Source organism: Lentisphaerota bacterium (genome assembly GCA_016873675.1).
Lineage (GTDB): Bacteria > Verrucomicrobiota > Kiritimatiellia > RFP12 > JAAYNR01 > VGWG01.
In genome coordinates this window covers 1-57,671 of sequence record VGWG01000005.1, presented here as the reverse complement: position 1 = coordinate 57,671, position 57,671 = coordinate 1, and the positions used below count along the sequence as shown (strand labels likewise).

The 57,671-nt window shown below is 63.0% G+C and carries 44 protein-coding genes, 1 tRNA gene and 2 pseudogenes (1 of these 47 running past the window's edge); 20 read left to right on the top strand and 27 right to left on the bottom strand.

All coding sequences use genetic code 11. The annotated features are described in order from the left end of the window. Positions 1-833 carry the 3' portion of a M28 family peptidase gene (locus FJ222_01565; GenBank protein MBM4163121.1) on the top strand. It extends 346 nt beyond the left edge of the window, so only the last 833 of its 1,179 coding nucleotides appear in the window; the start codon falls outside the window, past its left edge; the stop codon is at positions 831-833. Between the two features lie 25 nt (positions 834-858). Here the strand turns inward: FJ222_01565 and FJ222_01560 are convergent, their stop codons facing one another. Further along, on the bottom strand, positions 859-3,078 hold the full coding sequence (locus FJ222_01560) for a response regulator (protein MBM4163120.1): 2,220 nt from the start codon (positions 3,076-3,078) through the stop codon (positions 859-861). A gap of 87 nt (positions 3,079-3,165) precedes the next feature. Further along, positions 3,166-4,335 (bottom strand): methionine biosynthesis PLP-dependent protein, encoded by a 1,170-nt coding sequence (locus FJ222_01555; GenBank protein MBM4163119.1) that lies wholly within the window; start codon positions 4,333-4,335, stop codon positions 3,166-3,168. A 227-nt stretch (positions 4,336-4,562) separates the two neighbouring features. Between FJ222_01555 and FJ222_01550 the strand changes: the two genes are divergently transcribed. The 3 genes from FJ222_01550 to FJ222_01540 are packed head-to-tail and all read left to right on the top strand — an operon-like array spanning position 4,563 to position 8,421. Further along, complete coding sequence (locus tag FJ222_01550) at positions 4,563-5,645, top strand: sugar kinase (protein ID MBM4163118.1); 1,083 nt, start codon at positions 4,563-4,565, stop codon at positions 5,643-5,645. 24 nt (positions 5,646-5,669) lie between these two features. Beyond that, on the top strand, positions 5,670-7,121 hold the full coding sequence (gene gnd / locus FJ222_01545) for a decarboxylating NADP(+)-dependent phosphogluconate dehydrogenase (GenBank protein MBM4163117.1): 1,452 nt from the start codon (positions 5,670-5,672) through the stop codon (positions 7,119-7,121). Between the two features lie 16 nt (positions 7,122-7,137). After that, positions 7,138-8,421, top strand: a complete 1,284-nt coding sequence (locus tag FJ222_01540) for a DUF2088 domain-containing protein (GenBank protein MBM4163116.1) — start codon at positions 7,138-7,140, stop codon at positions 8,419-8,421. A 10-nt stretch (positions 8,422-8,431) separates the two neighbouring features. On the opposite strand, the gene FJ222_01535 is transcribed toward FJ222_01540, so the two are convergent. The 7 genes from FJ222_01535 to FJ222_01505 form a co-directional block, all read right to left on the bottom strand. Continuing rightward, a complete protein-coding gene (locus FJ222_01535) occupies positions 8,432-9,160 on the bottom strand; it encodes a hypothetical protein (GenBank protein ID MBM4163115.1) in 729 nt (242 codons plus the stop codon). Positions 9,161-9,171: 11 nt separating this feature from the next. Then, the gene (gene recO, locus FJ222_01530; protein MBM4163114.1) at positions 9,172-9,951 is read right to left on the bottom strand and encodes a DNA repair protein RecO; all 780 of its coding nucleotides are present in this window, start codon (positions 9,949-9,951) and stop codon (positions 9,172-9,174) included. Between the two features lie 309 nt (positions 9,952-10,260). After that, positions 10,261-10,941, bottom strand: a complete 681-nt coding sequence (locus tag FJ222_01525; GenBank protein MBM4163113.1) for an ABC transporter ATP-binding protein — start codon at positions 10,939-10,941, stop codon at positions 10,261-10,263. Positions 10,942-10,951: 10 nt separating this feature from the next. Then, a complete protein-coding gene (locus FJ222_01520; protein ID MBM4163112.1) occupies positions 10,952-12,199 on the bottom strand; it encodes an ABC transporter permease in 1,248 nt (415 codons plus the stop codon). Beyond that, the gene (locus FJ222_01515; protein ID MBM4163111.1) at positions 12,196-12,603 is read right to left on the bottom strand and encodes a DUF4920 domain-containing protein; all 408 of its coding nucleotides are present in this window, start codon (positions 12,601-12,603) and stop codon (positions 12,196-12,198) included. Before FJ222_01515 ends, FJ222_01520 begins: the two co-directional genes overlap by 4 nt. Beyond that, entirely contained in the window at positions 12,600-13,298 is a 699-nt protein-coding gene (locus FJ222_01510; GenBank protein MBM4163110.1) for a hypothetical protein, read from the bottom strand. The genes FJ222_01515 and FJ222_01510 overlap by 4 nt, the downstream gene beginning before the upstream one ends. Positions 13,299-13,303: 5 nt before the next feature. After that, positions 13,304-14,485: a hypothetical protein gene (locus tag FJ222_01505; protein MBM4163109.1), complete on the bottom strand. Its 1,182-nt coding sequence runs from the start codon at positions 14,483-14,485 to the stop codon at positions 13,304-13,306. A gap of 516 nt (positions 14,486-15,001) precedes the next feature. On the opposite strand from FJ222_01505, the pseudogene FJ222_01500 reads away from it, so the two are divergent. The 9 genes and pseudogenes from FJ222_01500 (at position 15,002) to FJ222_01460 (ending at position 29,874) form a co-directional block, all read left to right on the top strand. Then, positions 15,002-15,154, top strand: a pseudogene (locus FJ222_01500) (CsbD family protein). Between the two features lie 231 nt (positions 15,155-15,385). Beyond that, positions 15,386-15,673: a hypothetical protein gene (locus tag FJ222_01495; GenBank protein MBM4163108.1), complete on the top strand. Its 288-nt coding sequence runs from the start codon at positions 15,386-15,388 to the stop codon at positions 15,671-15,673. 29 nt (positions 15,674-15,702) lie between these two features. Next, positions 15,703-16,842, top strand: a complete 1,140-nt coding sequence (tal, locus tag FJ222_01490; protein ID MBM4163107.1) for a transaldolase — start codon at positions 15,703-15,705, stop codon at positions 16,840-16,842. Next, a pseudogene (locus FJ222_01485) lies at positions 16,839-17,147 on the top strand (hypothetical protein). The gene tal and the pseudogene FJ222_01485 overlap by 4 nt, the downstream one beginning before the upstream one ends. Before the next feature lie 40 nt (positions 17,148-17,187). After that, positions 17,188-17,373: a hypothetical protein gene (locus tag FJ222_01480; protein MBM4163106.1), complete on the top strand. Its 186-nt coding sequence runs from the start codon at positions 17,188-17,190 to the stop codon at positions 17,371-17,373. Between the two features lie 32 nt (positions 17,374-17,405). Further along, positions 17,406-19,775: a phosphoketolase family protein gene (locus tag FJ222_01475; protein MBM4163105.1), complete on the top strand. Its 2,370-nt coding sequence runs from the start codon at positions 17,406-17,408 to the stop codon at positions 19,773-19,775. A 56-nt stretch (positions 19,776-19,831) separates the two neighbouring features. Continuing rightward, positions 19,832-20,503: a histidine phosphatase family protein gene (locus FJ222_01470; protein ID MBM4163104.1), complete on the top strand. Its 672-nt coding sequence runs from the start codon at positions 19,832-19,834 to the stop codon at positions 20,501-20,503. A gap of 98 nt (positions 20,504-20,601) precedes the next feature. Continuing rightward, positions 20,602-21,282, top strand: a complete 681-nt coding sequence (locus FJ222_01465; protein MBM4163103.1) for a superoxide dismutase — start codon at positions 20,602-20,604, stop codon at positions 21,280-21,282. Between the two features lie 72 nt (positions 21,283-21,354). After that, positions 21,355-29,874: a cyclic beta 1-2 glucan synthetase gene (locus FJ222_01460; protein ID MBM4163102.1), complete on the top strand. Its 8,520-nt coding sequence runs from the start codon at positions 21,355-21,357 to the stop codon at positions 29,872-29,874. A gap of 108 nt (positions 29,875-29,982) precedes the next feature. Here the strand turns inward: FJ222_01460 and FJ222_01455 are convergent, their stop codons facing one another. The 15 genes from FJ222_01455 to murA form a co-directional block, all read right to left on the bottom strand. Next, the gene (locus FJ222_01455) at positions 29,983-31,035 is read right to left on the bottom strand and encodes a lipid A deacylase LpxR family protein (protein MBM4163101.1); all 1,053 of its coding nucleotides are present in this window, start codon (positions 31,033-31,035) and stop codon (positions 29,983-29,985) included. Between the two features lie 343 nt (positions 31,036-31,378). After that, positions 31,379-33,871, bottom strand: coding sequence for a restriction endonuclease subunit R (locus tag FJ222_01450; protein ID MBM4163100.1), 2,493 nt, complete (start codon positions 33,869-33,871; stop codon positions 31,379-31,381). Beyond that, positions 33,868-34,908, bottom strand: a complete 1,041-nt coding sequence (locus FJ222_01445; GenBank protein MBM4163099.1) for a virulence RhuM family protein — start codon at positions 34,906-34,908, stop codon at positions 33,868-33,870. Before FJ222_01445 ends, FJ222_01450 begins: the two co-directional genes overlap by 4 nt. A gap of 117 nt (positions 34,909-35,025) precedes the next feature. Beyond that, positions 35,026-35,700: a DUF429 domain-containing protein gene (locus FJ222_01440; GenBank protein MBM4163098.1), complete on the bottom strand. Its 675-nt coding sequence runs from the start codon at positions 35,698-35,700 to the stop codon at positions 35,026-35,028. Between the two features lie 2 nt (positions 35,701-35,702). Continuing rightward, positions 35,703-36,866, bottom strand: coding sequence for a restriction endonuclease subunit S (locus tag FJ222_01435; GenBank protein ID MBM4163097.1), 1,164 nt, complete (start codon positions 36,864-36,866; stop codon positions 35,703-35,705). Next, the gene (locus FJ222_01430) at positions 36,863-37,930 is read right to left on the bottom strand and encodes a DUF1016 domain-containing protein (protein MBM4163096.1); all 1,068 of its coding nucleotides are present in this window, start codon (positions 37,928-37,930) and stop codon (positions 36,863-36,865) included. The genes FJ222_01435 and FJ222_01430 overlap by 4 nt, the downstream gene beginning before the upstream one ends. Beyond that, entirely contained in the window at positions 37,927-39,384 is a 1,458-nt protein-coding gene (locus FJ222_01425) for an SAM-dependent DNA methyltransferase (GenBank protein MBM4163095.1), read from the bottom strand. Before FJ222_01425 ends, FJ222_01430 begins: the two co-directional genes overlap by 4 nt. Before the next feature lie 276 nt (positions 39,385-39,660). Beyond that, a tRNA-Met gene (locus FJ222_01420) sits at positions 39,661-39,736 on the bottom strand. A 72-nt stretch (positions 39,737-39,808) separates the two neighbouring features. Then, positions 39,809-40,570, bottom strand: a complete 762-nt coding sequence (locus FJ222_01415) for a phosphoribosylanthranilate isomerase (protein MBM4163094.1) — start codon at positions 40,568-40,570, stop codon at positions 39,809-39,811. After that, the gene (gene trpC, locus FJ222_01410) at positions 40,467-41,255 is read right to left on the bottom strand and encodes an indole-3-glycerol phosphate synthase TrpC (protein ID MBM4163093.1); all 789 of its coding nucleotides are present in this window, start codon (positions 41,253-41,255) and stop codon (positions 40,467-40,469) included. The genes FJ222_01415 and trpC overlap by 104 nt, the downstream gene beginning before the upstream one ends. Then, on the bottom strand, positions 41,252-42,271 hold the full coding sequence (trpD, locus tag FJ222_01405; GenBank protein MBM4163092.1) for an anthranilate phosphoribosyltransferase: 1,020 nt from the start codon (positions 42,269-42,271) through the stop codon (positions 41,252-41,254). Before trpD ends, trpC begins: the two co-directional genes overlap by 4 nt. 38 nt (positions 42,272-42,309) lie before the next feature. Beyond that, on the bottom strand, positions 42,310-44,367 hold the full coding sequence (metG, locus tag FJ222_01400; protein ID MBM4163091.1) for a methionine--tRNA ligase: 2,058 nt from the start codon (positions 44,365-44,367) through the stop codon (positions 42,310-42,312). 61 nt (positions 44,368-44,428) lie between these two features. Next, a complete protein-coding gene (locus FJ222_01395) occupies positions 44,429-44,668 on the bottom strand; it encodes an NUDIX hydrolase (GenBank protein ID MBM4163090.1) in 240 nt (79 codons plus the stop codon). A 3-nt stretch (positions 44,669-44,671) separates the two neighbouring features. Continuing rightward, the gene (locus FJ222_01390; GenBank protein MBM4163089.1) at positions 44,672-45,619 is read right to left on the bottom strand and encodes a hypothetical protein; all 948 of its coding nucleotides are present in this window, start codon (positions 45,617-45,619) and stop codon (positions 44,672-44,674) included. A 9-nt stretch (positions 45,620-45,628) separates the two neighbouring features. After that, positions 45,629-46,915, bottom strand: a complete 1,287-nt coding sequence (gene murA, locus FJ222_01385) for a UDP-N-acetylglucosamine 1-carboxyvinyltransferase (protein MBM4163088.1) — start codon at positions 46,913-46,915, stop codon at positions 45,629-45,631. A gap of 138 nt (positions 46,916-47,053) precedes the next feature. On the opposite strand from murA, the gene ispH reads away from it, so the two are divergent. From ispH to FJ222_01365, 4 genes are all read left to right on the top strand, one after another. Next, complete coding sequence (ispH, locus tag FJ222_01380; GenBank protein MBM4163087.1) at positions 47,054-48,043, top strand: 4-hydroxy-3-methylbut-2-enyl diphosphate reductase; 990 nt, start codon at positions 47,054-47,056, stop codon at positions 48,041-48,043. Between the two features lie 82 nt (positions 48,044-48,125). After that, on the top strand, positions 48,126-48,416 hold the full coding sequence (locus tag FJ222_01375) for a hypothetical protein (protein MBM4163086.1): 291 nt from the start codon (positions 48,126-48,128) through the stop codon (positions 48,414-48,416). Positions 48,417-48,456: 40 nt separating this feature from the next. Further along, the gene (locus FJ222_01370) at positions 48,457-49,398 is read left to right on the top strand and encodes a lysophospholipid acyltransferase family protein (protein MBM4163085.1); all 942 of its coding nucleotides are present in this window, start codon (positions 48,457-48,459) and stop codon (positions 49,396-49,398) included. 147 nt (positions 49,399-49,545) lie between these two features. Continuing rightward, positions 49,546-50,664: a hypothetical protein gene (locus tag FJ222_01365; protein MBM4163084.1), complete on the top strand. Its 1,119-nt coding sequence runs from the start codon at positions 49,546-49,548 to the stop codon at positions 50,662-50,664. Between the two features lie 35 nt (positions 50,665-50,699). On the opposite strand, the gene FJ222_01360 is transcribed toward FJ222_01365, so the two are convergent. Together FJ222_01360 and FJ222_01355 are read right to left on the bottom strand one after the other, a co-directional pair. After that, positions 50,700-51,089 (bottom strand): type II toxin-antitoxin system VapC family toxin, encoded by a 390-nt coding sequence (locus FJ222_01360; GenBank protein MBM4163083.1) that lies wholly within the window; start codon positions 51,087-51,089, stop codon positions 50,700-50,702. Further along, positions 51,086-51,343: a hypothetical protein gene (locus FJ222_01355; GenBank protein ID MBM4163082.1), complete on the bottom strand. Its 258-nt coding sequence runs from the start codon at positions 51,341-51,343 to the stop codon at positions 51,086-51,088. The genes FJ222_01360 and FJ222_01355 overlap by 4 nt, the downstream gene beginning before the upstream one ends. A gap of 177 nt (positions 51,344-51,520) precedes the next feature. On the opposite strand from FJ222_01355, the gene FJ222_01350 reads away from it, so the two are divergent. From FJ222_01350 to FJ222_01340, 3 genes are all read left to right on the top strand, one after another. Next, positions 51,521-53,827, top strand: coding sequence for a VWA domain-containing protein (locus tag FJ222_01350; protein MBM4163081.1), 2,307 nt, complete (start codon positions 51,521-51,523; stop codon positions 53,825-53,827). 342 nt (positions 53,828-54,169) lie between these two features. Continuing rightward, complete coding sequence (gene melA, locus FJ222_01345) at positions 54,170-55,720, top strand: alpha-galactosidase (protein MBM4163080.1); 1,551 nt, start codon at positions 54,170-54,172, stop codon at positions 55,718-55,720. A gap of 5 nt (positions 55,721-55,725) precedes the next feature. Next, a complete protein-coding gene (locus tag FJ222_01340) occupies positions 55,726-56,841 on the top strand; it encodes an aldo/keto reductase (GenBank protein MBM4163079.1) in 1,116 nt (371 codons plus the stop codon). On the opposite strand, the gene efp is transcribed toward FJ222_01340, so the two are convergent. Continuing rightward, positions 56,838-57,401 carry an elongation factor P gene (gene efp / locus FJ222_01335; protein ID MBM4163078.1) on the bottom strand — a complete coding sequence of 188 codons (564 nt, stop codon included), beginning with the start codon at positions 57,399-57,401 and terminating at the stop codon, positions 56,838-56,840. The two genes, FJ222_01340 and efp, sit on opposite strands and share 4 nt — an antisense overlap. Between the last annotated feature and the right edge of the window lie 270 nt (positions 57,402-57,671).

Sequence of the window (57,671 nt, the reverse complement as noted above, 5' to 3'; positions counted from 1 at the left end):
TTGATCAGACGGCCCGGTTTGTCGCCCTCGGTCCGCGCGCCGCCGGCACGCCGGGGGGGCGCCGCGCTGCCGACTATCTGGAGCGCGTGCTGCGGACGGCGGGTGCCTCCACGGCCCGGATCGCGTCATTTGAGGACGCCACCCCGTCCGGCGTCCGCACCTTTCACAACGTGCTGGCGACCTTTCCGGCCGCGAACCCGCAAGCCCCCTGGATCGTTCTGCTCTCGCACTTCGACACCAAGCGCGATGTCCCCGGCGACACAGACGAGACCCCCTTTGTCGGCGCCAACGACAGCGGCTCATCCACCGGGCTGCTGCTGGCACTCGCCGCCCGTTTTGCTCGCCAGTTCCCGACCCAGCCCCCGCCGTGCAACATCATGATCGCCTTTCTCGACGGCGAGGAATGCGCGGTCGCGTACAGCGACCGTGACGGTCTCCATGGCAGCCGCCGTCTCGCCCGCGACCTCCGGCGCGAGGGCCTGCCCGTGCGCGCGGTCATCCTCGCCGACATGATCGGCGACCGTGACCTGCTGCTGGAGATCCCCCGGAACGGAACACCGGATTTGCGCCTGCTCGCCCTCGCGTGCGCCGAACGCCTCGGTATCCGCCAGCACGTCACGCTCGGCAGCAGCATCATCCTCGACGACCACCAGCCCTTCCTCGACCAGGGATTCCCGGCGATCAATCTGATCGATTTCGCCTTTGGCAGCGCCCCGGGCCTGAACGACTACTGGCACACGCTCCAGGACACGATGGACAAGCTCGACCCCAAAAGCTTCCAGATCACCGGAAGCCTCATCATCGCGATGATGAACGCCCTCTGCGGGCTGTGACCGGCGGATACGCCTTCATCGACTTTCATCCGGCCAATGAGTCCGTGAGGCGAACGCCCAGCACCCTTTCAATCGTGTCGCGCAGTTCCCGCATGTTGTACGGCTTGCCGATGAAGGCTTGGGGGCTTTCCGGATGATCGCCCGCCAGAGCCCGCGCCTCGTCATAACCGCTGGCCAGTATGACAGGCACATCGGGACGCAGCGCCCGGAGCGCGGTCAGCGTCGCCCAGCCATCCATGTGCGGCATGGTCAGGTCGCAGAGGACGCAGCCAATTTCGGATCGATGTTGCTGGAACAGCTCCACCGCCGCCGCGCCGTTGTCCGCAAGCAGGACCGTCAGCCCGAGATTCTGGAGCATGATCGCGACCACATCGCGTATGGCCGGGACGTCCTCGATCACCAGCACCGGGCCGGTTTTCGCGCTACGAGCCGCCAGCTCGCCCGGGGCCTGTTGCGGGGGCGGGATCGTGCGCTCGGGCCGGTTGAGGCCGGCTGAGGCCAACGCCATATAGACGCGGAACGTACTGCCCTTCCGTATCGCGCTCATAACCGTGATGCCCGCGTCGTTGCCGCGGAGCATGCCGATCACCACGGGCAGGCCCAGACCCCGGCCAGTGAACTTGGTGGAGAAGAACGGATCAAACAGCTTTTCCTTGTCGGAGTCGGCAATGCCGCAGCCCGAATCCTCGATTTCCAGGCAAGCGTACCGGCCGGCCTGCGGCTCCCATTCCAAGGGGAACCGGTCGGTGTCCGGAATGTCCACCCGTGAAACCGTCTTGACGGCCAGACGGATGGTCCCCGCCTGGGTGCCGATGGCCTCCTGGGCGTTGGCAATCAGGTTGATCAGGATTTGCCGGATCTGGCGCGAGTCCCCCAGAACGATGGGGCCCGGATCGGGCAGATCGGTTCTGAAATGAATGTGGGTGGGCAGATCGCGCCGGATTTCCGGCAGGCGTTGCCGGCAGAGTCCGGCCAGATCCATCGGCTCATGAACGCCGTTCATCTGGCCGAGGTAAGTCATCATCAACGTGCTGATATCCGCCGCTTGGCGGGCGCCCTGCATGGCCTGGATCAGATACGATCCCGGTTCCGAATCCTCGGGCATCGCACGCATGGCGAGCTCCAGGTTGCCCATCACCACCATCAACTTGTTGTTGAAGTGGTGGGCAACGGCGCCGGCCATGCGATTCAGCCCTTCAGCTTTCAACAGTTTGGACCTCTGAACAGCGTACAGGGTCTTCTCCTCATCCGTCTGTCTGCGCATCAGCCCGGCACCGATGTACGCCGCTGCCTCTTCCAGGAGTTCCACGGTCTCGATCGTGAATCGTCCCGGACGGCGGTCGTTGAGCTGGATCAAACCCATGATCTGGTCCTTGTTGCGGATGGGCACCAGCGCCATGGAGGCGAAGCCCTGATGAATGCAGACATTGCGCGGGTGCAGGCGCGGATCCTGCTCGGCTGGAAGATCCAGCAACGACCGCGCATCGTCGGTCCAGAAGCTGCCCCAGGGCGTGAAGAGCGGATGGGCCGGGTTGGTCTTTCCGGTCAGGACCAGACCGCAGGCGCATTCCAGTTGGACGCGGCCCTCCCGATCACAGCATGCCGTGACTTCCGCGTCACGCGCGATCAGCGAGTTCTCCGTGCGCAGAAAATCATCGGAGAATCCCTCCTGGGCGAAATAGGGAAAGTCCTCCCCGTCATGCAGGCGAATGCCCACGGCATCGACTCCGGCACGGCGCTTCACTTCGGCGACGACGAGCGGGATGGTCTCCTGCAGCGTGCCGGTCTGGTTGAGGAGTTGCAGGATCCTGCTGCCGATGCCGCGATAGGTCTCGGCCCGCTTGCGCGCGGTGACATCCAGAACGGATGACTGGTAACCGATCACGCGACCATCTCTCTCGTGCACGACCGTGGCCAGCCCATTGGCCAGGAAGGTCGTACCGTCGCCACGCCTCGCGGTATAGTCCCCCTCCCAGCAGCCGGTCTCATTGAGAGACGCCAGAATGATCGCGCACTCACTCGGATCGTCGAGAAAATGGGAGATAGGCTTGCCGATCACGTCATCCCGGTCTGCATACCGCCAGAGGCGCAGGAACGCCACATTGACATCCATGAGCAGGCCGTCCAGATTGGCGATGCTGATGGCAGTGATGGAATCATTGAAGACCAGGTTCTTGATCCGCAGCAGATCCTTGGCCTGTTGCTCCTCACCGCGCGCCTCTTGCGATTCTTCTATCGCTTTCATAGACCCCCACGATCTCCTGTCGGCAGGCAGACGCACCCGTGTCGATCATTTTCAAAGGAGTCACCGCGAGAAGCTAGCAGATCTTCGTCAAACGCGCAAATCCGTCTTTCGCTCGAATGCGGCGGAAAAGTCAGCGGTCAGGTCTTCGACGGTTTCGAGGCCTGCGGAGAAGCGGATGAGGCCGTCGGAAATGCCGCGCGCCAGACGTTCGGCGGATGGCATGGCGGCGTGCGACATCGTTGCGGGATAGGAGAGGATGCTCTCGACACCGCCGAGGCTGACCGCCACCAGCGGCAGCCGCACGCGCTTCAGGAAGTCGACGGCGGCGGCGCGGTCGGCCAGTTCGAACGACACCACGGCACCAGGACCCGATGCCTGGCCGGCGTGAATCGCGCAGCCCGGGTGGTCGGCCAGTCCGGGGTAAAAGATGCGCCGCACCTGGGGGCGCTGCCGTAGCCAGGCGGCCACGGCAGTGGCGGTGCGCTGCTGCGCCTCGAGGCGAACGGCGAGGGTCTTGATGCCGCGGAGGAGGAGCCAGGCGTCCTGCGGACCGAGGATCGCGCCAAAGGCGTTTTGGATGGTGCGCAGGCGGCGGCCCAGTTCGGCCTCGCGCGTTATGGCCAAACCGGCGATCAGGTCGCTGTGGCCGCCGAGGAATTTGGTGGCGCTGTGCAGGACGATGTCGAAACCCAGGTCGAGCGGCCGCTGCAGCAAGGGGGTCATGAAGGTGTTGTCGGTAATGGCCAGCAGGCCGTGTTCGCGGGCGATGGCGGCCATGGCCCGCAGGTCGGTGATTTGCAGGAGCGGATTGGCGGGAGACTCGACGAAAAGGGCGCGTGTGGCGGGGGTGACTGCGCGGCGGACCTGCTCCGGGTCGGTGGTGTCAATAAACGTGACATCCAACTTCCACCGCCTGAAGAGGGTGGTCAGAATGCGGTAGGTGCCACCATAAATGTCACGCCCCACGATCAGATGGTCGCCGGGAGCAAAGAGGAGCAGGGTGGAGGAGATGGCGGCCATGCCCGAAGCGAAAGCGAGTCCCTGCGCGCCGTTCTCAAGGCTGGCGACCGTCTCCTCCAGCGCGGCGCGGGTCGGGTTGCTGCTGCGGGCGTAGTCGTAGCGTCCGAGGTGCTCCGGATCCTCCTGGTGGAAGGTTGACACCTGATAGATGGGAACGCTCGATGCACCGGCCACCAGATCGTGGCGTGAACCCGCATGGGCGAGCCGGGTGGACAGGTGTGCGGAAAGTGGAATCATAATCATGTTTGATTGTAGCCCTTGTGCGTTTTGGATTCAAGTGAATTCTTGGGCATACTGAGTGCAGAACCGACGAAGGAGGTTTTGCACGCGCCTCTTGGGATAGAAAAACCCGTTGACTGTTGATTTGTTCCCCCGCATAATACCCCCCGCCTGCAGAGCGGGGCGCAGACCCCATGACGTTTGTTTTCGTATATTCTTAAGTATTTAATAATAAGGAGCTTACAATGGATTATGGAATGGCCATCAAGCCGGTTGGCGCGCTGGATTTTGTTTCCCTTGGCGCGCTGGTGCATCGGCTCGATTCGGGTGTGGTTCCGTTTCGCAAGGCGACGGAATGCCGGATTCATGTCAGCGGCGGCGAATTCAATGTCGCGGCCAATTTGTCGGACTGCTTCCGGCTTAAGACCGGCATCACGGCGGCGATGGTGGATTATCCCGTCGGCGATCTGATTGCCGAGCGCGTGCGCGCCATGGGCGTCCGTCCGTTCTACAAGCGCTTCGAGCACGATGGCGTGAACGGTCCGAACATGGCGACGGTTTTCAGCGACCGAGGCTGCGGCGCGCGGGCGCCGGTGGTGTTTTACAACCGCTGCAACGAGGCCGCCGCCCGGCTCCAACCCGGCGACTTCGACTGGAGGGCCATCTTTGCCGACGGCGTGCGCTGGTTTCACAGCGGCGGCATCTTTGCCGCGCTCTCCGCCACGACGCCTGCGGTGATCGTGGAGGGGATGAAGGCGGCCAAAGCCGCCGGCGCGGTGGTTTCCTTTGATCTGAACTATCGCGCAAAGCTGTGGAATATCCTCGGCGGGAACCAGCGGGCCGTGAGCGTGCTCGACCCGATCCTCCGCCACGTGGATGTGCTGGTCGGCAACGAGGAGGACCTGCAGCTTGGGCTCGGCATCCCCGGACCGGAAGCGAGCGCCCGGACGGGTCTCGACTCCGCTGCGTTCATCGGCATGATCGACACGGTTGTCCGGAAGCACCCGAACATCAAAGTCGTCGCGACGACCCTGCGCGAGGTGCACTCGACGAATCGCCACCGGTGGAGCGCCGTGGCCTGGATCAACGGGACCGTCGCTCAGGCACCGGTGCTCGATCTGGATGTGTACGACCGGGTCGGCGGCGGCGACGGCTTTGCGGCCGGCCTGTTCTATGGCCTGCTGAACGGCGTGTCGGCTGACGACGCGGTGCGTCTCGGCTGGGCACACGGCGCGCTGCTCACCACCTACCCCGGCGACACCACGATGGCGACGCTGGACCAGGTGAAGGCGTTGGCCGCAGGCGGCTCGGCTCGGATCCAACGGTAATTTCAATTAACACGGGAGAATCACATGAAGGCAGACATCGGCTTGATTGGCTTGGCGGTAATGGGCGAGAACCTGGTGCTCAACATGGAGAGCAAGGGGTTTACGGTGGCGGTGTTCAACCGCACGGTTGAGAAGGTGGATGCGTTTATCGGCGGACGCGGGGCCGGCAAGAAGTTCATCGGGTGCCACAGCATCGCGGCGTTGTGCGCCAGCTTGGAGCGTCCGCGCAAGGTGATGATGCTGGTCAAGGCGGGCCGGGCCGTGGACGAATTCATCGAGCAGATCATTCCCCATCTCGAGCCCGGCGACATTATCATTGACGGCGGCAACAGTCATTTTCCCGACACCATTCGCCGCGCGCAATACGTGGAAAGCCGGGGGCTGCTGTATGTCGGCACGGGCGTCTCGGGTGGCGAGGAGGGCGCGCTGCTTGGCCCGTCGATCATGCCCGGCGGTTCACCCGCAGCCTGGCCCGCCGTGAAGCCGATCTTTCAGAAGATCGCGGCGCAGACCGACTCCGGCAAGCCCTGCTGCGAGTGGGTCGGCGAGGGCGGCGCCGGTCATTTTGTGAAGATGGTTCACAACGGCATCGAATACGGCGACATGCAGATGATCTGCGAGGTTTACCAGGTGATGAAGGATGGCCTCGGCCTCACCGCCGATGAGATGCACGCCATCTTTGCCGACTGGAACACGGGGGAACTGGACAGCTACCTGATCGAGATCACCCGCGACATCCTGGGGTACCGGACCGAGGCGGGCGAAGCGGTGCTGGAGAACATTTTGGACACCGCCGGTCAGAAGGGCACCGGAAAATGGACGGCCGTGGCCGCGCTCGACGAAGGCCAGCCGCTCACGCTGATCGGCGAGGCGGTCTTCGCCCGCTGTCTCTCGGCGCTCAAGGACGAGCGTGTGGCGGCTTCGGCGCAGCTCGCCGGCCCGGCAGCGACGACGTTCACCGGTTCCCGTCAGCGCTTTGTCAATGACCTGAAGCAGGCGCTCTACGCCTCGAAGCTGGTCAGCTATGCGCAGGGGTATCAACTCATGCGCGCGGCCGCCCAGTCCTACGGCTGGAACCTCAACTACGGCGGCATCGCGTTGATGTGGCGCGGCGGCTGCATCATCCGCTCGGTGTTTCTCGGCAAGATCAAGAAGGCGTTTGACCACAATCCGGGTTTGACCAACCTGCTGCTCGACCCGTTCTTCAGCGGCAAGATGCGGCGCGCCCAGGGTGGCTGGCGGCGGGTCGTCCGCATGGCCGTGAAGCTGGGGATTCCGACCCCTGCCATCAGTGCGGCGCTGGCCTATTATGACGGCTACCGCTGCGCGCGACTGCCGGCGAACCTGCTGCAGGCCCAGCGCGATTATTTCGGCGCCCATACCTATGAGCGCACGGATGCGCCGCGGGGCCAGTTCTTCCACACCAATTGGACCGGCCGCGGCGGCAGCACCGCCGCATCCACCTACGTCGTGTGACGGGAGTCCTGCGCCTATGATCATACAGTGCGGAGAACAGGTTTCTATTTCGAGCGAGGAACTGCGCGCGCTGGTGTTAAAGACCCTGGATTCGCGCCCCGAACCCCTGCGCCGCGTGCTTCTGCTGCCACCGGATCACACCCGTCTCAATTCGCAGGCGGGGCCGATCACCGCGATGGCCTACGAGGCGCTGACGGCCCGGGGCGTGCGGGTGGACGTGATGCCGACGCTGGGCACGCACAATGCCATGACCGAGAAGCAGCTTCGCCTCATGTTTGGCGACACGATTCCGTTGACGGCATTCCTGGTGCATGACTGGCGCAACGGGATTGTCCGCGCAGGCGAGCTTCCGGGATCGCTGCTCGCCGAGCTTTCCGGCGGCAAGGTTGCGTATTCGGTCGGGGTGGAGGTGAGCCAACGGCTGTTCAAGGGTTACGACCTGATCGTGTCGATCGGGCAGGTCGTGCCGCACGAGGTGGTCGGCATGGCCAACTACACCAAGAATATCGTCGTGGGCGCGGGCGGGGCGGACATCATCAACAAATCTCACTTCTTGGGCGCGGTCTGCAACATGGAGACCATCCTCGGCCGGGCTGATACGCCGGTGCGCCGGCTTTTCAACACGGCCGTTGAGACGTTTTTAAAGGATCTGCCGATTACTTACATACTCACGGTGGTTGAGCAGGATGCCGTCACGCGGCAGATGCATCTGCGCGGTTTTTATGCCGGGGATGATGCGCAGGTGTATCGCGAGGCCTGCGCGCTGGCGGCCCGGGTAAACATCAACCTGCTCGAACGCGAGCCCCGGAAAGTGGTGGTCTATCTCGATCCGCATGAGTTTCAGAGCACCTGGCTCGGCAACAAGGCGATCTACCGCACGCGCATGGCGATCGCCGACGGCGGCGAGTTGGTCGTGCTCGCCCCGGCGCTCAAAGAATTCGGTGAGGACCCGAAGATCGACGGGCTGATCCGCAAATACGGCTATCGCGGAACTCCCGCCACGTTGAAGGCGGTTGAGGAGAATGAGGACCTGCGCGGCAACCTGGGCGCGGCGGCCCATTTGATCCACGGCTCGTCGGAGGACCGCTTCCACATCACCTATTGTCCGGGCGACGGGATGGGACTGGACGCGGTGCGCGCCGTCGGGTTTGATGCCAGTCCGTACGCGGAGATGGCCGCGCGCTACAATCTAGATCGGCTCCAGAATGGCTGGAACCGGATGCCGGATGGAGAAGAGGTCTTTTTCATTAGCAACCCCGCGCTCGGCCTCTGGGCATACCGGGCGAAGTTTTCGGGATAGTGGTGGCTGGTTACTCGGCGGCCATGACCTCTTCGAAGACCAGATCCGGGAAGGCGCATTGGATGGTGGCGCTTGCGACGAGTTTCCGGTAATAGTCGTTTGCCGCCTGTTTGGCCTTGCTTCGGATGACGAACTGGCGGATTTCAGCCGGCTTCGGCTGGGCATCGGGACGGAGGCGCGCCAATTCAGCGGTGGCAGCCGCAATCTCTTCCGTCGTGGCCGACACCGTTCGAGGCACCTGCTCATTCAGCAGCTTGTCAATGTAGAGACTCTCCTCGAACTCGGCGCGCGTCTGTTCCGGCCCCAGCGGAGAACGGGTGAAGAAGTCGTTCGTCGTCCAATTCCGCCGGGCCATCAGCGGAACGAGTCGCGCAAGGGCGATCTGGCGGTCCTGTTCAGTCACCACGATCCGCTGCTGCCGCGCTTCTTCCAGCAGCAACTGGCGCATCACCTCGATCTTCACGGCGCGGCGTCGGAAATGGTCGAGCGCCTCGGGTTCTTGTTCCGGGGCAAACGCCAGATGGTTGAAGGTCTTCTCGTCCTGAAGAAAGGCCCGGGCGCGGCGATCAACCGCTTCCCAGGTCACCGCAAAGCCGTTGATGATCACGGCGAGGCTCTCGGGATGGTTCTTCAACGACTGCGGGTCGGCCAGCGTCCCCTTGTTCGAACACCCCGTGGCCAGGGTGACGGCGACGAGCGCCAAAGCGAGCGTGGTGGAAATCATCGGGATGCGTTTCATGGGCAGTCCTTTCACAGGTCAGCGGTCGCGCCGGACACAGGCGGTTCGGCGAGCAGGTCAAACGTCACCTGCCGAGCGGCGGGCGGAAGATCGAGGTGGTAGCGGATGAACAGTCCCAGGAACCGGCGTATGCCCAGCGCAACGTCGCCGCTGTGCGGGAGCTGCAGGGCCGATTCCGGAGACAGGTGGCCGCTCAAGGCCGCCACAACGTCGCGGTGGAGGGTGATCGAGGGTTCCAGGATGGCGGCGGCCGATGCATGGGCGCAGAGCAGCCGGCCCGAGGCGAGTGAAAACCGGAGCCAGTCGCGTTCCGGGGTGTGACAGCCCGGGCAGCGCGCGAGGTCGGGGAGAATGCCCAGCCGGTCGAGCATGGCGATCTCAAAGGCGAGCAGGTGTCCGGTTCCCGGAGTCTGCGCGCACAGGGCATCGAGTGACTGGCTTAACAGGGCGAAGAGGGCCTGCGCCTCCTGCATGGGGACGGTGACCGAGGCGGTCAGATCGCAGAAATAGGAAGCTGCCGCTCCCGCGCGCCAATCGGCGTGGAGCGGTTCGCGGATTTCCGATGGCGTGCATTCTCGGATGGCGTGGATGCCGCCCCGGTCGCGCGCATAGAAGAGCAGCTCGCAGGTCGCGCCGACGTCGTATTGACCCAGAAAAGCGCTTTTGGGCCGGCAGGCGCCCTTGACCGAGGTCACCGTCCGACCGTGATCCGGGGTCAGCCAAGTCACCACATGGGACGTGCGAGACCAGGGGCGGATTTTAAGCGCGATCGCCTGAGATTTAACCATCATGGCTGCCCGGACGGGCCCCGAAACCCGGTTTGATCGGTGGCGGGTGAGGGACGCGCACCCCCGACAGACCGATTAGGATTGCGTTGAGTATAACCCCAATACAACACACAGGTTGAACCTGTTGTGATTGCGTTGACAGCAGTGCCCCCCGTTTGGATAATTGCGCGCTGTTCGAGCGACAAAAGACCCAAAGCAAGCAGCGGGGCAAGTATCGCATGAAAACTGAAGGATGACAAGCGACACCTTTCTTTCTTCTCCCCAAAGTGCGGCACCTGCTGCACCGGCGGGCTGACAGGACGCGCAGCATCCTCACGCGCCCTGTTTCACACGTCCGTCTTCCAGTGTGACACGGTGATCGCATCGGGACGCAAGCGCCAGGTTGTGCGTGGTCAGCACGAGCGCAACGCCCTCCTCGCGCACGGCCTTGACAAACAGATCCATGATCGCACCGCCCGTCTGACTGTCCAGGTTGCCCGTGGGCTCATCGGCGATCAGCACGCGCGGCCCCGTGACAAGCGCCCGCCCGATGGCCACCCGTTGCATCTGGCCGCCCGAAAGTTCTTTTGGAAGATGGGTTGCCCGGTCAGCCAAGCCCACCGCATCCAGTACCCGCGCCAGAGCGTCTGGATCGGCTTTCCGCCCCAGGAATAAAAGAGGCAGGGCGACATTCTCGGCCACGGTCAGCGTCGGGATCAGATGAAATTTTTGGAAGACATACCCCAGGGTGCCGCGCCGGATGTTCACCAGCTCGTTTTCGGGCAGCCCGTCGACGCGCCGGCCATTGATGGTCAGCGTGCCGGCGGTCGGCGCGTCCAAAGCCGAAAGCAAATTGATCAGCGTCGTTTTTCCCGAACCGGATGGCCCGAGAATGCAGACGGACTCGCCAGGGCGAACATCGATATCCACGCCATCGAGCGCACGCACCGTTTCGCTGCCCCGCAGATAGAAGCGGCACAGACCACGTCCCGCGACAATCACGTCTCCGTTCATCGATGCCCCCTTATTCGTTGGCGCGAATCGCCTCCACCGGATGCAATTCCGCCGCGCGGCGCGCCGGCCAGATGCCCGCCAACAAGCCGAGCATGACGGACCCCGACACAGCCGCGCCCAGCAGGCCCGGGGTGATGCGGACCAGCCCCTGCGTCACGCCGATGTTCAACAGATGGCGCAGCGCGGCATCCGTGGCCCCGGCGCCCATGGCCGCCAGCAGGCAGCCGACAACCGCCCCGGCCAGACAGATCAGCAAGGTCTCCGTCCAGATCAACCGGAAGATCTGAATGCGCGTCGCACCGACGGCCTTCATGATGCCGATCTCGCCCATGCGCTCGTAGACACTCATCAGAATCGCGTTGATCACGCCAATCACCGCCACAATAACAGCAATCACGGCCACCGCCGCCACCATGGTCTGCGCCGTGCCGACGAGCGACACCAGCGCGCCTTTCACCTGCTCCAGGCTCACCACCTGCACCTCGGGAATGCTCATCCATCGCCCCTCAAATTCGCGCATGCGGATGCCGTTGAACTCGCGCAGCTTGATGCCGATGATCGTGAGTTGCCCCTCGCGCCCAAAAATCTGCTGGGCCGTCTTCAGCGGCAGAAAGACCGTGCCGTCGTCCTGGGAGCCGCTCCGCTCGAGCACACCGATCACCCGGAAGGCATGCATCACCGGCACCGTTTTGCCATTGGGCGTGATGGATGCATACAACACATCGCCCACCTTGCGCTGCTCGTACTCCGCCGCCTCAAACCCCATGACCACCTCATTGGTCGCATCCGCAGAAAACCACCGCCCGCCGTCATATCCAGGCCCCTGCTTGAAAGTCAGCCAGGGTTTCATCACCCGGAACGAAACCTCGTCCACACCCGACAGGATGGTCCAGGATGCGGCTGATGGCGCGTCGTCGATCGACGATCCCTGTTTTTCGGCGATGCCGATGAAGATCGGAGTGATCGCCTCAATATCGGGGTCATTCTTGATCTTCGCGTGTGCATCTTCGGGCAGATAGAGCAAACCCGTGCCGCCCTTGAGCATCATCGTCGCCGCCTCATACGGACAACCCTTGGCCATGACCATCACCTGAAAACCGAGTTGCTCAATGCTCCCGGCAATGGCCCGCTTGTAGCCCAGATTGAACCCGCCCAGACTCACCGACACCGCGACAGCCAGCGCAACCCCGCCCGCCGTCAACGCCGTGCGCACCGGACGGCGGACCAGATTTTTCCATGCGAAAGCCGTGAACGTCATGGAGCGTCCTTTTTTGTGAACGTTACGCGTGTGCCGATGAATTCGTAGGCAGCCCCTTTTTTGATCAACTCGCCTTCAGCCTCGGCGATGTTGCCGATGTTTTGCGGCAACTTGGGCAGGTAGTCGCCAAGTTCCACCTTGATGGAACGGCCCTGCCCGTCGTGTATGAAGAACCAGCACCCCGCCATGGGACACTGCCGTTCGATGGTTCCCTGCACGCGCACCGGCTTCCGCTGAAAGGCCTCCGGCGTTTCCAGCAGTTGCGCAATCGTCACAACCGGCGCGGATGTGAACGGCTCGCCAAAATGCGTTCCGTGACCGGCCTTGCGCCCGCATCCGGCGATCAGCACGCCCGCGACGGCTGTGGCCAATAGCATCCATGCGACGCTGCGGATAGGTTTCATGGTTTGTTCCCTTTCTTTTGGCGCGCCTCTTCGGCACGTTTGAAAAACGGTTCATAGCGCCGGTCGAACGCAAAGATGTCCAGCAGGATCAGATTCTTGCGAAGTCCGCGCAAGGTCGCGTCCCAATCCGGTTTCGCATCCTCGGGCAGCGCGGCCGGCGGCTTGATCCGGGCGATCTTGTCGGCCGTGTTGCCGGGCTCGACCTCCGCATAATAATCGTGCTTGTAGAAATCGGCCAGCGAAAGTCCGGTGAACTGATCGCGCGTCTCCCGGGCCCGCAGGATCGCGCCGCCCGGACTCTCCAGGCGCTGGAAAAAGAGCTTGCTGATCGCCCCTGTGGCGGGCTCGGCTGACACAAAGACCTGGATCACGCCGCCGCGCCCCGGCACATTGACGCCGTGGACGTAGCCAATCCGTTCCTCGCCTTTGAAGACCGAATAGAGGGTGTAAGGCGTATCGAAGGCTTCGTAGACCGGATCGAGTTCGCCGCCCATGCGTGCGTGGAGCGCTTCATACAGCTCCCGCCCCTGCGGGAACTTCGGCAGTTCCTTCACATCCTCGCGATACGAGGTCATCTCAGGGAAAAGGGACTGGAGGTCTCGCGCCGGATTGCTGAGCGTACATCCGACCGCCGCGCGCGACATCATCGGAGCCAACGCCAGAATCCCTGTCAACAGCAGCATGTGTGCAGTCATCACGCTCACCAATACCGGTAATAGTGAACCATGGCCAGCGTGTCGTCTGGACCGTCAGACGGCTGGAGATCTTGCGCCACCGCCAGGGCGACCCAGTGCAAGGACGCATTGCCCACGTCGTTTCGGAAGTACCGCGTAAGCACAAAGGTTGCCCGCGATTCCTCCGCATGGTCGTGTTCCTCTGAACCCTCGCGCCGGAAGTATTGCACGTGTGCCGCCACGCCCCAGCGCCGCCCGGGATTGAGCCAGTCCGCCTGCGTCAGTCCCGACAGGATGGGATCGCCGTCATCCGTGCCCATCGCAGCCTCGCCGGTCAGCGTAAAGGGGCCGATCGTGGAATCCATCCGTTTGCGCACGTCCAGACCCGCGCGGAAGGTCGTAATCAGGGGGTCGTTGCCGATCATTGACCCGGCCATCGCGTTGCGCGCCGGGGTATCGGCGCGTCGTGCCATGGCCGGGTTGTTCGTCACAGACGATTCCATGCGCATCCGGTCGTACTCGGAAACACGCTCGCCGGCCGCAACGCTCATCCCGACCTCAAGTCCGCGGCGGAAGAGCCAATCACTGTTTAGCGCCACGCGTGCGATCCCCATGCCCGTCTGACCCGCCAGCTTGAAATCCGGTCCTGCGCCCAGCAGGTAGCCGACGGTGTAATCCAGATCGTCCGTCAACGTGCCGTACAGAATCGCCTGACCGTCGCGATCCGAACCAAACAGGCGGTCATTGGACAGTTGCAGGATCGTCCCATGCGTATCGGTCTGCTGGTTGAGGCCAAAAGGCTGATAGAAATAGCCGCACCGGAGATTGAAGCGACCGGGGCCGCCAAACAGGTTATAGAAGTCAAGATACGCATTATGCGTTTCGTACTCCCACGGCGATGCGTCATGCCCCATCGGGTCGACAGATGTATCCCGCATGCGATCCCGGTAAACGAGACGTCCCTGATAGTCGACCGATGCCAGCGTGCGCGTCGCCGTGGAGAATCGCTTCTGCACCTCAAACCCCGCCGACAGTCGCGACATGATGCCGTCCGTCTCGTCACTCGTGGCAAACAGCAGATACACCTCCTTGCGGAGGAGCAGATTATCCGTCCACTGCGGTTCCGACAGGGCGGCGGCGTTCACCACGACCTGTGGCGCGGCCACAACGTCCGCAAAGGGATCCTCCCCGGCGGCCAGGGTCCTCACGCTCCCGGCCCCGACTGCAAAGACAATCAGTGTTTCTGCGATCCGCCTCACGGCTTGAAAGGCTATGGATAACAAATCACATTTCGGCTGGCATCGGTCCGCATTGGCCGAAATCATCCCGGAACCGGATGGGAGCAGGGAATGCATGAGGCTACCGTGCCAGAAACGGGTAAAGATGTCCAGAATATCTTTCACAGGGGCCGACACCTTTGCGGAGCTCGCGGGCAAGTTCCGTTTCGCAGTCGAGTCCGCCAGTGACCTGCCGTGTGTGGGCGACTGGGTGTGTGTGCAGTGCCACGCATCGGGCGGCCCCGCCATGATTCATAGCGTCGTCCCGAGGGTTTTTCTACCACCTCCCGACGCCCGTTGCTTGTTCTGGAGGGTGGCGCCATGTTGATCGACACGCCGGGGATACGCGCGTAGGGTTACACCCTATACCCGTGTGTTCAGCCGATGGTGTACGCTCTCGTCACCAACGAAAGAACCAACGTTCGAAACAAGAAAAGAGAGGGAATCATGAATGGATCGATAGAAGTAGCGAAGGGCCGAATCGAAGAAGCGGCGGGTACGCTGGTCAACAACGACAAATTGCGCGCCAAGGGCCAGATGGATCAGGCCATGGGACACGTCAAGCAGAGCGCGGAGGCTGGCGTCCGGAAAGCCAAGGACAACGCTCGTAAGTTCGTGGCGAAAGCAAAGGATATTGCCAAGCAGACCGTGGATGAAGCGGGGGACACAGTATAGCCGACCGCTCTCCTGTAGCCCCGGCGACAGAGACGGGCGTGCCATCAACGGCGCATCAGGATAGGTGCTGCTAAAAAGGGTGCCCGTTTATTCTTGGCTTCTGAGAAAAAGAAGGGGCTGGGATGTGTTGTTACGATATCATAACGGAGAAGAGCGATGGGATGTCTACTTGTAGTTATTGCTTTGGCCGTGCCTCGCGTTTTGATGGTCATCGCTTTCTTGATGACGGACTGGTTCAAACGCGCGTTTGAAACCCGGTTGTGGCCGCTCGTGGGCTTTGTGTTCATGCCGTATACCACCCTCGCCTACGTCGCGGCCATGCTGAACAACAATCACACGTTGACCGGCGGATGGCTGGCGCTCTTCATCGCCGCCTGTGTTGTCGACATTGTTCATTGGGGCGGTGGTGGCCATACGTACCGTCGTAAGTCACGCCGTGCCTGATTCCACGACCGTGTTACCGAGGCAACCCCATGAAGATCAATCCTGTAAAACACGTGGAAACACTCGGGCAGTCCATTTGGCTGGACTACATCCGACGCGACCTGATCGCAGGCGGCGAGCTCCGGCGTCTGATCGAAGAGGATGGACTCCGGGGGATGACCTCCAATCCCGCCATCTTCGAGAAGGCTATTGTGGAGAGTCACGATTACGACGAGGATATTCGCGACTTGGCGGTTAAAGGGAAGGGCGCTCAGGATATCTATGAAGCGATCACCCGGCGCGATGTTCAAAGCGCCGCCGATGCGTTCCGGCCGCTTTATGACCGGACCGACGGTAAAGACGGTTACATCAGCTTGGAGGTCAACCCTCATCTGGCGCATAACACTCCTGGCACGCTGATGGAAGCCCGCCGGTTGTGGAGTGCCCTGAACCGGCCCAACGTCTTCATCAAAGTGCCCGCCACAGTCGAAGGACTGCCCGCCATCCGGCAACTGATAGGGGAAGGAATCAACGTCAATGTGACCTTGATCTTTGGGCTGTCTCGTTACCGGCAGGTGGCGGAAGCCTACATCGCTGGCATCGAAGCGCGGTTGAGCCAAAGGCAAGCGGTGAACCACGTGGCCTCGGTGGCCAGTTTCTTTGTGAGCCGTATCGATGTGCTAGTGGACCCGCTGCTGAAACCAATCATCGAGAAAAACGGCCCAGCGGCAGATGTCGCGAAGGAGGCGCTCGGGCAAGTCGCAATCGCCAGCGCGAAGATGGCCTATCAGATATTCAAAGAGATCTTCGACGGCGACCGGTTCAGGAGTCTGGCGGCGCAGGGCGCTCACGTTCAGCGGTTGCTCTGGGCCAGCACGGGCACAAAGAATCCCGATTACAGCGACGTGAAATACGTTGAGGCCCTCATCGGACCGGACACGGTGAACACGGCTCCGGTCGAAACGTTCGACGCCTATCGCGACCATGGAGACGCGCAAGCCCGTCTCGAGAAAGATGTTGCCCATGCGGCACGGATCTTGAAGCGATTGTCGGATATCGGAATCAGTCTCGATGCGGTTACTCAGCAATTGGAGGACGAAGGCGTCACGAAGTTCAATCAGCCGTTCGACAAATTGATGGAGAACCTGATGCAACGGTCGTCAAAACAGCAGCCAAAGGGAAAGGCATGAACAATCCGGTTGGTGCAGACCCAACGACTTACAGCCTTCTGCCCGCAGATAGCGAGGGGTTCGCCGCACAGCCGGCGAACACAGCTTGGCACAGCCAGTCGGCTGAGGATGTGCTGAGCCGGCTTGAGTCCGCGGCGGTTGGGCTCTCTTCGCAGGAAGCGGCGCAGCGCCTTTCGACCAGCGGCCCGAACGAACTGAAGGAAGGCAAACCCATCAGCCCGCTTCGGATTGTGCTCGGCCAGTTCAAGAGCCTCCTGATCTGGATTCTCATCGCGGCCGGTGTTATCTCCGGCCTGCTCGGCGAAGCCGGTCTGGCGCATCTCCCTATTCACAAACGTCAATCTCATGCTCGTGGTTGCCCTTTCCTTCACCCTTCAGGTGTGGAGCCAACACAGCGCGATGCTGGGGCGCTTTCTGAAGACGTCACACATGCCATTCACCGATTGCCTGTTGCTGCTCGCCGTGGGAGCCATCCCGTTGCTCGTTCTGGAGATGGTCAAACTTGGGCGCCACGCCCGGCGAGAAGAATGAAACCGAGTCAGATGAAAAAGGAGAACTGAACCATGAAAACAGATACGCTGACGCTCGACCTGCTCCACAAGATGGATGCCTATTGGCGCGCGGCGAACTATCTCTCGGTCGGCCAGCTCTATCTGCGTGACAACCCGCTACTGCGTGAGCCGCTGAAGTCCGCCCATGTGAAAGCGATGCTGCTCGGCCATTGGGGGACCACGCCGGGTCAGAATTTCATCTATGTGCACCTCAACCGGGTCATCACGGAACACGATCTGGACATGATCTACATCTCCGGCCCCGGCCATGGTGGTCCGGCGCTGGTGGGCAACACGTATTTGGAGGGTACCTACAGCGAGATCTACCCCGACATCAGCCAGGATGAGGCCGGACTCCAAAAGCTGTTTAAGCAGTTTTCGTTCCCCGGCGGCATTCCCAGCCATGTGTCTCCGGAGTGCCCGGGCTCGATTCACGAGGGCGGCGAACTCGGCTATTCGCTCAGCCATGCCTTCGGCGCCGCGTTCGATAATCCGGAACTGATCGTCGCCTGCGTAGTCGGGGATGGCGAAGCCGAAACCGGCCCGCTGGCCACGGCCTGGCACTCCAACAAGTTCCTCAACCCGATCACTGACGGGGCCGTGCTGCCGATCCTGCATCTCAACGGCTACAAGATCGCCAATCCGGCTGTCCTGGCGCGCATCGAACCGGAAGAGCTGGAGCAACTGTTCCGCGGCTATGGCTGGACGCCCTACTTCGTGGAGGGCGACGATCCCAAAACCATGCACCAACGCATGGCCGAAGTCCTGGACAGAGCCGTTCAGGAAATCCGCCAGATTCAACGCTGCGCACGGGAAAACGGGGCACCCGACCGTCCGCGCTGGCCGATGATCGTCCTCAGATCCCCCAAAGGCTGGACAGGACCGAAGGAGGTCGATGGACTGCAGATCGAGGGCACCTTCCGGGCGCACCAGATCCCCATCCTGATTGATGCGGAGCATCCTGACCATCTCAAGCTTCTTGAAGACTGGATGAAGAGCTATCGGCCGGAAGAACTCTTCGATCAGAGCGGGCGTCTTATCCCCGAACTGGCCGAGCTTGCGCCCACGGGCGACCGCCGCATGGGGGCCAATCCTCACGCGAACGGCGGTCTGCTGTTGCGCGACCTGATGATGCCCGACTTTCGCGACTATGCGGTAGTGGTCCCGGCGCCGGGCGCCGTTCAAGCCGCCGACACGCACGAACTGGGGGAGTTTCTGCGCGAGGTGGTGAGCCTCAACAGCAAGCAACGGAATTTCCGCATCTTCGGCCCCGACGAAACGCTGTCCAACCGGTTAAATTGCGTTTTTGAGGTAACCAACCGGCAGTGGGAAGCCCGAACAAGGGACAATGATGAGTTTCTGGCAACAGACGGCTGCGTGATGGAAATGCTCAGCGAGCATCAATGCGAGGGCTGGCTCGAAGGCTATTTGCTCACCGGGCGGCATGGCCTCTTCAACTGTTACGAGGCGTTCATCCACATCATCGATTCGATGTTCAACCAGCATGCCAAGTGGTTGAAGGTCAGTGCCGAGCTTCCCTGGCGGCGCAAGATCGCCTCGCTGAATTACTTGCTCGCCTCGCATGTCTGGCAGCAGGCTCATAACGGCTTTACGCATCAGGACCCCGGCTTCATCGATCATGTGGTCAATAAGAAGGCGTCGGTCGTGCGTGTGTACCTGCCGCCCGACGCCAACTGCCTGTTATCGGTGTGGGACCATTGCCTCAGGAGCCGCCACTACGTCAACGTGGTGGTCGCCGGCAAATACCAGGCACCGCAATGGCTAACGATGGACGAGGCCGTGGAGCACTGCACCCGGGGGATCGGGATCTGGGAATGGGCGGGATGCGCTCGGGCAACAGAACCGGACATCGTGATGGCCTGTTGCGGCGACGTGCCCACGCTGGAAACGCTCGCCGCCGTTTCCATCCTTCGGAACCACCTGCCCGAGCTGAAAATTCGCGTGGTCAACATTGTGGACTTGATGAAGCTGCAGCCGGAAAGCGAACACCCGCACGGGCTGAGTGATCGGGACTTCGACGCCCTGTTCACGAAGGACAAACCGATCCTCTTCGCCTTTCACGGCTACCCGTGGCTGATCCACCGGTTGACCTATCGCCGCACGAACCACGGACAGCTCCATGTGCGCGGCTACAAGGAAGAAGGCACCATCACCACCACTTTCGACATGACCGTGCTGAACGATCTGGACCGTTTCCACTTGGTGCAGGACGCGATTCGTCGGGTTGGCTCGCTTGGAAATCGAGGCGCAACGCTGCACGCGCTGATGACCGACAAGCTGAGCGAGCATACGCGCTACATCGACCAGCATGGTGTGGACATGCCGGACGTGCGGAACTGGAAGTGGGGCGATCGATCATGAGTACCCGCGTATTGATCGCCACCGCAACGGCGCGGGTGGCTGACGACAAAGCCGTCATGACAAACCGCAAGACCAGTGAATATGGTTGTGCTCCTCAGTCGCTCAACATCTACTTCATCCGCCATGGCGAAACCGCGTGGTCACGCTCCGGCCAATACACCGGGAGCACGGACATTCCACTGACCGCCCATGGCGAAGACGAGGCGCGAGAGGTGGGGCTGCGGCTCCGGAACATCCTATTCACCCACGTGCTGACCAGCCCGCTCCAACGTGCGCGACAGACGTGCGCGCTGGCGGGGCTGAAGCCGCCGCCGACAATCGTGCCGGATCTGGCGGAGTGGGACAACGGGGATGATGAGGGGCGTACACCTGCTGAGATAGCCGCATCGCGGCCACGCTGGAATCTCTTTCGCGATGGCGCGCCCAACGGAGAGACGCCCGCTCAACTGTCCGCCCGCGCGGATCGCGTGATTGCCCATCTCCGCACGCTCGATGGCAATGTCGCGCTCTTCTCCCACGGCCACGTTGGCCGCGTGCTCGCCGCGCGGTGGATCGGCTTGACCGTCGCGCATGCACAACATTTTTTACTAAACACCGCATCGGTCAGCGTGCTCTGCTATGAACATAATCGCCCCGACCAACCCGCCATCGCCTCGTGGAACGCTCGGGCGCCCAGATCGATCGACCCGGCAACTGATCTAGCCGGTCTCGAAACAGGTCTCGGGTAATGTGTGTCTAAACTATTGCATTGCAGTAATTAGGTATCATCAAATCCAAACAAGGAGATCCACACATGAATCCGCATTTGAGTAAGAGTAGGTTGGCGATGGTGAGCCTGCTTCCGTTGACAGGCCTGTTGCTCGCAGCGAATGCGCAGGTACCCGCGAAGACTCTGGCCGCAGGCGGAGACGATCCCGCTTTCGTACTGCCGACGCTGCCCTACGCGCAGGATGCGTTGGAGCCGCACCTATCGGCGCGGACGCTGAGCGTTCACTACGGCAAGCACTATCAGACCTATGTGGACAATCTGAACACACTCGCGGCTGACACGAAGATGGCCGGTTTGCCTCTGGAAGAGATCATTCGGCAGACGGCGGGCAAACCGGATCAGGCGGGTCTGTTCAACAACGCCGCCCAGGTCTGGAATCACACGTTCTTCTGGAAGAGCATGAAGCCCAATGGCGGAGGCGCGCCGACCGGTAAGCTGGCGGAGCGAATCACCGCCACATTCGGCAGTTTCGATGCCTTCAAGGCCGCCTTTAGCGAAGCCGCCCTGACCCAGTTCGGGAGCGGATGGGCTTGGCTGGTGCAGGAGGGCGACACGCTGAAGATCATCAAGACGTCTAATGCGGATACGCCTCTCGCGCACGGGCAAACCGCGCTCCTGACCTGTGACGTCTGGGAGCACGCCTACTATCTCGACCACCTGAACCGCCGCAAAGATTTCGTCCAGGCATTCCTGGACCATCTGGTAAATTGGGATTTCGCGGCATCGCAGGTGAAATAGGGTTTTACCCCATATCGTTTGCGTGATTGGTGTTGTAACCTTCAGTCGGCAAGGCTTGGATGAAGGAAAGATATGCAAACGACACGGTTAGGTCGCACACGGTGGCAAGAAAGGCGGTCTTCGCCGCGCGCTCGCGCGACGGAAGGGCCTCTGCGCGCCGAATTGTTCAGCGTCGAGCAGTTGCGTCGGCATGCCGTTGCCCTGGCGGGGCGACATCAGCTAGACCCGCAGTCGGGTCCGAACCGGCTGCTGCCGCGTTTGGCGGACAACGAACGGATGCTGATTCAGGCCTATGATATGATGACCGGCGCGGAGGCCGAAGGGCGGCGTGGCAGCCCGGCAGGCGAGTGGCTCCTGGATAATTTTTACCTGGTTGAGGAGCAAATCCGTCTCGCGCGTCTGCACTTCCCTCGGACCTACAGTCGGGAGCTGCCCCGACTGGCGCATGGCGCGGCGGCCGGATTTCCCCGCGTGTATGACATCGCCCTGGAGCTGATCGCTCACGCTGACGGACGCGTGGACGCCGAAAACGTCAGCCACTTCGTTGCGGCCTACCAGTCCGTCAAAACGCTGATCCTGGGCGAGCTGTGGGCCGTGCCGATCATGCTGCGTTTGGGGCTGATCGAGAACTTGCGACGCGTCTCGGCGCATATCGCCGGACGTCGTAGCGATTTGGTTCTGGCCAAACGGTGGGCCGCTCGCCTGCTGACGGCGACGGAGGAGAATTCAGCGACGGTCCTGCGGGTGCTGGCGGAGATGGCAGAGTCCGAGCCGTCGTTCAGCAGCCCGTTTGTCGAGGAATTCTGCGAACGATTGCAGGGGCAAGGGCCGGCCATGGCTACCGTCGAGAGCTGGGTGCAACACCGGCTCGCCGAGCAGGGCGTGACCCGCGAGCGCCTGCAGCGGGCCGACACCCAGAGCCAGGCGGCTGATCAGGTTTCCATCGGCAACTGCATCGGCAGTCTGCGCGCGTTGGGCGCGATCAACTGGCGGACCTTCGTGGAAACGTCGAGCGCGACCGAACAGGCGCTGCGCGCCGATCCTCTCGGCGTGTATGCCGACATGGACTTCTTGACGCGCGACCGGTATCGCCATGTCGTCGAAGATCTGGCGCGGCGGTCCCAAACCGCCGAGGAGACGGTGGCCCGCACGGTCGTCGATCTTGCCGCGGAAGCTCTGCGCCGTGACGGCCCGCTGTCGCGCACCGCCCATGTGGGCTACTATCTCATCGACCAGGGGTGTGATCGGCTGGAGCGCCTCGTCCGCGTCCGCTGGTCGCTGCGCCGGTCATTTTCGCGGATGGCGCGCCGCTTTCCGGTCGGTCTCTATGTCGGAGCGCTGGCTGGGGTCACGGCGGTCGCCACCAGCCCGCTGCTGGAGCCGCTCCGGCTGTTGGGCTGGGGCGACTGGCGGGTCTGGCTGCTAGCGGCGCTGGGCATCCTCGTGGCGTCCCAGATGGCCGTCGCGCTGGTGAACCTGGCGACGAGTCTCTTGGTCGGGCCACGCGCCCTGCCGCGGATGGACTTATCGAAAGGGATACCAGACACGGATCGCACCCTGGTGGCGATCCCCACGCTCCTGACCGATGCACGGGCCGTCGCCGATTTACTGGAAGGACTGGAGGTCCGATTTCTGGGAAATCGCGATCCGCATCTGTTCTTCGCACTGCTGACCGACTTTCGTGATGCGCCCGCCGCGACGCAAGACGACGACGCAGAACTGGTGCGTCTGGTGCGTGACGGGATCCGCGCGTTGAACGAGCGGTATGGTTTCGTGGACGCGCCCGGCTTCTACCTCTTTCACCGGCCGCGGGTCTGGAACCCGCACGAGCGCCTCTGGATGGGTTACGAACGCAAACGGGGCAAGCTGGAACAGTTCAACGCGCTGCTCTGCGGCGGGCCGCGCACGCCGTTCTCCGAGATCATCGCCGATCTGGCGGTGCTGCCCACGATTCGCTACGTGTTGACGTTGGACACAGACACCGCCTTGCCGCGCGATGCCGCCCGCAAACTCGTCGGCACGCTGGTGCATCCGCTGAACCGACCGCGCTTCGATCCATCCACCGGGCGCGTGGTCGAGGGGTATGCCATCCTACAGCCGCGCACGCCCATCAGTCTGCTCGCGGCCCATCGTTCGCGCTTTGCCCAGCTCAGCGTCGGCGAAGCGGGCATTGATCCCTACACGCGCGAAGTGTCGGACGTGTACCAGGACCTGTTTGCGGAGGGGTCGTATGTGGGCAAAGGTCTTTATGACGTAAACGCCTTCCGGCAGGCCACAGCCGGGCGGTTTCCGGAAAACCTGATTCTGAGTCACGACTTGGTGGAAAGCGGTTATGCCCGGTCGGCATTGGTGACGGACGTGGAGTTGCATGAGGACCATCCCGCGAGTTTCACCGCCGAGATGAGCCGGCGTCATCGCTGGATTCGTGGCGACTGGCAGATCGCCGGATGGCTCCTGCCGCGGGTGCTTGGGTCGTCCAGCAAGCGGGTGCCCAATACGCTGACCGCGCTCGCGTGGTGGAAGATCTTCGACAACCTGCGCCGAAGTCTGGTGCCCCCGGCCCTGTTTCTCCTGCTGCTCGGCGGTTGGGTGATGGGCGTCCCCGCGCTGACGGGGTATTGGACGCTGTTTGCGTTCGCTCTGCTGCTGCTGCCCGTGGGCGTCACCGTGTTGGTTGAAGCGCTTCAAAAACCCCGCGAACGGACGTGGGCCGTCCATCGTAACGCCATCTTCGGAGCGATTGGCCGACAGGGGGCTGAGGCCGCGCTTGCGCTTTGCAGCCTGCCGTATCGGGCCGTGGTCCATCTGGACGCGATCCTTGTTTCCGCCGGTCGCATGGCGTTCACGCGGCGAGGCCTGTTGCTCTGGCACACGCCGCGCTATGCGCGGCGCAACGGCTGCAAGACGCCGGCTGACTTCTTCTCGGAGATGTGGGTCGCGCCGCTGTTCGGAGCGATCGCCGGCGTGTGGCTGGCGCTGGCGCATCCCGCCGAGTTGCTCTTCAGCGGGCCGCTGCTGCTGCTGTGGCTCATCGCGCCCGCCGTCGGCTGGTGGATCAGCCGGCCGCTGACGACCCCCCAACCGGTCCTCTCCGAGGCTCAACACGTGTTCCTGCACGGGCTGGCCCGCCAAACCTGGAGCTACTTCGAAACGCTCGTCAACGCTCAGGAAAACTGGCTGCCGCCTGACAATCTTCAGGAAACCCCGACGCGCCTCGTCGCCTCACGAACCTCGCCGACCAATATCGGCATGGCCTTGCTGGCCAATCTGTCGGCGTGGGATTTTGGTTACCTCTCCACCGGTGAATTGCTCGAACGCACGGAACAGACCCTTGGCGCTATGGAGCGTCTCGAACGCTACCATGGCCATTTCTACAACTGGTACGACACGCGCACGCTGGTGCCGCTTCGGCCGCTTTATGTGTCGAGCGTGGACAGCGGTAACCTCGCCGGGGCGTTGGCCGTCTTGCGCAGCGGTCTGCTGGAGTTGAAAACGCAGCCCGTCGTCTCGCCCCGGCTGCTCTCTGGACTGCGGGACACGCTGGACAGGGCGGGTGCCCCGCCCCTCGCGTCCCTGCGGACGAAACTGAATGCGACCCCGCCGGCGACCCTGTCCGCCACGATGACGCTGCTTCAGGAACTCGGCCGTGAGATCGAGACGCTGCCCGCCGACGGTGATGCGAACCGGCAGGCGTGGCGGCACGCATTCGCGCGGCAGTGCCGGGCTGTGCGCGACGATTTGCTGTTGCTCGTGCCCGATACCCGCCCGTTCGAAGGCATTCCGACGCTGCAGGATTTGGCCGGCGAGGCCGCCGGTGGACCACGCGCCGCCGAGCGCCTCCGTCGGATTGATCGGCTCGCCCGGAGTTGTGCCGCGCAGGCGGAGATGGACTTCGCTTTTCTCTACGATCCCGCCCGCGCTTTGCTGGTGATTGGCTACAACGTCAGCGAGCGGCGCCGCGATCCGGCGTATTACGACCTGCTCGCCTCGGAGGCGCGTTTGGCCAGTTTCATGCTCATCGCCCAGGATCGGCTGCCGCAGGAGCATTGGTTTGCCCTGGGCCGACAGGTGACCACCCACGTCGGCGCGATGGCTTTGTTGTCGTGGAGCGGTTCGATGTTCGAGTACCTGATGCCCCTGCTCGTGATGCCGACGTACGAGCACACGTTGCTCGATCAATCCTACCGGGCGGTCGTGGCCCGGCAGATTGAATACGGACGCCAGCGCGGTGTGCCGTGGGGGATTTCCGAATCGTGCTACAACGCCACCGACGCGCAGGGGGTCTACCAGTATGGGGCTTTCGGCGTGCCGGGACTGGGGTTCAAGCGCGGCCTGGCGGAGAATCTGGTTGTCGCGCCGTACGCCTCGGCACTGGCGTTGATGGTCATGCCCCGCGAGGCCTGCCGAAATCTTCAGACGCTGGTGGAGAAAGGATACGGCGGCGCTCACGGATTGTATGAAGCGATTGATTTCTCGCCCGCGCGCATGCCGCAGGGCAAGGAGGGGGTCCTGTTGCGCAGTTACATGGCGCATCACCAGGGGATGAGCCTGCTGGCGCTGACGCACCTGCTGCTGGACCGGCCGATGCAGCGCCGGTTTCTTTCCGACCCGGCTTTCAAGGCGGCGGAATTGCTGTTGCACGAGCGTATCCCTAAGATCGCCTCCCCCTTGCATCCCCACGCGGCCGAGGTGAGCGCCGCGCGCCAGCCGCCGGAGGCGGCCGCCGCCCTCATGCGCGTCTTCCCCTCGCCGGACACGCCGCTGCCGCATGTGCATCTGCTGTCCAATGGACGCTATCACGTGATGGTCACCCACACGGGCGGCGGGTACAGCCGCTGGAAAAATCTGGCGGTCACGCGCTGGCGCGAGGACGCCACTCGCGACGGATGGGGCCTGTTCTGCTATGTGCGCGACACCGTCACGGGCGTGCTGTGGTCAACGGCTTACCAACCGACGCGGCGCGCAGCGAAATACGGCGAGGCGATTTTTCTGCAGGGGCGCGCCGAGTATCGCCGGCGCGACGAAGAGATTGAAGCGCACACGGAAATCGCCGTGTCACCCGAGGATGACGTTGAAGTCCGCCGTGTGACACTCACGAATTTTTCATCCCGCCTTCGCACCATCGAACTGACGAGTTACGCAGAGATCGTGCTTGCGCCCCCGGACGCGGATCTCGCGCACCCGGCCTTCAGCAATTTGTTCGTGCGCACGGAGATTCTCCGCGACACGCAGGCCATTCTCTGTATGCGCCGACCGCGTGCGCCGGGCGAGGAGCCGCCGTGGATGTTCCACCTGATGACCACCCAGGGCGCGCTGGCCGGCGACGCCTCCTACGAGACGGACCGGGCGCGGTTTATCGGACGGAATCGCACGGTGGACGCGCCAGCGGCGTTTGACGCCCCCGGGCCGCTGTCGGGCACGGAGGGCGCGACGCTCGATCCGATCGTCGCCATCCGATGCGGCATGGTCATCGCCGCCGACACCGTTGCCACGTGGCACATCATTTCCGGCATGGCCGACACGCGCGCGGCCGCGCTGGTACTGATCGATAAGTACCGCGATTCCAGTTTCGCCGCGCGCGCGTTCGAAATGGCCTGGTCCCACAGCCAACTCGTGTTGCGCCAGTTGCAGGCGACCGAAGCCGAGGCGCAGGTCTATGTCGAGCTCGCGGGCGCGGTGCTGTTTGCGAACCCGCGCCTCCGCGCCGACGCCGGCCTCCTGGTTCGCAATCGGCTCGGGCAGCCCGGCTTGTGGGCCTTTGGCATTTCAGGCGATCTGCCGATCGTGCTGCTGCGCATCGCCGACGTGCATCGGATCGAGCGGGTGCGGGAGGTGCTCAAGGCCCACGCCTATTGGCGCGAGAAAGGCTTGAAGACCGATCTGATTATCTTGAACGAGGACTTTTCCGGATATCGTCAGGTGCTTCAGGAACAGGTTTTGAGCTTGATTGCCGCAGGTACGGAGGCGCACCGGGTGGATAAGCCAGGCGGCATCTTCCCGCGGCGCAGCGAACAGTTGTCGGAGGAGCAGCGGATTCTGCTGCAAACGGTTGCGCGGGTGATCATCACCGACAGCGCGGAGACGCTCACCGGGCAAGTCGAGCGGCAGGCCCCGCTGGAGCGGGTAATGCCTCGCTTCACGCCGAGCCGCTCCCCCTTGACGGCCGCCGCGTCTGCGCTGCCGCCGCGTGAACGTATCTTCTTCAACGGGCTGGGGGGGTTTACACCCGACGGCAGGGAATACGTGATCTCGCTCGCGCCGGGTCGGGCCACCCCCGCGCCCTGGTCCAATGTGCTCGCCAACGCCCGCATCGGTTCGGTGGTCAGCGAAAGTGGCGGGGCCTATACCTGGGTGGACAACGCCCATGAATTCCGGCTGACACCCTGGCACAACGATCCGGTGGGAGATCTGAGCGGCGAGGCTTTCTACATTCGGGACGAAGAAACCGGCCAGTTCTGGTCGCCCACGCCTTTGCCCGCGCGGGGAAGCGGAACCTATGTCTGCCGTCACGGGTTTGGGTACAGCGTGTTCGAGTACGCGCAGTTGGGCATCGAGTCGGAACTCTGGACCTATGTGGCGCAAGATGCACCCGTGAAAGTGGTGACGATCAAGCTCCGCAATCGCTCGGGCCGAACCCGGCGGTTGTCGGTCACCGGCTACTGGGAGCTGGTCTTGGGTCAGTGGCGCCACACGAACCTGATGCACGTGGTCACCTCCCTGGACCCGGCCACGGGCGCGCTCTTCGCGCGCACCGTGTACAATCGCGAGTTTGCCGACAAAACCGTTTTCGTCAACGTCAGCGACGCCGCGCGGACCGTCACCGGAAGCCGCGCGGAATTTCTGGGGCGCAACGGCATGATGGCCAGTCCGGCGGCGATGCGCCGGGCGCGTCTTTCGGGTCGCACGGGCGCGGGGCTCGATCCCTGCGCGGCGATGCAAGCGGGTATCGCGTTGGCCGATGGCGAGGAACACGAACTGGTCTTTACGCTCGGGGCCGGGAATGATGTCGAAGAGGCGCACCAGCTCATCCGGCGCTTCGGCGATCCGGCTGGCGCGCGGCTCGCTCTGGAGAGCGTCTGGGAGTTCTGGAAGCGCACCTTGGGCGTCGTGTACGCCGAGACGCCCGACCCGGCCCTGAACCTGCTGGTCAATGGGTGGCTGGAGTATCAGGTTTTGGCCGCGCGCTATTGGGGGCGGAGCGGCTATTACCAGTCCGGCGGGGCGTACGGGTTTCGCGATCAGCTCCAAGACACGATGGCGCTGCTGCACGCCGCGCCATGGATCGCCCGCGAGCATCTGTTGCGGTGCGCCAGTCGCCAGTTCAGCGAAGGCGACGTGCAACACTGGTGGCATCCGCCCAGCGGACGCGGCGTGCGCACGCACTGCTCCGACGATTACCTCTGGTTGCCCTACGCCACCTGTCGCTACGTGACGATGACTGGCGACACCGGCGTTCTCGACGAGCGTGCGCCGTATCTCGACGGCCGCCCGGTAAACGCCGATGAGGAATCGTACTATGATCTGCCGCGCCTTTCTGGAAAATCCGGAACGCTCTACGAGCATTGCGTGCTGGCGATCGAATATGGCCTGCGTTTTGGTGAACATGGACTGCCATTGATCGGCAGCGGCGACTGGAACGACGGCATGAATCTGGTCGGAGCGCACGGTCGGGGTGAAAGCGTGTGGCTGGCGTTCTTTCTTTACCACGTGTTGCAGCGGTTCGAGGAACTCGCCCGCCGCCGCCACGATACGGTGTTGGCCGACCGTTGCCGCGAGCAAGCGGCGCGCTTGCAGCGGAACATCGAAGCACACGGGTGGGATGGCGAATGGTATCGGCGTGCGACCTTCGATGACGGCACCCCGCTCGGTTCGGCTGCCAACGAGGAGTGCCAGATTGACTCCCTCGCCCAGAGCTGGGCGGTGCTGTCCGGCGCGGCGGAGCCGGCGCGGGCGCGTCAGGCTATGGAGCACGTCTATCAGCGTCTGGTCCGGCACGACGACCGGCTGATCCGGCTCCTCGATCCGCCCTTCGAGACATCGGCGATGGAGCCCGGTTACATCAAGAGCTACCCGCCCGGTGTGCGCGAAAACGGCGGCCAGTACACCCACGGCGCCATCTGGGCCGTCATGGCGTTCGCGCAGCTTGGCGAAACCGAGCGCGCCTGGGAATTGTTCTCGCGGCTCAACCCGATCCGGCATACGGCCAACGCGGCCGGGGTGGAGTGTTACAAGGTCGAACCCTATGTCATGGCCGCCGATGTTTACGGCGCCGTGCCCCATGTCGGGCGCGGCGGTTGGACCTGGTACACGGGCGCGGCCGGTTGGATGTACCGGCTGCTCGTCGAGACCCTGCTTGGCGTGCGGCTTGAAGCCGAGCAATTGCGGCTCAATCCGCAACTGCCGCGCGCCTGGACAGCGCTGAAGCTGCACTACCGCTACCGCGACACGTTTTACCATATTCATGTTACGCGGTCCGCAGCGGCCCTCGCGCGGCCGTTCCGGGTGGTGCTCGACGGCCTGGAACAAGCTGATGGCATCGTCCCGCTGGTTGACGACCGCCGCGAGCACGCCGTCGCAGTCAGCGTCTGCTGAGGCCCAGACGCCTCGCGGTTTGGTGGGGTTGCACCCCCATGGAGCACAAGCGTGCCGTTCGAAAACATACGCGTCGTTCAAGCGCCTCAACGATTCATGGACGGTGATTTAGAAGGTCCAGTTGAGTGAGACCATGTTGAAGATTTGGGCGTCCTGCTGGCTGTCGAACTCACGGGTCCGATAGACAGAGGCGTAGGCGATCTTGGTATTCTTAATGTTCAGGGCCACGCCGAGGCTGAGATCAGCGACGAAGGGATTATGCCCCACGGATGGGCCACTCCCAAAGGTGTTTCCATCCAGCAAAATGTTGCGTCCCACCGCGCGGCCATCGGCTCGGGCGAAGACATACATCCCCAGATCAAAGCGGGAACGATCTGCGCCCATCATGCCATCGACGGGCGTCGAGGTGGTGGCCACCGGACCGATCACTCCGGTTCCGAAATCATCGGGCAGATTCAAGCCAGCGCGCAGTTCGGCGCCGAGGTTGACATAGGTATAGACGTTTCCTACCACCGCGCCTCCATGGGGCAGGAGCTCCCAGTCAAGCCCGCTGCGTTTCGTGAGCTTGGGAAGACGCCAAATCCGTTCGTACGCGAGGTTCACACCGAGTTCATTGTGTAGTTGATTCTCCCATCCATTCGGATGATCTTGATCAAGCGCATCATGGATCAGGCGCTGGGTTTCATGCGCGTAGGCCCATGGGCCGACGACGCCGATACTCAGCACGAGCGAGTTTCTCACCCGCGCATCTTTCCACACGATGCCGAGCCCCATGTAAAGCCAGCCCGCGTAGGGGCGATCATCGCCGAGCAGCCCAGACGACTCGGTGTCGTCGGGCGTGTAGATGTTCTGCCCAAGTGCGAAAACGAGGTTCTTTTGATAGTCGCTTGCGTTGATGTAGGGCAACCGATCAAACATCGGCAGGAACGGGCTGGCATACGGGGAGTCGCTGAGCGTTTCGAGATTGGGAGAACTCCACGTGAGCTTGGAACCACTGGTGTAGTAGTGGTCCGTGCCGGCATACATGTCGTTCTCCATGTACACGCCGAAGGTGCCTGCCGAGATGTCCGAGCCCGCGCCACGTGTCAGTGCGGGAAGGAGCAGTGTCAACAGCATGAGCACCGTGGATCGCTTGTCGATGTCTATGGTCATGGGCGTCATGATGCACGGCGTGCTTTTTTTTGGCGATGGGGTGTTACCCTACGAGGCGATTGCAACATTTCCTTCGTCGGTTCTGCAGGCACCCGGAGAGATGCAAGGCCCGTCCCGAATGGCGCTAAGTAAAGCGATGCTTCCGATCATAATCATAATCATAATCATAATCGTAATCCGTTCTCCACCAAGAGATTAAGATTAATATTAAGATCAAGATTACGATTACGATTAAGATGGCAATAGCCCCTTAACTTAGCGCCATTCACGCCATTCAGGCCCGTCCCTTGTCTGGCCGAAAGAGGAAAGCTGAAAAGGGGAAAGGGGGGCTCGCGGCGGGCGACCCGATTCGTCACGCCGCAGCCGTTTGTTGATAAAGATACTTCTGGAAACCGGCGAAGGTTTTGTTGATTTCTTCGGGCCGGCCGCCGAGGTCAGCGACGGCATCCGCGAGGGAGTTGTGGTATTTGAGGAGGAGCAGCGGCGTGAGTTTTTCCTGGTCCAGTTCTTCCACGCCGACCGTGATGTAGTGCTGGAGCACAAAATCAAGGAAGAGTTGCTGCTTGGCATTGAACTGGGCGTTGATGTGGACTTTGGCGTTCGCGGCCCGCACTTCGCGGGTGACCGGCGGCAAGGCGTAGGCCACATGGGCCAGCACATCGAACAGGTCGCTCTTTTCGGCGTCGATGATCTTCTGCATTTCGGATAGTTGGTCGTGGCCAAAACCTTTCTCGGCCAGCCCTTGCAAGAGCTTCTTGCGCGTGTCGGGAGCGCTCCAGATGGCGCGGAGTTCGGCTTCGTCTTTGAAGAAGTCCGGGAGCTTGCCGAAGAGCAGTTCCATGAACTGCTGCGCGGACATGGGCGTGCCGTCGGGGTGCCAGAAGCTGGTCATCATCATGTGCTGGATGGTGCGCTCCTTGCCGTCCGCCAGTTTTACCTTCACCCTTTCCCGCTTTTTGCATACGCATGGCCGCTGGCCGCATCTCGGGCAGGGACCCGGCGGGCAGACGCAGGGCGCCTGGCCGCAGACGGGGCACGCTTGCGGCGGCGGCTTTACGCACGCGCACGGCTGGCAGCCGCACTTCGGGCAGGGCTCCGGTTCGAGCGGCTCGCCGTCCCACTCGGGATCGCTGAAATGCTGGCACGCCTTCACAAAGTCGTAGATCGTGAAGTAGTCCTTGCCGTCGTAAAGCCGCGTGCCGCGCCCGATGATCTGCTTGAACTCGATGATCCGCCTGATGGGCCGCATCAGGACGATGTTGCGGACGTTGCGGGCGTCCACGCCGGTCGAAAGCTTCTGCGACGTGGTCAAGACCGTCGGGATCGTCTTCTCGTTGTCCTGGAAGTCGCGCAGGTGCTGCTCGCCGAGCGCGCCGTCGTTCGCCGTCACCCGCTGGCAGTAGTTCGGGTCGGCGCTGGTCTTCATCTGGTTGATCAGGTCGCGGACGGCCAACGCGTGAATTTGACTCGCACAAAAGACGAGGGTCTTTTCCTTTTGGTCAATCAGCGCCATGAAGATTTCAACCCGCTTCTTCTCCCGTTCCTTGATCTCGATGATGCGATTGAAGTCTTCCTCGTCGTAAAGCTTGCCCTCTTCGATGCTTCCTTCCAAAACGCAATCATCGGGCGTGTAGACGTACTCGTCAAGCGTGGTCTGGATTTGCCTCACCTTGAATGGCGTCAGGAAGCCGTCGTTGATGCCGTCCTTGAGGGAGTAGATGTAGACCGGGTCGCCGAAGTAGCGGTAGGTGTCCACGTTCTCCTCGCGTTTGGGCGTGGCGGTCATCCCCATCTGCACCGCCGGGGCGAAGTATTCGAGGATGCCGCGCCAGGCGCTCTCGTCGTTCGCGCCGCCGCGGTAGCACTCGTCAATGACGATGAAGTCGAAGAAGTCCGGCGGGTATTCGCCGAAGAGCGCGGGCGGTTCCGCCGCCATGTCCAAGGGGGCGACCTCGTCCTCCGCCAGCGGATAGATCGGCGGCGGGGCGACGGCGGGTTTGACCGCGTTGACCGTATTGACTTCATCGGACGCCTGGGCGCCGGAGGTCATGAAGGTCTGGAAGATGGTGAAGAACAGGCTGCCGTTCTTCGGCGCCTTGCCCTTCCTGCGGATGTCGTCCGGCTCGATCCGCACCAGCGCATCCTCGGGGAAGGCGGAGAAGGCGTTGTAGGCCTGGTTCGCCAGGATGTTCCGGTCGGCGAGGAACAGGATGCGCGGCCGGCGGGAAGGCTCGCGGGAGAGGTTCCAGCGGGAGTGGAAGAGCTTCCAGGCGATCTGGAAGGCGATGAAGGTCTTGCCCGTGCCCGTGGCGAGCGTGAGCAGGATGCGCGGCTGGTTCGCCGCGATGGCATCCATCACCCGCTCGATGGCGGTGTCCTGATAGTACCGGGTCGGGTGCGAGCCGCCCTTGTCCTCGAACGGCACGGCCGTGAACCGGTCCCGCCAAGCGTTCTCCCCGGCGAAGGTCATGGCCCAGAGTTCGTCGGGGGTCGGATAGCGGGCGATCTCGCCTTCCCTGCCGGTCTGCATGTCCACGGCGTAGATGCCACGGCCGTTGGTGGCGTAGGCGAAACGGACGGCGAGCTTGCCGGCGTAGTTCTTGGCCTGCGCCACCCCCTCGGTCAACTCAACATCCCATGCCTTGGCCTCGTCCACGGCCAGCTTGCGGTTGCGGTACTCCAGGATGTAGTCGGCGATGAGCGGCTTGCCGCGCCGGCCGAGCCCCTCGATGCGGCCCGGCGCGATCGGGTACTCGCGCCGGATGCGGCTCCCCTCAACGACGCCCCAACCCGCCGCGGCAAGTGCGGGGTCGATGTGCTCGGCTCTGGTTTCGGCTTCGTTCATGATTCTTCCTTGCCGCCTTCCAAAGCCTTCCTGATATGCCGGTCGAAGTCCGACTCAAACAGGCGATCCTGTACGATCCGGTACTTCTCGAACTCGCTTTCGGCAAAGGCCTTGGCCACCGCCTGGCTCACCTTCCCCGGATGATCGAGAATGTCCCGTTCGTTGAACTGGAGGAACGCGTTCAGCTTGGTCGCCCAGTCCCGCATGGTCATTGGGATGCCGCGCTCGGCTTGATCTTCCGCGTAATCCAGATACATCGTCACGATCCGATCCAGTGACTTCAGTTCCTTTTCGGTGAGGTAGTTCTTTGCCACCACGACGTCCGGCTTGAGGATCTTCCCGTGCGGCGCGTTCTTCCAGGTCGTCAGGCCCATGCGCTCCTTTTTGCTGTCCGCCCGTTCCACAATCAGTTCGGCGGCGGTACGGCCATGGATGGCGAAATGCAGCTTGTTCTGCACTGTGGCGAAAAATGTCTGGGTCGTCTCCGCCTCCGGGCTGTAATCCATCGCCGTGGCGTAGATGTCGGTGATCTTTTGGTAGAACTTCCGCTCGCTCGCCCGGATCTCGCGAATCTCCGCCAGCAGGTTTTCGTAATACTCCTTGCTCAGGAACGCCCCGTTCTTCAGCCGCTCCTTGTCCAGCACGTAGCCGCGGATCGCGAAATCCCGCAAGACGCCTGTGGCCCATTGCCGGAACTGGATGGCGCGGACGGAGTTCACCCGGAAGCCTACGGCGATGATGGCGTCGAGGTTGTAGAAATCCATATTCCGGGCGACATCGCGGGCACCCTCCTTTTGAACTGTTCGGAAATTCCGAAGAGTTGCCGGTTCGGAGATTTCACCTTGGGCATATAGGTTGGCCAGATGCTCGCTGATGGTCGGAACGGTCACCTCGAACAGCGCCGCCATCAGCTTCTGCGTCAGCCAGACGGTCTCGTCTTCGACGCGCACCTCGATGCCGTCCTCGCCCGCCTGCCGGGTGAAGATCAGGAACTCGGCGGTGCTGTTACGAATCTGGAGTTTCTTTTCCCTGCTCATGGGGCGTCTCCTAAAGTTCTCCGGTGAAGGCTTGGTGCAGCACCGACTTCTTCAACTGCCCCAGCGTGGCGCGCTTTCGGGTGCAGATGGCGGTGAGGCGCTGGGGTTCGGTGGTGTTCATAGGTTGGGTTGGGTGGGTACGATGATCAATCCGGTGTTCTGCTCACCGAAACTCACGCACGCACCGCCCGTGGCGGCGCGGTTAGCCGTGAGGGCGCAGAGCGCGGCATCAACGAGGTCGATGTTTGTCAACCCGGTGATGTCGATTCTCGCCTGCGTCAGCAAGGCCCGGCGTTGTTCACGCTTACGCCGAGCATCGGCATTGCCACCCCGCAGATGCCAGGTGATGGCGTGCGGGAAAGTCTCGAAGCAGCACTTCCGGTTTGTTGCGGGCAGTTTGCGACAAAGGGGGAAGTCATTTTCGAGCGCACGAAACAACGCCTCGCCCCGCAGCATCCAGCCGAAGTAATTGGTGGGATGCCCGACTGCCTTCTCTCGCGTCGGCGTTGAGAAACACCAGATGCTCTTTTGCATTAGCTCGCGCTCGGCGGGGCGTGAATGTCCGTCGATGCTCCAGCCGCACGGTGCATCCACAGCGATGACTTGTGCTCGCACCGTATCACGACACCAGCAGGAAAGTTCCTGCACGTCCTTTGTGGCAAGGTGGCTCGAATAATCTCCGTTGGTAATCGCGATGGCGTGAAAACCCTTGCGTTCGCCGCCCACATCGATGCCGACCGTGGTGATTTCGGCAGGATTGGAAGTGCGTTCTGTGATTGGGGCATTGGGCATGGTCAGAGTTCTCCGGTGAAGGCTTGGTGCAGCAGCGACTTCTTCAACGCCTCCAGCACCGCGAGCTTGCGGGAGTAGATGGCGGCGAGGTGGCGGGTTTCGGCATTGAGGGCGTCAAGTTTTCCCACAGCTTGCCTCTGTTGGTTCGGCGCAACCTTGGGCACCATGAAACTGCGGAGGAGTTTTAATGAAACAGTCTTTTGTGCCGTGCCCGTGGCACCTTCATTTGCCTGTTTGAGCAACTGTGGAGACATGAGGAGATAGTAGAGCCAGGAACTGCTTATCTCGGGCTTCGGACGAACAAGGCCAATGTGCCGCTGGAAGCAAAATTCGGCGTCATCACGGACAATGACGGGGATTCCGAATGAACCGGTGACGGTATAAAGAACGTCTCCCCGCCGAGGCTTCTTGTAGGTTTTAAGAGCGTCAAAGTAAGCGCGAGGCACCATGAAGGTGTCGCTAAAATCAATCTCGCGGGTCTCCTTCACGATGTTTCCTATGGTGATGAATGGTACACCGGTTGGAGACTTCGGCGGTGGCAGATGGTCGCCGTCCGTGATGTCAGTGGCCAACTCCGAGAGTGTAACCAACTTACCAACATGCCATTGGTCAGCGAAGACGGATTGGAGGTGGCTTTCGAAGAGGGCGCGGGCGTTCTGGAGGTTCTTTTCGGCGTTGGCTTTGGCGGTGGCGAGGCCCGCAAACGCTTCGTCGAGCAGGCCGACGATCCGCCGCTGTTCGGGGAGGGGGGGGACGGGAATCTCAAAGCCGAGCACGTCGTTCATCTGAGCGCGTGGCATTCGTGCGCCCGTGCAAGTCTCGTTGATGCGGTCACACGTCTCATCAGCCAGCAGCCAAAACAGCAGATATTCCCGCGAGAGTTCAGGGCGCGGCTTCAGTGGGAAGATTTCCGTTGAGCAATGGCCCTCGAAATCCGGCGCGAGTGCCTTGTTCAGATAAGGTCGAAGCCGCCCGTAGAGAACGTGCTCGTCGGAAAATCGAAACGTCGAGCTTTTGACAGGCTGCGGCTCGCTTGAGCCGATAAAACGCGCTGTGTGAGACTCGATGTGTTCAAGCCCGACGTAAGGCAAACCCCGGTGGATGCCTTGCGCTTTGTCGAAAGCGCAGACGTCCCCCAGCGTCTTTGTCTGCCACCCCTTCTTCATCCCGCCCCCTCCGCCTGGTCAGCGGCGGCTTGTCGGGCGCTCTCGGCGGCCCACAGGCGGAGGCGTTCGGCGATGGCTTCGGGACTGGGGAGCTGGTCGCGGTAGGTTGCGGGCAGTTGGGGGACGACGGTGTAGGTGGCGACGCCGATGGGGCGGCCCGCGGTGCGCAGGGCGTATTCGACCACGGTCTTGTTTTTGTCGCGGCAGATGATGATGCCGACGGGCGGGTTTTCGCCGTCGATGCGCTCCTGCGCGTCGAGCGCCTCCAGGTAGAACTCCATCTTGCCCTTGTGCTCCGGCTCGAAACTGCCGATCTTCAGCTCGATCGCCACCAGGCAGCGGAGGCGGCGGTGGAACAGCAGGAGGTCGATGAAGTATTCCTGTCCGCCCACCTCCAGGCGGTGCTGGTTGCCGACAAAGGTGAAGGCACCGCCCATTTCGGCGAGGAATCGGCGGATGTTGTTGACCAGGGACCGCTCCAGTTCGCGCTCGGAGTGCTCCTCGGCCAGGTCGAGAAAATCGAAGGTGTAGTGGTCCTTGACCGCCAGCGCCGCCTGCGCCTTGATCTCGGCGGGCAGGGTCGCGTCGAAGTTGGTCTGGTTGAGCAGGTATTTCTCGTAGCTCTTGTTGTCGATCTGGTGCTGGAGCACGGCCTTGGTCCAGCCGAAGCGCGCGGTGGCGCGGAGGTAGAACTCCCTCTCCAAGTCATCCTTGCAACGGGCCATGATGACCAGGTTTTTAGCCCAACTGATTTCTGCAACCAGCGGTTGCAGTTTTGGCCTGGCGGAATATTCGGTGTAGAAGTCCCTCATGTTCCAGAGGTTGCGGGCTGAGAAACCGTTCCGCCCCGGGAACTCAGCCTGGAGGTCGCTGGCAAGCGTCTCAACCACGGATCGGCCCCATCCCAGCGCATCCTGCTTGCGGTGGATGGACTCGCCCAGGTCCCAGTAGAGCGTCAGAAGCTCCTTGTTCGTCGCCCGCAACGCTTGGTATTGCGCCTGCCGGATGCGGGTCTTGACTGCAACCAGAAAGTCGCCGTAGTCCCTGGCCGGCAGTTCGCTCATAGCAGCCCTCGGATGTTGGCCAGCACCTCGGCGCTCTCGGCATCCAGCGCGGCGATTTCGTCCATGATCTCCTGCGGGGTGCGGTGGGCGACCGCCTCGCCAGCGTTGGGGTTCTTGACGGAGAGGTCAAAGGTCTGCGGATCGATGGCCGCCGCGTCCACGCTCCAGCTCTTGGGCGAGTCGGCCTTGGTCTTCTGGAGCGCGACGAACTCGGCGAGGTCGGCGTCGTTGAGCGGGTTGGTCTTGCCCATGTTGCGGCCGGGGTCGAGCTGGTAGAACCAGACCTTGCGCGTCTTGGCGCCCTTCTGGAAGAAGAGGACCACGGTCTTGACGCCGGCGCCGATGAACGTGCCGCCGGGGCAGTCGAGCACGGTGTGGAGGTCGCACTCCTCCAGCAGCTTCCGGCGCAGGCTGACGGAGGCGTTGTCGGTGTTGGAGAGGAAGGTGTTCTTGATGACGACGCCGGCGCGGCCGCCGGCCTTGAGGAATTTGATGAAGTGCTGGAGGAAGAGGAAGGCGGTCTCGCCGGTGCGGATGGGGAAGTTCTGCTGCACCTCCTTGCGCTCCTTGCCGCCGAAGGGCGGATTGGCGAGGATGATGTCGAAGCGGTCCTTTTCCTGCACGTCGGCGAGGTTCTCGGCGAGCGTGTTGGTGTGGATGATGTTGGGCGCCTCGATGCCGTGCAGGATCATGTTCATGATCGCGATGACGTAGGCGAGGGACTTCTTTTCCTTCCCGTAAAAGGTGCGCTCTTGCAGGGTGCGGTCCTGGGCGGTGGTGCGCTGGGGGTTCTGGACACGGAGGTACTCGAAGGATTCGCAGAGGAAGCCGGCCGAGCCGACGGCGGGGTCGCAGAGGGTCTCACCGAGCCGGGGCGCGGTGACGGCGACGATGGCGCGGATGAGCGGGCGCGGGGTGTAATACTCGCCGCCGTTGCGCCCGGCGTTGCCCATGTTTTTGATCTTGGCTTCGTAGAGGTGCGAGAGCTCGTGCTTCTCGGTCTGGGACTGGAAGCGGAGTTCGTCGATGTGATCAATGATCTCGCGCAGGTTGTAGCCGCTCTGGATGCGGTTCTTGATCTCGCCGAAGATTTCGCCGATCTTGTATTCGATGGTGTTCGGGCCGGTGGCCTTGGCCTTGAAGCCGTGCAGGTAGGGAAAGAGCTTGCCGTTGACGAAGGCGATGAGGTCGTCGCTGGAGAGGGCGGTGTTGTGGTCGATCCTGCCGTCCTTGCCCTTGGGGGCGGCCCACGTGGCCCAGCGAAAGGGGGCGTCGAGGATGTGGGTATAGGTCTTGCCGTTCAGGGCGGCCGCCGTGGCGCGATCGGTCTCCAGGGCGTCGAGGTACTTCAGGAAGAGCAACCAGGAGGTCTGCTCGGTGTAATCGAGTTCGCTGGTGCAGCCAGCGTCTTTCCAGAGGACGTCGTCGATGTTTTTGAAGGCTTGTTCAAACATGGGCATCCTTTTGCATTCCCCGAATTCAACGCATAAGCCGTTCGAGGATTGCATCGTCGGTGAGGTCGGCGGACCAGCCGTAAACGGCGGAGCGCTCCTTCAATTCCACCTTACGCCACTTGGAAATGAATGCTGACACGGTCATAGACCGGAAAGGATACCACGTCAGAAACGAATCGGACAAGAACGAACGCCACTCAACCGGGGCTTGCCCGCAAACCGGGGCGTAAAATGAAAAACCCCCAGCAACGCCGGGGTTTTGTGGGGCTTTTTGGCTGGTGGCGGGTGAGGGACTTGAACCCCCGACAGACGGATTATGATTCCGTTGCTCTACCAACTGAGCTAACCCGCCAAAAAAGAGGCCGCATTTTCGCACAGGGATCACCGATTGTCAAATCGCGATTGCTGGATTTCTGCCTGAGCGTCACAGGCTGCGAAAGACGGCGTGTGCGGGGCCGGGAAGGTCGATGAAGGCCTCCGTGAGACGGCGGATGAGGAGACGGACGCGGACCACATCCTTCCGGCCGGGCGATGACTCCACACCGGAGCTGATGTCCACAGCGGCGGCGCGCGCGTCGCGGACGGCTTCGACGACCGTATCGGGCGAGAGGCCGCCGGCGAGGGCGAAAGGGCGGACGGAGGCGAGGGGTGCGGCGGCGGCCCACTCCCAGGTGGCGCCGTTGCCGCCGGGCAAAACGCCCCGGCCGCACTCGACCAGAATGCCGACGGTTTCGGGTAGCGCGCGAGCCGCCTGAATCAGCCCCGCCGTCGAGCGCAGAACGGCGATGATGCGGTAGGGGGCACCAAGGAGACGAGGCAGGGCGGCCAGTGATTCGGCGCCGTGGAGCTGGATCGCGGTGAGCCCCGCCACAGCGGCGATGCGCAGGATGGTGTCGGCATCGGCATCGGCAAAGACGCCAACCCGAGCAACGCGCGGCGGCAGGCTGTCGCTGATCGCGCGGGCGCGGGCGAGCTCCAGATTCCGCGGGCTGGGCGGATGGAAGACCAGGCCGATGGCGTCGGCGCCAGCCTCGGCGCACGCGCGCGCCTCGGCCGGGTCGGTGAGTCCGCAGATTTTGATTTCAATGGGCATGAATGGAGGTCCAGGATCGCAGCAGCGCGGCCGGATCGGGGGCGCGAACCAGCGTTTCGCCGACGAGAAAACGGGTGATCCCTGCCGTCCCATTGCGGCGGATGTCGTCGGCCGAGGCGATGCCGCTGAGCGCCACCACACAGGCGCCCGGGCGGATGTGCGCGGCGAGACGCGAGGCCTGGTCGACGTCGGTGTCGAACGAGGCAAGATTCCGGTTGTTGATGCCGACCAGATCGGCGCCGATGGCATTGGCGCGGCGTGCGTCGTCGGCGTCGTAGACCTCGGTGAGCACGTCGAGGCCAAGCTCGCGGGCGAGGGCATGCAAGTCGCCGAGGAGGGGATCGGGGAGGATGCGGACGATGAGCAGCACGGCGTCGGCACCCAGAGCGGCGGTTTCGTAGAGCTGATAGGGGTCGAGGATGAAGTCTTTGCGCAACACGGGAAGGGTGACGGCGCGGCGCGCGGCCTGCAGGTCGGCGGTCGCGCCCTTGAAAAAGGCCGGCTCGGTGAGCACCGACAGCGCGACCGCGCCACCTGCGGCATAGGCGCGGGCGACGGTGGCGGGATCGAGGCCGATGTCGATGTCGCCCCGGGAGGGCGAGGCGCGCTTGATCTCGGCAATGATTCGGATGCCGGGAGCGCGGATAGCGGCCGCAAAATCACGGCGGTCACGCGGCGCAGACGCGGCGGCGGCACGGCAGGCTGCCAGCGGCAAGCGCTGTTTGGCGGCGGCGACCTCCGCGCGTCTGGCCGCCACGATCTGGTCCAGAATGTTCATGGTTGGCGCGAATAGGCGATCAGGCGATCCAGCTTGTCCAGGGCGGCGCCGGAGTCGATGGAAGCCTCGGCTTTTCGGATGCCCTCCTCGATCGATCCGGCCAAACCGGCGGCGAGCAGCGAGGCGGCAGCGTTGATCAAAACGATGTTGCGCTTGGGGCCGCGGATGTCGCCGCGAAGCATGCCGCGGGTGATGGCGGCGTTGTCGGCGGGGGTGCCGCCCGCAAGCTCGTCGGGGGCGCAGAAATCGCCGAAATAGCGGGTCGGATCAATGTCATAGGTGCGGATGACGCCGTCTTTCAGCTCCGAGCAGCGCGTGGGGGCTGTGAGCGTGATCTCGTCCATGCCGTCATGGCCGTGGACGACGAGGACGCGGCGCGAGCCGAGGATTTTGAGCACGTGGGCGAACATCTCGGTGAGCTCGGGCTTGAAGACGCCGATCAACTGGCAGGACGCCCCCGCCGGGTTGGTGAGCGGGCCGAGGAGGTTGAAGAGGGTGCGGACGCCGAGCTGCTTCCGAACCGGGGCGGCGAATTTCATGGCGCGGTGAAAGTTCTGGGCAAAAAGGAAGCAGATGCCGATGTCGTTCAGCGCCTGTTCCATGAGGTCGGGCTCGGCGGCCAGGTTGAAGCCGAGCTGCTCGAGGCAGTCAGCGCTGCCGCTCTTGCCCGAACTGGCGCGGTTGCCGTGCTTGGCGACGACCGCCCCCGCGCCTGCGGCGACAAAGGCAACCGTCGTTGAAACGTTGAAGGTCATGCCGCCGTCGCCGCCGGTCCCCACGGTGTCGAGGGTGTTGGCGACCAGCGGCTGGATGCGCGTCGCGCGGCGGCGCATGGCTCGGGCCGCGCCGGCAACCTCGGCGACCGACTCGCCCTTGGCCGCAGCCGCAGCCAGAGCCGCGCCGATCTGTGCCTCGGTCAGCTCCCCTGCGAGGATGGCGTCCACCAAGTCGGCGGCCTCGCCCTCAGTCAGGTCGATGCGAGCGATCAGTTTGGTCAGCGTGAGGGAGTAGTTCATGGTATGCGAGTGTCGGCGGTCAGTGAGAAATAGGCTGTTCAGGCCACGGATGCGCCGGGAGCGGCCCCGGGGTCGGGAGTGACGAGGAAGAGCGTGCCATCGGGATTGGACGCGGCGAGAACCATCCCCTCGGACACGCCGAAGCGCATCTTGCGGGGCGCGAGGTTGGCGACCGCCACGACGCTGCGGCCGACCAGCGTTTCAGGCGCATAAGCCTTGCGGATACCCGAAAAGACTTGGCGCGGTTTGCCATCGCCCAGATCGAGCATCAAGCGCAGGAGCTTGTCGGAGCCCTCAACCGTTTCGGCCGAGAGCACCCGCGCGACCCGCAAATCGGTTTGCGCAAAAGTCTCAAACGGAATGATCGCTGGCGCGGCGAGCGGCTTTGCCGGGGGTGTGGGAGTGGGTGTGTGAGTGTGTGGGTGCGTGGGTGTGTGGGTGTGTGGAGCGGGGGGTTGCGCGCGGCTCCGGCTGGCCTCGATCATGCGATCAATGGGTTCGCGTTCGACCCGCGTGGCGAGGTAGGCATACGGCGCGATCGCCCGGTTCTCGACGCGCGTTTGGGCGTCGGCCCAGCGATAGGGTGGCTCGCCGAAGAGTGTCTCGACCTTGGCAGCGTAGCCAGGCAGGACCGGCTTGAGGTAGATCGCGAGGGTGCGGAAGAGGTTGAGTGTGGCGGTGAGCACGCGGCGGGTGGCCTCGGGGTCGCGTTTGATCAGCGCCCAGGGCGCCTGGGCGTCAAAGTATTGGTTGGCGCGGTCGGCGAGGTCGCGCACCTCGACCATCACGCGCGCGAAGTCGCGCTTTTCATAGGCGTCGGCGATGGCGTCGGCGCGGCCTTGCGCGTGAGCGAGCACCTCGGCGCCTGCGGCGTCACACACGCCAGCCTTGCCGTCGAGATGCTTATGGAGCATCTGCGCGCCGCGCGAGGCGAGGTTGGTGATCTTGCCGACCAGATCGGAGTTGACGCGGTTGATGAAATCGTCGAAGTTGAGATCAACATCGTCGGTCGTGCCGTTGAGCTTGCAGGCATAGTAGAAGCGGAGGGTTTGCGCCTCCAGATGGTCCAGAAAGGTTCGCGCGCTGATGAACGTCCCCTTGGATTTGCTCATCTTCTCGCCATTGACGGTCAGAAATCCGTGGACGAAGACCTGATTGGGGCCCTTGAACCCGCTGCAGGCCAGCATAGCGGGCCAAAAGAGGCAGTGGAATCGGACGATATCCTTGCCGATGAAGTGGACGAGTTCGACATCGGGGTTGTTCCACCAGTCCTCGAACTGCGCGTTGTTCTGCTTGCACCAATTCTCCAGCGAGGCCATGTAGCCGATCGGCGCATCGACCCAGACATAAAAGAACTTGCCGGGGTGGCCGGGGATCTCAAAGCCGAAATAGGGCGTGTCGCGCGAAATGTCCCACCCGCGCAGCGACTCGCCGAACCATTCCAGCAGCTTGTTCGCCACGTCCTTGGCGGTATGGGCCGGAATCCAGGTCTGGAGGTAATCGCGGAAGTGGTCGAGTTCGAAGAAGAGGTGTTCGCTGTCGCGCGTCACGGGGGGGCGGCCACAGACGGTACAGGCCGGTTCCTTCAGCTCTTCGGCGGCATAGGTCGCGCCGCAGGTGTCGCACGAATCGCCGTACTGACCGGGCGCGCCGCAGGCGGGGCAGCCGCCCTTGACGAAGCGGTCGGGAAGGAACATGCCGTCGTGCTCGCAGTAGAGTTGGGGGACGAGGCGGGAGGAGACGTGGCCGCCCGACTCCATCCGGGAAAAGATGCGGGTGCTGAAGGCGCGATTCTCTTCGCAGTTGGTCGAGCCGTAGTGGTTAAAGGCCACCTCGAAATCGGTGAAGTCGCGGACATGCTGCTCGTGGCTGCGGGCGATCAGCGCCTCGGGGGTGATCCCCTCGTTGCGGGCGCGGACCATGATCGGCGTGCCGTGGGTGTCGTCGGCGCAGACATAGACACACGCATGGCCGCGCATGTTTTGAAAGCGGACCCAGAAATCGGTCTGCACATACTCCACCAGATGGCCGATGTGGATGTCGCCATTGGCATACGGCAGCGCGGAGGTGACAACGATTCTTCGTGTGGTGCTCATGCGGTCACTATAACATTGCCAGGGCTGGCGGTTCAAGCGCCAAGGGCAAACGCACTATTTTTTAGATCCCTTTAGCCTGCACGGTATAGCCGCTCTCCTCCTCCATCTCGCGGCGCGCGCAGGCCTCGGGCGCCTCGCCCGGCTCCAGACAGCCGGCCACCGCCTCCAGCAGCGTCTCGCTGACGGCGCGGCGGTATTGGCGCACCCAGACGTAGCGCCCGTCCGGCCGTTCACCGAGGACGACCGCCGCGCCCCGGTGGCGCACGATCTCGCGCGTCGAGCGGCGTCCGTCGGTCTTGATTGTCTAGCCGATCCCCAGTCGGGCGGCGGCGGCGCGGAGGGCGGGGGAGAGGTCAATTTTCGTGCGGGCGGCGGCGCAGGCGCCGTCGAAGACATGGGCGGCGCCCGCCGTCTCGATGTTTCGCACAAACCGGGCGAACTTGGAGGCGGGATCGCGCAGAGTCATGAGGATTTCGACCGATGCGCTGCCGCGGGTGACCGCCTCGCTGATCATGCCGGTCGAGTCGGCCGTCACGAACAGGGTGTGGCAGAGGGAGACGAAGGCGGGGATCGGGTTGAAGTTATTGTGTGAGAACAGGAGCTTGTAGTCAAAGGGATAGGAATCGACCAACGCCTCAACCTCGGGCGGCGTGCGGCGCGAGGTGGTGACCCATCGCTCACACCCTTCGGTAGCGGCGAATACGCGATCCAGGTGAATCTTCATGCCCCGAGCGGTCATTTCGGCCACGTCGTTGGGTCCGCCGATGATGACGCCGACGGCGGGCTTTTCCCACGTGTGTCGTTCGCGAAATGCGGCGACGCCGGCGGCATAGAACGCCGGGTTGACCGAGGTGAGGTTGACCGGCAGGGTGATGAGGTTGGGGCGCGGGCGGGGATTGTCGAAGGCGGGCGCGAGAATCACGTCGAAATCGGGTCGCCAGCCTCTGGGGTTCAGGATCGCGGCGACCGGAATCCCGAGACGGCGAGCGGTGACTTTGCCGGGATAGAAGGCCGTCGACCCAGTGCAGACCACGGCCGCGAAGGGGCCCGCAGGAAGGGGGGCCGTGAATCGATAGAGGCACGCGAGCCTCAGCCGACAGCGATCAGCCAGATAGGCCAGTGCCTTGCAGCACCTGGCGCGGTAGACGACGTCGGCAATCACGAACGGCTGGCCGAGGCTGTCACAAAACGCCTTGGACTGATTGACGTGCCCGGCCTTGCCGTCGCCGATGATGAGAATGGGTTTGTTCATGGAAAGCGATCAGTCGGACGTGCGCTCAATGGCGGCACCGAGGCTGCGCAGGGTGGCGTCGATCCGTTCATAGCCGCGATCCACGCTTTCAGCGTTGAGGATCACGGTTTCCTTGCGGGCGCAGAGGGCCGCAATCAGGAGCGCCATCCCCGCGCGGATGTCGGGGGAGACGACGCGCGTCCCTTGCAGGCGCGTCGGGCCGGTCACGACGACGCGGTGGGGGTCGCACTGCACGATGCGCGCGCCCATGCCGATGAGATGATCCACGAAATACATGCGGCTTTCAAACATCTTCTCATAAAACAGGGTCGTTCCCCGCGTCTGGGTGGCGAGGACGATCAGGACGCTCATCAGGTCCGAGGGGAAGGCCGGCCACGGGCCGTCCTCGATTTTGGGGATGGCGTCGCCGAGGTCGTAGGTGGTGCGGAGCTTCTGGTCGCCGGGGAGCTGGAGCGTCGTGCCGGTGATCGTCCAGCGGGCGCCAAAGCGATGGAAGGGGCGTTCGAGGACCTCGAAGTCGGAGGCTGAGATGCCGGTGAGAGTCAGCTCGCCGCCGGTGGCGAGGGCGGCGGCGATGTAGCTGCCAGCCTCGATGGTGTCGGAACCGATGGCGTGGGTGACGCCGTGCAGGCGGTCGACGCCGTCAATGACGAGGAGGTTGGTGCCAGCGCCGCTGATGGCGGCGCCCATGGTGTTGAGCAGGGCGCAGAGGTCCTGAACGTGCGGCTCGCAGGCGGCGTTGTAAAGCGTGGTTCGGCCCCGTGCCCGGACGGCGGCCATCAGGATGTTTTCGGTCGCGGTGACGCTGGACTCATCGAGGAGGATGCGCGCGCCGGCGAGGCCCTTGGCAGCCTTGAAGGCATAGCAGCCGTTGGCGCGGGCGCTGGCGCCGAGCTGGCGCAGTCCGTCGAGATGGGTGTCCACACGGCGGCGGCCGATCACGTCGCCGCCGGGCGGATAGATCCGCGCCGCGCCGCAGCGGGCGAGCAGCGGGCCCGCGAAGAGAATCGAGGAGCGGACCCGGCCGCACAGTGCGCGGTCGAGCGTGGTCGAACGGATCCGCCGCGCATGCAGGGTGACCGTGCGGGCGGCCTCGTCGAGGGAGACCGCAACGCCCATGGCGTCGAGGAGGTCCAGCATGGTGCGGACATCCTGAATGAGGGGCAGATTGGTGAGCGTGACCGGCTCATCCGTGAGCAGGGCGGCGGCCAGCATCGGCAACGCGGCATTTTTATTGCCGGAAACGGCGTGGGCGCCCGTGATGCGGCGTCCGCCCCGGATGGTAAAACGTGACATGGGAGTCCCAAAAAAAGAGTTCAGGGTTCGGGGTTCAGCGTACGACGATACCGCCGCGATTTCAAGCGCAAAGGTGAGAGAACTTTCTCTTCCTTGACCGGCGCGTACAACCTGCGCTACTCTCGTGGCGGTTGAACAATGGCCACACCACACAAAACCGTTGTCCTGGTCAGTCCCTGCGGTTTTTGCGCGGGCGTGCGGCATGCCGTCGAGATTGCCGAGGCGGCGTTGCGCCTGCGGCCCCTCCCCTTGTATGCGTTGAACGAGATCGTTCACAACCGCCAAGTCGTCGAATCGTTCGAGCGCCGGGGCGTTTCCTTCGTCACCACCATTGACGAGGTTCCCGAGGGGCGCGCGGTGCTCTTCAGCGCCCACGGCGTGCCGCCCGCCGTGCGCGCTGCCGCGGTCGCCCGGCGTCTGGAGGTGATCGACGCCACCTGTCCGTTCGTCCTGAAGGTCCATGTCGAGGTCCTTCGTTTTGCGCGCGAGGGGTATTCCATCGTCATCGTCGGGCATCGCACCCACGACGAGGTGATTGGCGTCGCGGGCGAGGCGCCCGACCGGGTGACGGTCGTCGAGACTGTTGCAGAGGCGGAGGCGTTCGCGCCGACGGATCCCGCGCGCGTGGCTGTGGTGACGCAGACCACGCTGAGCGCGGAGGAGGCCGGACGGATGCTCGCGGTTCTGCGTCGCCGTTTCCCCAGCCTCCGCGCACCGGCCACAGACGATATCTGTTACGCAACGACCAACCGGCAGCAGGCGGTCAAGGCGCTTGCCCGGCGGGTCGGCATGATCCTCGTCCTGGGCGCGCAAAACAGTTCCAACACCCGGCGTCTGGCCGAAGTCGCCCGCGATGCTGGCGCGGAGGCCGTGCTGGTCAGCCGCATCGAGGATATCGCCGCCGCCGGGATCGCCAACCGGATGGAAGTCGGCGTCACGGCAGGCGCATCGACGCCCGCATCCTTCATGACACAGGTTCTCGAACACCTCGCTGCAGAAGGTTTTGACCGCACCGAGCACATTGAGACCGTTTCCGAAAACATTCATTTCAATCTGCCACGCGCGCTTCTGGCGGTAGCGGACCGGCCGGCGGGGGTGAGCGCCCGCCCGCCGTTACCGATCGCTTAATAAATTCTATTGACCGTTTGTACGAAGGGTGTTTTAATTGCGCCGGTTCTATTTATTCATCCCTTTTCCGGGGGACTCGCGTATGGCCGATTTCTTGCGGATTTTGTGCAAAACAACCTGTGTCACGGCGGTTGTGCTGGGCCTGATCGGCGCGGTCTTGTTTTTTCTGCCGAAGTATCATGAGCTGAAAAACCGCGAAGCGCGCTGCGATGAGATGCAGCGCCTCATCGATGCCAAGCAGCAGGAGATCAAGCGTATCCGTGTGCGCCAACAGCGGTTGCAGACGGATCCCTCGTTTGTCGAGCAGGTGGCCCGGCAGGGCCGCCTTATCCGGCCCAACGAGATTGTCTTCGTCTACGACGCTGAGAAATAGGTGTGCAGGCTTTCGCCCAATTCCAATCGAGTCTGCCTCCATGCGACGCATCCGGTACCTGATCGAATATTTCGCCCTGCGCGCGACCGCTGGCGTATGCCGGGCGCTGCCTCACGGTGCCGCATTGGCGCTGGCTTGGGGTGTGGCCGGGGTGGGATTCCATGTCGTCCGCTTCCGCCGGGCCGAGGCGGTGCGGCGCATTGTCAGCGTGTTCGGCGGCGCGGTGACCCCCCGACAGGCTGAGTGGATCGCCTGGCGCTCGTGGCGCAACCTGTTCTTCAATGCGGCGGAAATGATGCGGGTGACCCGGATCTCGCCCGTCTGGCTGCGCCGCCACGTGGAGGGGCTGGACGAGGTCCTGATCCGCATGCAGGCGCTGATCGAGGCGCACGGCGGACTCGTCATCGCCGTCCCGCACATGGGCAACTGGGATTTGGCCGGGGTCGCCGGCAAACAGGCGGGATTTGATATCTTTTCGATCGCGGGTAAACAGAAGAATCCGCATGTCAACCGTTGGCTCAACCACATTCGTGGCTACAGCATGGACGTGCTGGAGCGCGGGTCATCGGTCCTGCGCGTCATCCTGCGCCGGCTGCAACACCGGGGGGTGTTTGCCATCCTTCCCGACGTGCGGATGCCGACGCCCGATCTTCTGGTTCCGTTTCTCGGCGCGCAGGCCAATCTGGGCCGCGGCATGGCCCAATTTGCGCGCACCGCGCATGTCCCCGTGCTGCCCGTGATCCTCAGCCGTGTCGGCTGGTTTCGCCATCGCATGGTTGCCTATTCCCCCGTTTTGGCCGATCCAACCGCTGATCGGGATGCCGACCTCCTCCGCATGACCCGGACGGTGATGGAGCATGTCGAGGCTGCCATCCGCCAAAACCCCGATCAATGGTTCTGGTACAACAAGCGCTGGGTGCTCAGGCCGCTGCCCGCCCAGCCGCTTCGATCACAGTCAGTGGGAGAACCCGGAGCCGCCTGACGAGCGAGTTCGCGCCTGCGCTTTTTAGGAATGCGTGAGGCGCCTGCAAAAGCCTTCGACGTCGGTTGGCCCCGTGCATGCTTCAGAATGGGAACTTTTTCGGGCGTGCCCACGTCTAAAGGGGTGTAAGCCTTAGGAGGGTTGCCCATGAAAATCCATTGGATCGCAACAGTCACCCTGCTTCTGACCGTGTGGATGCGGGTGTCGTCGATTCCGGTCTGCGGCGCCTATCTGGAAGATGACAGCGGCAGTCCAGTGACGCGGGATGTCGAGATTGCGCCGCCCATACACAGGCCGATGCCGCGGCCGCCGTTGCCGCCGCCCGACACCGACAACCCGTTGCGCCGGATGCTGCGTCAGGTCGAGATCGGTCGTCCCGCAGCCTACGGCCGGCTGACCGTGTTCCCGCTGGAGATCGGCGATCCGATGGGCCCGCCCGCGATCCGTTCACTGGACGAGGCGTTGAGCCAGAACTGGATCACCATTCGCGAGTATGAGGAGTCCCGCGTCTCGGCGGTGATCGTTCGCAATGAATCCCGGCAGACCGTCTTCATGATGGCTGGAGAGATTCTCGGCGGCGGCCGTCAGGACCGCATCCTTCAAAAAGACGTCCTGCTGACGCCCGGCCTGGGCGCGATCGCGGTGCCGGTCTACTGCGGCGAGCAAGATCGGTGGAAGGGGACCCGGGATTCTTTTGATCGCGCGCCTGAGATGGCCGGACAGACCCTCCGCAGACTGGCCGTTCGCGAGAATTCTCAATCGGCGATCTGGACCGAGATCGACCAGCAGATCAAGGCGGCCGGCGTGTCCGCCCCGACCCGCAGCTACCAGTCGCTCTACAACGACCCCGATGTGGGTCGACGCATTACCGATCGGGTGGAACGGTTCCGCCACATCCGCACCCGCCGCACGGTCGGGCTGGTCACCGTCGCCTCGGGCCGCGTCGTGAGCGCCGATCTGTTCGGAGACGCGGATCTGTGTGCGGCGCTGTGGGATAAGATCATGCGCTCCCACGTGGCCGACTATCCGCAGGAAGAGCATTGGCGCAAAGACCGGGAAATGGTGTATGATAACCACGCCGCTACGGTCAAGCGCTTTCTGGATGAGCTCTCCCGGACCGGGCTGTCGCGGCAGCACACGCCCGGTGCCGGCGAATCGTTCGCCATCCGGGGCCGGATGGACGGGCAGGTGCTGACGTGGAAGGGCGGCCTGGTGCATGCGGCCGTTTTTGCGGCGGGGGACTATCGGGAGATAGACCTCCGTTGAACCCCGCGCCCGTTTCTAAGGGAGGCTCGTCAGGATCACGACGGCACTCTCCCAAGCTGGTGCAGGACGTCAAAATGTCGATCACGAGAGTAGAGGATGAGATTGTGCTGTTGGACGAGTGCCGCAATCCAGATGTCATTGGTGGGGATGGGTGTGCCCTGGACCCGAAGTTGGTGAAAGATCCGGGCATAGTGGAATGTGGTCTGTTCGTCGGGAAAGAGAATGGAAACGCGATGACTATTGAGGAAGCGAGACAGGGCACTTTCGTTGCGGCGCGCCAGGGTCCCACACTCGAATCCGGCCCGCAGTTCAGCCAGTACCGTGAACGGAAGGTAAATCCGGGACGCGGCTCTCAACTGTTCGACGGCATCGTCCTTTCCTTCACAGAAGTCCCGGTAGCGGTTGGTGTCTATGGCGATTTTCATTTCCACAACTCCGGATCGGTACGGTCCATTTCTTCAAGCGCCTTGTCGCATTCGCTGTCCGGCACCCAACTCCCGATCAAATCATCCAGATCGTGGTGCATAACGGACTTGTCAGACAGGCCCAGGCCCTGGTTGAGGGCCTGCAGAGTGACGCTGTTGAGGCTGGTGCCGTACTCAACCGCAGCTTCTCGAAGACGCCGGTCGGTGCGATCCGGAACATTGCGAATCGTGTACTGAAGGGACTTTGTTTTCATGATGCATGCATGATAGGCATACGGTGCCTGCACGTCAAGCCTATTAAGAAAAATTTCGTGTAACGCGGGAACAAAAGAGCGGCCACAAACGTCTTAACAACTGCAGGCTCTCTTACAAAACCCCTCAGGGACGTTTGCAAGTCAGGAGTCAGGAGTCAGAATACGGGAGGACATATCATGAAACGCACGCTGCTGATGCTTGCTTGTTTGGGAACGCTCGGCGCCGCGCGCAGCTTTGCTGCGGGCATGCTGATCCCCAAGGACGCGTCCATCCCGCCGCTGGCCATTGAGAGCCAGCGCGTCGATATCCGCATCAAGGACGGCGTCGCCACGGCCAAGATCGAACAGGTCTTCCGCAACAGCGTCGGCCGCGACTTGGAGGCCGTCTTCATCTTCCCGCTTCCCGCGAACGCCAGCATCTCCGACTTCGCCATGATGATCAACGGCAAGCGGATGAGCGGCGAGCTTGTGGAAAAAGGCAAGGCGCGGGGGATTTATGAGGACATCGTGCGCCGCATGAAGGATCCGGGGCTGCTGGAGCACATCGGCGGCAACCTGTTCCGCATCAGCGTGTTTCCGGTTCCGGCCAACGGCCTTCAGAAAATCGAGCTGGAGTATTCGCAGACCCTGGCGTTCGATGGCGGCCTCTACACGTATGTCTATCCGCTGAAGACGGGCGAGCGGGCGTCCCGCACGCTGGCCGATTTCACGGTGTCTGTGCGCCTCAATTCCAGCCTGCCGATCAAGAGCGTCTATTCGCCGTCGCACAAGGTCGGCATCACGCGCAAAAACGACCAGGAGGCGGTCATCGGCTTCGAGGAGGATCAGGCGCTGCTCGACCGCGACTTCGTTCTCTATTACACCGTCTCCAAGAAGGAGTTCGGCCTGAACATGCTCACCCACGCGGCCACGAATGACAAGGGCTTCTTCATGATGATGCTCGCGCCGTCGATGGCCGCGCCCGGCGCGGTGATGCCGAAGGACGTCACGTTTGTCATCGACACCTCGGGGAGCATGGCCGGCAGCAAGATCGAGCAGACCCGCAAAGCCTTGGAATACGGCGTGAAGAAGCTCAACGCCGGCGACCGCTTCAATATCATCCGCTTCAGCACCGATGTCGAGCCCTTCCGCCCCGCGCTGACCGCTGTCAGCGAGACCAACCGCGCCGCGGCGCTGGCGTTCATCCAGGCGACCGAGGCCCGCGGCGGCACGGCCATTAACGACGCTCTGGCCGCCGCCCTGACCATGGATTATGATCCCATGCGCCCGGCAATCATCCTCTTCCTCACCGATGGCCGCCCCACTGTCGGCGAAACCGCCCCCGACGCCATTCTGGGCAGCCTCGGCAAGGGCAACGGCGCCAAGGCTCGCATCTTCGTGTTCGGCGCCGGCACCGACGTCAACACGCACCTGCTCGACCAGATCGCCGGACAGAACGGGGGCCTGTCGCAGTACGTCCTGCCCGACGAGGACATCGAGGTCAAGGTCTCCGCCTTGGCCGACAAGATGAGCAATCCCGTGCTGGCCCGTGTGCGCGTCGAGGTGGACACGCTCAAGACCTCGATGGTCCACCCCACCGCCCTGCCCGATTTGTTCAGCGGCGACCAGATCATCGTCTTCGGCCGCTACGAGGGCGGCGGCGACTCCGTGATCCGCCTGATCGGCGAGGTGAACGGCAAGACGCGCGAGTTCGTCTACGAAGGGACCTTCCCCCGGGCGCAGGCCGACAACACGTTCATTCCGAGGCTGTGGGCCACCCGCCGCGTCGGCTTCCTGCTCGACGAGATCCGCCTGCGCGGCGAGAATGCCGAGCTCAAGGACGAGGTCATCCGCCTCAGCCGCGAATACGGCATCATGACGCCGTACACGTCCTACCTCGTGCTGGAGAACGAGCAAGCCTATGCCCAGCATGGGATTGATCGCCACAAAGCCGAAGGCCGGGCATCCGGCGATGACAAGACCTCGGGCCAACCGTTATACGCAGCCGACCTGAAAGAGGTGTTTCTGGACGGGACCCCTGGATCGGCCGCGCCTCCGCGCTCGGTGGTGCCGCTGTTCGAGGCGCCTGCCGCAGATGCCGTCGCCATCGATGTTGAAACGCGCTCAGCGTACGAGGTCAGCGCCAGCCGCGTCCATAGCAGGGGCGGCAAGATGGGCGTGGGCGGCGGTGCATCGGCGATGCGCGAAGAATCCGGCGCGCAGGCCGTTGCCATGAGCAAGCGGATACAGGAATACAAGGAACGCGATAGCGTGCGAAATGAGGTAGCCACCGTGAAATACGTGGGCAAGAAGGTGTTCACGCTTCTGGACGGCCGCTGGATCGACAATGCCTTCAAAAAAGAGATGAAGACCGTGACCGTGACGTTCGGCAGCGCGGAGTATTTCAAACTGCTCACGGACAAGCCGGAACTGAAGGACGTTCTGGCGTTGGGATCCAAGGTCACCGTTGTCCTCGAGGACGGCACCGCATTGGTGGTGGAGTGAGCCTGGACCCTCCGCGTCACGCCGCCTGAGGGTTTGCCTGGCGCGGGGTGCGATGTGACTGCGTTGCATCGCACCCTCTCGGGCGCCTCACCCTGTTGAGGCGCTTGCGAAACCTCCTTCGTCGGTTCTGCAAGCGCCGTATTCAGAAGCCAGAATTCAGAATTCAGAATTGTAACCCTCTCACGGGCCGCGTGTTCTCATGTTCTGACTCCTGTATTCTGACTCCTGACTTCTCTCTTGCAAACACCCCGAAGGGGTTTTGCAGGGTCTGTTTTTAGATTGGCTTCCCACCCGGCAGGTGTTATTCTCAGTCTCCTTTCTTAACACACACGGGAGTTTGCAATGGCCTTGAAGATCGCTTTCATCGGTGCGGGCAGTCTGGGTTTCACGCGGACGCTGATTCATGATCTGTTGTCGGTTCCTGAATTCAGGGATGCTGAGTTCGCGTTGCACGACATCAGCGCGCGGAATCTCAAGATGATCACGCAGCTCCTGCAGCGTGACGTCCGCGCCAACACGCTTGCTGCCCGAGTGACCTCCACGACCGACCGCCGGGTTGCCGTGACCGGTGCCGATTACGTGATCAATTCCGCCCGCGTGGGCGGCACGGAGGCGTTCCAGACCGATATCGACATCCCGTTGCGGTATGGCGTTGACCAGTGCGTGGGCGACACCCTCTGCGCGGGCGGCATCATGTACGGCCAGCGCGGCATCGCCGCAATGCTCGACTGGTGTGCCGACATTCGCGAGCTGGCCAAGCCCAACGTGCTGCTGCTCAACTACGGCAACCCCAACGCGATGCTCACCTGGGCGGCCAATACCTACGGCGGCGTGCCTGCGATAGGCCTGTGCCACGGCGTGATGGGGGGCCACTGGCAAATCAGCAACGTGATCGAGCGCCTGATCAACAAAGGACGCAAGCCGGAGGACAAGCGCTACGAGAAGGTCGCCATGCGCGACGTGGATATCATCTGCGCGGGCATCAACCATCAGACGTGGTACGTGCAGGTGCTCTACAAGGGCGAGAGCTGGCTGGACCGGCTCCTGGAGGGGTTTGAAACACATCCCGAATTCAGCCGGACGGAGAAGGTGCGCATCGACATCCTCCGCCGTTTCGGCTATTACTCCACGGAATCCAACGGCCATCTTTCCGAGTACGTGGCCTGGTACCGCAAACGCCCGGCCGAGATCAAGAACTGGATCGACATGAGCTGTTGGATACACGGCGAGACCGGCGGCTACCTGCGCGTGATCAACGAGGGGCTCAATTGGTTCCAGACCGAGTTCCCCAAACTCCTGGCGGAAAAACCCTGGAGCCTGCCCGACCATTCACGGTCGCAGGAGCATGGGTCTTACATCATCGAAGGACTGGAGACGGGACGCGTGTATCGCGGCCATTTCAACGTGGTCAACGACGGCTGCATCACCAACCTCCCCGACGACTGCATCGTCGAAGTTCCGGGTTATGTGGACCGGAACGGCATCAGCATCCCCAAGGTGGGCGACTTGCCGATGGCGTGCGCGGCGATCTGCTCGCAATCGGTGGGCGTGCAGCGGCTGGCGGTCGAGGCGGCGGTCAACGGCGATGTCCCGATGCTGAAACAGGCGATGATGCTCGACCCGCTGGTCGGCGCGGTTTGCACGCCGCCGGAAATTTCACAGATGACCGACGCCATGCTGGTCGCCCAGGCGAAGTGGCTGCCGCAATATCGGTACGCGATGCCCGAGGCGAAGCGCCGCCAGAGCAAGGAGCCGAAGCTGGCCCGGTTCGGCACGGCTGGCGCCTGCCGCAAGAAGCAGGCCAGCGTCAAGACGGTCGCCAAGCGCAACGCCGCGACCGCCGACAAGCGCAAAGCTGGCAAGGCGCTGAACATCACCGAGCCGGAAGGGTGATCCGCATGGTCTATCGCACGCTCGGGAAGACGGGGTTGCGGGTGTCGCAGCTCGGATTCGGTGCCATGCGGCTGCCCATGCGGGGCGAGGGGGCTGGCGCGTTGATTGACCGCGATCTGGCGATCCCGATGATCCACCGGGCCTTTGAGGCGGGCGTGAACTACATCGACACCGCCGTCGGCTATTGCAACCAGGACAGCCAGCGGGTCGTCGGCGCCGCGCTCAAAGGGTGGCGCGACCGGATCGTCCTTTCCACCAAGAACCATTATTTTGGCGAGGACGAGAAGACGTGGTGGTCCCTGCTTGAGCAAAGCCTGGAACGGCTTGAGGTCTCCTGCATCGACATTTACAACCACCACGGGGTCAATGGGGGTTCGTATGCCGAGCATGTGGCGCCCCGCCTCTCGACGTGGATGCGCAAGGCGCAGGAACAGGGGCTGATCAAGCACATCTGCTGTTCGTTCCACGACAACAACGCCGCCCTGCTGAAGCTGGTCGCGAGCGGCTATCCCTCGGTCATCACCCTCCAGTACAACCTGCTCGACCGGCAGTTGGAGGAGGGGATCGCCGCCGCGCACGCCGCCGGCATCGGCGTGGTGGCCATGGGGCCGGTGGCTGGCGGGCGCCTGGGTGACACCAGTTCGGTGCTGGGCGGAATTGTCCCCGGCATCGAGCGCGTGCCGGAGCTGGCGTTGCGGTTTGTGCTGGCGAACCCGGGCGTCACCGTGGCGCTTTCGGGGATGGGCACGCTGCAGATGGTGGAAGAAAACGTCCGGATCTGCGCCGACCCGGTTTCGTTGTCGGCTGCAGACCAGGCAGCGATCACGACGCAATTGGAGCGGCTGAAGAAGATGGCCGACCTCTACTGCACCGGCTGCAATTATTGCATGCCGTGTCCGCAGGGCGTCGCCATTCCAAGGATTTTCGAGTGCTACAACCGCGGACGCGTCTACGATTCGTGGGCCACCGCCAAGGCTGGCTATGCCGGCATCGGCGCGGGATCGTGGGATCCGGGACGGAAGGCCGATGTCTGCGCCGACTGCGGCCTGTGCGAGCCGAAATGCCCGCAGCACATCCAGATTCGCGCGAGGCTCAAAGAGGCGGCGGCGGCGCTGGCCTAGCTTCTGACGCGGTCGGCATAGGTGCCGTCGCGGGTGTCGATGCGGATCATGTCGCCCTCGTTGACAAAGAGGGGCACGTTCAGCTCATAGCCGCCCGCGATGGTCGCCGGCTTGGTCACCTTTCCGGATGCGGTGTTGCCCCGCACGCCGGGGTCACAGGTCACCACCTTGCGCTCCACAAAGTTGGGGAGCGTCACGTCGATCGGCTGGGAGCCGAAGAACAGAACCTCGCACTCCATGTCCTCGCAGAGAAAGAAACGATTCTGACCGAGCACGTCGGTGCTGATGGTGATCTCTTCGTAATTCTCGTCGGTGAAGTAGTAGATGCCGTCCTTCGCATAGGAGAAATGCACCTGGCGCTGGCTCAGATCGGGCTTGTCAAACTTGTCGCCCGAACGGTAGCTGCGGCTCATGGTGCTGCCGCTCAGCATGTTCTTGAGCTTGCAGTTATAGATCGCCTGTCCCTTTCCGGGCTTGCTGAATTCAAAATCAGTGACGAACCACGGAGTTCCGTCAATCAGCAGTTTGATGCCTTTGCGCAGATCAGAGACGTCGTACATGCGTGCCTTCCTTTTGGGTGTAGGTAGGGGCAGAAAATACTGTTACGGCCCTCTTCTGTCAAGGAGAGATATGCGTCCCAAATCCTCGCCTAAGGAGCGTCGCCGCCGATAACCTGCGCCTACACGCGCTCCGCAGCCATGGACCAGTCGCCAGAAAAGGCCGAAAACAGGCGGTTTTTCGACAGTGAGGGGGCTTTGGGGTGGTCAGGGGGCGCAAACGGGCACGCCCTTCCGCCCGGCGCCATCCTATAGAGTGCCGGTTTCGTCGGT

Coding starts and splice junctions, on each gene's coding strand:
- FJ222_01525 (MBM4163113.1), bottom strand. CDS start 10,941: ATGAACGGAGACGTGATTGTCGCGGGACGTGGTCTGTGCCGCTTCTAT.
- FJ222_01360 (MBM4163083.1), bottom strand. CDS start 51,089: ATGAAAATCGCCATAGACACCAACCGCTACCGGGACTTCTGTGAAGGA.
- FJ222_01560 (MBM4163120.1), bottom strand. CDS start 3,078: ATGAAAGCGATAGAAGAATCGCAAGAGGCGCGCGGTGAGGAGCAACAG.
- FJ222_01375 (MBM4163086.1), top strand. CDS start 48,126: ATGGCCGATTTCTTGCGGATTTTGTGCAAAACAACCTGTGTCACGGCG.
- FJ222_01415 (MBM4163094.1), bottom strand. CDS start 40,570: ATGGGACGGCAGGGATCACCCGTTTTCTCGTCGGCGAAACGCTGGTTC.
- metG (MBM4163091.1), bottom strand. CDS start 44,367: ATGAGCACCACACGAAGAATCGTTGTCACCTCCGCGCTGCCGTATGCC.
- FJ222_01425 (MBM4163095.1), bottom strand. CDS start 39,384: ATGTTTGAACAAGCCTTCAAAAACATCGACGACGTCCTCTGGAAAGAC.
- FJ222_01435 (MBM4163097.1), bottom strand. CDS start 36,866: ATGAAGAAGGGGTGGCAGACAAAGACGCTGGGGGACGTCTGCGCTTTC.
- FJ222_01465 (MBM4163103.1), top strand. CDS start 20,602: ATGGTGAGCCTGCTTCCGTTGACAGGCCTGTTGCTCGCAGCGAATGCG.
- murA (MBM4163088.1), bottom strand. CDS start 46,915: ATGTCACGTTTTACCATCCGGGGCGGACGCCGCATCACGGGCGCCCAC.
- FJ222_01555 (MBM4163119.1), bottom strand. CDS start 4,335: ATGATTCCACTTTCCGCACACCTGTCCACCCGGCTCGCCCATGCGGGT.
- FJ222_01445 (MBM4163099.1), bottom strand. CDS start 34,908: ATGAGCAGGGAAAAGAAACTCCAGATTCGTAACAGCACCGCCGAGTTC.
- FJ222_01480 (MBM4163106.1), top strand. CDS start 17,188: ATGCTCGTGGTTGCCCTTTCCTTCACCCTTCAGGTGTGGAGCCAACAC.
- ispH (MBM4163087.1), top strand. CDS start 47,054: ATGGCCACACCACACAAAACCGTTGTCCTGGTCAGTCCCTGCGGTTTT.
- FJ222_01510 (MBM4163110.1), bottom strand. CDS start 13,298: ATGACTGCACACATGCTGCTGTTGACAGGGATTCTGGCGTTGGCTCCG.
- FJ222_01475 (MBM4163105.1), top strand. CDS start 17,406: ATGAAAACAGATACGCTGACGCTCGACCTGCTCCACAAGATGGATGCC.
- trpD (MBM4163092.1), bottom strand. CDS start 42,271: ATGAACTACTCCCTCACGCTGACCAAACTGATCGCTCGCATCGACCTG.
- FJ222_01370 (MBM4163085.1), top strand. CDS start 48,457: ATGCGACGCATCCGGTACCTGATCGAATATTTCGCCCTGCGCGCGACC.
- FJ222_01535 (MBM4163115.1), bottom strand. CDS start 9,160: ATGAAACGCATCCCGATGATTTCCACCACGCTCGCTTTGGCGCTCGTC.
- FJ222_01540 (MBM4163116.1), top strand. CDS start 7,138: ATGATCATACAGTGCGGAGAACAGGTTTCTATTTCGAGCGAGGAACTG.
- FJ222_01365 (MBM4163084.1), top strand. CDS start 49,546: ATGAAAATCCATTGGATCGCAACAGTCACCCTGCTTCTGACCGTGTGG.
- FJ222_01450 (MBM4163100.1), bottom strand. CDS start 33,871: ATGAACGAAGCCGAAACCAGAGCCGAGCACATCGACCCCGCACTTGCC.
- melA (MBM4163080.1), top strand. CDS start 54,170: ATGGCCTTGAAGATCGCTTTCATCGGTGCGGGCAGTCTGGGTTTCACG.
- FJ222_01350 (MBM4163081.1), top strand. CDS start 51,521: ATGAAACGCACGCTGCTGATGCTTGCTTGTTTGGGAACGCTCGGCGCC.
- FJ222_01470 (MBM4163104.1), top strand. CDS start 19,832: ATGACAAACCGCAAGACCAGTGAATATGGTTGTGCTCCTCAGTCGCTC.
- FJ222_01355 (MBM4163082.1), bottom strand. CDS start 51,343: ATGAAAACAAAGTCCCTTCAGTACACGATTCGCAATGTTCCGGATCGC.
- FJ222_01460 (MBM4163102.1), top strand. CDS start 21,355: ATGCAAACGACACGGTTAGGTCGCACACGGTGGCAAGAAAGGCGGTCT.
- FJ222_01520 (MBM4163112.1), bottom strand. CDS start 12,199: ATGACGTTCACGGCTTTCGCATGGAAAAATCTGGTCCGCCGTCCGGTG.
- tal (MBM4163107.1), top strand. CDS start 15,703: ATGAAGATCAATCCTGTAAAACACGTGGAAACACTCGGGCAGTCCATT.
- FJ222_01340 (MBM4163079.1), top strand. CDS start 55,726: ATGGTCTATCGCACGCTCGGGAAGACGGGGTTGCGGGTGTCGCAGCTC.
- trpC (MBM4163093.1), bottom strand. CDS start 41,255: ATGAACATTCTGGACCAGATCGTGGCGGCCAGACGCGCGGAGGTCGCC.
- FJ222_01515 (MBM4163111.1), bottom strand. CDS start 12,603: ATGAAACCTATCCGCAGCGTCGCATGGATGCTATTGGCCACAGCCGTC.
- gnd (MBM4163117.1), top strand. CDS start 5,670: ATGAAGGCAGACATCGGCTTGATTGGCTTGGCGGTAATGGGCGAGAAC.
- FJ222_01455 (MBM4163101.1), bottom strand. CDS start 31,035: ATGACGCCCATGACCATAGACATCGACAAGCGATCCACGGTGCTCATG.
- recO (MBM4163114.1), bottom strand. CDS start 9,951: ATGATGGTTAAATCTCAGGCGATCGCGCTTAAAATCCGCCCCTGGTCT.
- FJ222_01495 (MBM4163108.1), top strand. CDS start 15,386: ATGGGATGTCTACTTGTAGTTATTGCTTTGGCCGTGCCTCGCGTTTTG.
- FJ222_01390 (MBM4163089.1), bottom strand. CDS start 45,619: ATGAACAAACCCATTCTCATCATCGGCGACGGCAAGGCCGGGCACGTC.
- FJ222_01550 (MBM4163118.1), top strand. CDS start 4,563: ATGGATTATGGAATGGCCATCAAGCCGGTTGGCGCGCTGGATTTTGTT.
- FJ222_01440 (MBM4163098.1), bottom strand. CDS start 35,700: ATGCCCAATGCCCCAATCACAGAACGCACTTCCAATCCTGCCGAAATC.
- efp (MBM4163078.1), bottom strand. CDS start 57,401: ATGTACGACGTCTCTGATCTGCGCAAAGGCATCAAACTGCTGATTGAC.
- FJ222_01430 (MBM4163096.1), bottom strand. CDS start 37,930: ATGAGCGAACTGCCGGCCAGGGACTACGGCGACTTTCTGGTTGCAGTC.